This is a genomic window from Deltaproteobacteria bacterium, from assembly GCA_005879795.1.
Lineage (GTDB): Bacteria > Desulfobacterota > Binatia > DP-6 > DP-6 > DP-6.
In genome coordinates this window covers 1-43,048 of the sequence record VBKJ01000150.1, presented here as the reverse complement: position 1 = coordinate 43,048, position 43,048 = coordinate 1, and the positions used below count along the sequence as shown (strand labels likewise).

Annotated in this window: 40 protein-coding genes and 1 pseudogene; 15 read left to right on the top strand and 26 right to left on the bottom strand. The window is 71.0% G+C overall.

The window, feature by feature from the left end:
- From E6J59_12585 to E6J59_12515, 15 genes are all read right to left on the bottom strand, one after another.
- Positions 1-370, bottom strand: a 370-nt coding sequence (locus E6J59_12585; GenBank protein ID TMB19216.1) for a hypothetical protein, incomplete at its 3' end; no start/stop codon positions are given.
- A 9-nt stretch (positions 371-379) separates the two neighbouring features.
- Entirely contained in the window at positions 380-1,045 is a 666-nt protein-coding gene (locus E6J59_12580) for a ChbG/HpnK family deacetylase (protein TMB19215.1), read from the bottom strand.
- Complete coding sequence (locus tag E6J59_12575) at positions 1,042-2,442, bottom strand: ATP-binding protein (GenBank protein ID TMB19214.1); 1,401 nt, start codon at positions 2,440-2,442, stop codon at positions 1,042-1,044. Before E6J59_12575 ends, E6J59_12580 begins: the two co-directional genes overlap by 4 nt.
- On the bottom strand, positions 2,439-3,590 hold the full coding sequence (locus E6J59_12570; protein TMB19213.1) for an aminoglycoside phosphotransferase family protein: 1,152 nt from the start codon (positions 3,588-3,590) through the stop codon (positions 2,439-2,441). Before E6J59_12570 ends, E6J59_12575 begins: the two co-directional genes overlap by 4 nt.
- Positions 3,535-4,551, bottom strand: coding sequence for a hypothetical protein (locus E6J59_12565; protein ID TMB19212.1), 1,017 nt, complete (start codon positions 4,549-4,551; stop codon positions 3,535-3,537). Before E6J59_12565 ends, E6J59_12570 begins: the two co-directional genes overlap by 56 nt.
- Positions 4,544-5,530 (bottom strand): aminoglycoside phosphotransferase family protein, encoded by a 987-nt coding sequence (locus E6J59_12560; GenBank protein ID TMB19211.1) that lies wholly within the window; start codon positions 5,528-5,530, stop codon positions 4,544-4,546. Before E6J59_12560 ends, E6J59_12565 begins: the two co-directional genes overlap by 8 nt.
- Before the next feature lie 14 nt (positions 5,531-5,544).
- Positions 5,545-7,287 carry an ABC transporter ATP-binding protein gene (locus E6J59_12555; protein TMB19210.1) on the bottom strand — a complete coding sequence of 581 codons (1,743 nt, stop codon included), beginning with the start codon at positions 7,285-7,287 and terminating at the stop codon, positions 5,545-5,547.
- Positions 7,287-9,797 (bottom strand): glycosyltransferase, encoded by a 2,511-nt coding sequence (locus E6J59_12550; protein ID TMB19209.1) that lies wholly within the window; start codon positions 9,795-9,797, stop codon positions 7,287-7,289. Before E6J59_12550 ends, E6J59_12555 begins: the two co-directional genes overlap by 1 nt.
- Positions 9,798-10,093: 296 nt before the next feature.
- Entirely contained in the window at positions 10,094-10,741 is a 648-nt protein-coding gene (locus E6J59_12545) for a response regulator transcription factor (GenBank protein ID TMB19208.1), read from the bottom strand.
- A gap of 128 nt (positions 10,742-10,869) precedes the next feature.
- Entirely contained in the window at positions 10,870-11,343 is a 474-nt protein-coding gene (locus E6J59_12540; GenBank protein ID TMB19207.1) for a response regulator, read from the bottom strand.
- Complete coding sequence (locus tag E6J59_12535) at positions 11,328-12,416, bottom strand: sigma-54-dependent Fis family transcriptional regulator (GenBank protein ID TMB19206.1); 1,089 nt, start codon at positions 12,414-12,416, stop codon at positions 11,328-11,330. Before E6J59_12535 ends, E6J59_12540 begins: the two co-directional genes overlap by 16 nt.
- Before the next feature lie 194 nt (positions 12,417-12,610).
- Positions 12,611-12,829: a carbon storage regulator CsrA gene (gene csrA / locus E6J59_12530; protein TMB19205.1), complete on the bottom strand. Its 219-nt coding sequence runs from the start codon at positions 12,827-12,829 to the stop codon at positions 12,611-12,613.
- A 48-nt stretch (positions 12,830-12,877) separates the two neighbouring features.
- Positions 12,878-13,102 (bottom strand): flagellar biosynthesis anti-sigma factor FlgM, encoded by a 225-nt coding sequence (locus tag E6J59_12525; GenBank protein TMB19204.1) that lies wholly within the window; start codon positions 13,100-13,102, stop codon positions 12,878-12,880.
- A gap of 108 nt (positions 13,103-13,210) precedes the next feature.
- Complete coding sequence (locus tag E6J59_12520) at positions 13,211-14,005, bottom strand: FliA/WhiG family RNA polymerase sigma factor (protein TMB19220.1); 795 nt, start codon at positions 14,003-14,005, stop codon at positions 13,211-13,213.
- Positions 14,005-15,399 carry a hypothetical protein gene (locus E6J59_12515; GenBank protein TMB19203.1) on the bottom strand — a complete coding sequence of 465 codons (1,395 nt, stop codon included), beginning with the start codon at positions 15,397-15,399 and terminating at the stop codon, positions 14,005-14,007. Before E6J59_12515 ends, E6J59_12520 begins: the two co-directional genes overlap by 1 nt.
- Positions 15,400-15,570: 171 nt before the next feature.
- On the opposite strand from E6J59_12515, the gene queG reads away from it, so the two are divergent.
- Complete coding sequence (gene queG, locus E6J59_12510; protein ID TMB19202.1) at positions 15,571-16,671, top strand: tRNA epoxyqueuosine(34) reductase QueG; 1,101 nt, start codon at positions 15,571-15,573, stop codon at positions 16,669-16,671.
- Between the two features lie 12 nt (positions 16,672-16,683).
- Here the strand turns inward: queG and E6J59_12505 are convergent, their stop codons facing one another.
- Together E6J59_12505 and E6J59_12500 are read right to left on the bottom strand one after the other, a co-directional pair.
- Positions 16,684-17,187 (bottom strand): hypothetical protein, encoded by a 504-nt coding sequence (locus tag E6J59_12505; GenBank protein ID TMB19201.1) that lies wholly within the window; start codon positions 17,185-17,187, stop codon positions 16,684-16,686.
- Positions 17,188-17,237: 50 nt separating this feature from the next.
- Positions 17,238-18,260: a hypothetical protein gene (locus tag E6J59_12500; GenBank protein TMB19200.1), complete on the bottom strand. Its 1,023-nt coding sequence runs from the start codon at positions 18,258-18,260 to the stop codon at positions 17,238-17,240.
- Positions 18,261-18,371: 111 nt separating this feature from the next.
- Here E6J59_12500 and tldD point away from each other — a divergent pair, with 111 nt between their 5' ends.
- Positions 18,372-19,811, top strand: coding sequence for a metalloprotease TldD (gene tldD / locus E6J59_12495; protein TMB19199.1), 1,440 nt, complete (start codon positions 18,372-18,374; stop codon positions 19,809-19,811).
- A 35-nt stretch (positions 19,812-19,846) separates the two neighbouring features.
- Positions 19,847-21,190: a TldD/PmbA family protein gene (locus E6J59_12490; GenBank protein TMB19219.1), complete on the top strand. Its 1,344-nt coding sequence runs from the start codon at positions 19,847-19,849 to the stop codon at positions 21,188-21,190.
- Here E6J59_12490 and E6J59_12485 read toward each other — a convergent pair.
- Together E6J59_12485 and bioB are read right to left on the bottom strand one after the other, a co-directional pair.
- Positions 21,156-21,362, bottom strand: coding sequence for a hypothetical protein (locus E6J59_12485; GenBank protein ID TMB19198.1), 207 nt, complete (start codon positions 21,360-21,362; stop codon positions 21,156-21,158). The genes E6J59_12490 and E6J59_12485 overlap by 35 nt on opposite strands.
- 51 nt (positions 21,363-21,413) lie before the next feature.
- Positions 21,414-22,463: a biotin synthase BioB gene (gene bioB / locus E6J59_12480; protein ID TMB19197.1), complete on the bottom strand. Its 1,050-nt coding sequence runs from the start codon at positions 22,461-22,463 to the stop codon at positions 21,414-21,416.
- A 126-nt stretch (positions 22,464-22,589) separates the two neighbouring features.
- On the opposite strand from bioB, the gene nadA reads away from it, so the two are divergent.
- Both nadA and E6J59_12470 read left to right on the top strand, forming a co-directional pair.
- Positions 22,590-23,600 (top strand): quinolinate synthase NadA, encoded by a 1,011-nt coding sequence (nadA, locus tag E6J59_12475; protein ID TMB19196.1) that lies wholly within the window; start codon positions 22,590-22,592, stop codon positions 23,598-23,600.
- Positions 23,597-24,304, top strand: a complete 708-nt coding sequence (locus tag E6J59_12470; GenBank protein ID TMB19195.1) for an NUDIX hydrolase — start codon at positions 23,597-23,599, stop codon at positions 24,302-24,304. Before nadA ends, E6J59_12470 begins: the two co-directional genes overlap by 4 nt.
- A gap of 13 nt (positions 24,305-24,317) precedes the next feature.
- Here E6J59_12470 and E6J59_12465 read toward each other — a convergent pair whose 3' ends face one another.
- On the bottom strand, positions 24,318-24,878 hold the full coding sequence (locus tag E6J59_12465; protein ID TMB19194.1) for a hypothetical protein: 561 nt from the start codon (positions 24,876-24,878) through the stop codon (positions 24,318-24,320).
- Positions 24,879-25,334: 456 nt separating this feature from the next.
- On the opposite strand from E6J59_12465, the gene E6J59_12460 reads away from it, so the two are divergent.
- The 6 genes from E6J59_12460 (at position 25,335) to E6J59_12435 (ending at position 30,789) form a co-directional block, all read left to right on the top strand.
- Complete coding sequence (locus tag E6J59_12460) at positions 25,335-26,267, top strand: hypothetical protein (GenBank protein ID TMB19193.1); 933 nt, start codon at positions 25,335-25,337, stop codon at positions 26,265-26,267.
- Positions 26,248-27,348 carry a flippase-like domain-containing protein gene (locus E6J59_12455; GenBank protein ID TMB19192.1) on the top strand — a complete coding sequence of 367 codons (1,101 nt, stop codon included), beginning with the start codon at positions 26,248-26,250 and terminating at the stop codon, positions 27,346-27,348. The genes E6J59_12460 and E6J59_12455 overlap by 20 nt, the downstream gene beginning before the upstream one ends.
- An 83-nt stretch (positions 27,349-27,431) precedes the next feature.
- Positions 27,432-28,166 (top strand): ABC transporter permease, encoded by a 735-nt coding sequence (locus E6J59_12450; protein ID TMB19218.1) that lies wholly within the window; start codon positions 27,432-27,434, stop codon positions 28,164-28,166.
- Positions 28,163-28,900 (top strand): ABC transporter ATP-binding protein, encoded by a 738-nt coding sequence (locus tag E6J59_12445; GenBank protein TMB19191.1) that lies wholly within the window; start codon positions 28,163-28,165, stop codon positions 28,898-28,900. Before E6J59_12450 ends, E6J59_12445 begins: the two co-directional genes overlap by 4 nt.
- Positions 28,901-28,906: 6 nt before the next feature.
- The gene (locus E6J59_12440) at positions 28,907-29,947 is read left to right on the top strand and encodes an MCE family protein (GenBank protein TMB19190.1); all 1,041 of its coding nucleotides are present in this window, start codon (positions 28,907-28,909) and stop codon (positions 29,945-29,947) included.
- Positions 29,948-30,006: 59 nt separating this feature from the next.
- Complete coding sequence (locus tag E6J59_12435) at positions 30,007-30,789, top strand: DUF3426 domain-containing protein (protein ID TMB19189.1); 783 nt, start codon at positions 30,007-30,009, stop codon at positions 30,787-30,789.
- Here E6J59_12435 and tatA read toward each other — a convergent pair.
- Positions 30,786-30,989, bottom strand: a complete 204-nt coding sequence (tatA, locus tag E6J59_12430) for a twin-arginine translocase TatA/TatE family subunit (protein ID TMB19188.1) — start codon at positions 30,987-30,989, stop codon at positions 30,786-30,788. The genes E6J59_12435 and tatA overlap by 4 nt on opposite strands.
- Before the next feature lie 86 nt (positions 30,990-31,075).
- On the opposite strand from tatA, the gene E6J59_12425 reads away from it, so the two are divergent.
- Together E6J59_12425 and E6J59_12420 are read left to right on the top strand one after the other, a co-directional pair.
- Complete coding sequence (locus E6J59_12425) at positions 31,076-33,862, top strand: TIGR03960 family B12-binding radical SAM protein (protein ID TMB19187.1); 2,787 nt, start codon at positions 31,076-31,078, stop codon at positions 33,860-33,862.
- A 5-nt stretch (positions 33,863-33,867) separates the two neighbouring features.
- A complete protein-coding gene (locus tag E6J59_12420) occupies positions 33,868-35,382 on the top strand; it encodes an Rne/Rng family ribonuclease (GenBank protein ID TMB19186.1) in 1,515 nt (504 codons plus the stop codon).
- Here the strand turns inward: E6J59_12420 and E6J59_12415 are convergent.
- The 5 genes from E6J59_12415 to E6J59_12395 form a co-directional block, all read right to left on the bottom strand.
- The gene (locus E6J59_12415; GenBank protein TMB19185.1) at positions 35,379-36,569 is read right to left on the bottom strand and encodes a sensor histidine kinase; all 1,191 of its coding nucleotides are present in this window, start codon (positions 36,567-36,569) and stop codon (positions 35,379-35,381) included. The genes E6J59_12420 and E6J59_12415 overlap by 4 nt on opposite strands.
- 48 nt (positions 36,570-36,617) lie before the next feature.
- Positions 36,618-36,836 carry a hypothetical protein gene (locus E6J59_12410; protein ID TMB19217.1) on the bottom strand — a complete coding sequence of 73 codons (219 nt, stop codon included), beginning with the start codon at positions 36,834-36,836 and terminating at the stop codon, positions 36,618-36,620.
- A gap of 493 nt (positions 36,837-37,329) precedes the next feature.
- Entirely contained in the window at positions 37,330-38,451 is a 1,122-nt protein-coding gene (locus E6J59_12405; GenBank protein TMB19184.1) for a serine/threonine protein phosphatase, read from the bottom strand.
- Positions 38,444-39,721 (bottom strand): cytochrome-c peroxidase, encoded by a 1,278-nt coding sequence (locus tag E6J59_12400; protein TMB19183.1) that lies wholly within the window; start codon positions 39,719-39,721, stop codon positions 38,444-38,446. Before E6J59_12400 ends, E6J59_12405 begins: the two co-directional genes overlap by 8 nt.
- A gap of 14 nt (positions 39,722-39,735) precedes the next feature.
- Positions 39,736-40,200, bottom strand: coding sequence for a YbhB/YbcL family Raf kinase inhibitor-like protein (locus E6J59_12395; protein ID TMB19182.1), 465 nt, complete (start codon positions 40,198-40,200; stop codon positions 39,736-39,738).
- A 70-nt stretch (positions 40,201-40,270) separates the two neighbouring features.
- On the opposite strand from E6J59_12395, the gene E6J59_12390 reads away from it, so the two are divergent.
- Entirely contained in the window at positions 40,271-42,304 is a 2,034-nt protein-coding gene (locus E6J59_12390; protein TMB19181.1) for a HAMP domain-containing histidine kinase, read from the top strand.
- Positions 42,305-42,888: 584 nt separating this feature from the next.
- Positions 42,889-43,048, top strand: a pseudogene (locus tag E6J59_12385) (PE family protein).

The following is a 43,048-nucleotide window of genomic DNA, read 5'->3' as shown; positions in this document are numbered from 1 at the left end:
AGCGAGCCAACAGCCTCGGAGCAGTCGCGTAATGAAAGTTCAGCAACAGATCGGCCCGATCAAAAATCGCCTCGGCCTCGTCCGCGCTCATGCCGACATACTGCCGCGGCAAGCCAGCCTCGCCACCCGAGCCGTCGTCTGGGTAGAGAATGACTTTGCCACCCAATCCAAACCGCTCCATTCGCGCCAGGAACGGAGAGAGCAAGCCGGCATCCGACTCTCCATTGCCCCGGCTGCGGAAGCTCTCCAGCCAGTACACGTCGCAGCCCGACTGACGGAGGCCCTGCGCGTATTGCATATAGACCCAGAAGTGGCCGCCGCCTTCGACGAAATTCAAAACGTTGAACGCTGACATCACGACTGTTGGCATGATGTCTCCTCACGTCGCCGCGCTCGCCAGGAGTTTGCCGACGTCATGATAGCTGATGAGTCGAATGGTGTACTCTGCGAGCGTCTGGCGGGTTCGCGGATCGCACAGGGTGTGCAATTCGGCCTCGCGCTCGGCGTTATAGGCCGTGGAGAAGTCGGGGTCGACGTATCCAGGGTGACAGCTCAGTTCCGTGAGGCCGTCGGCGATTGTCATCTTCAACATGCGAGCCAAACTCTCCACGCTGATCTGCTCCAAGCGCCTTTCGCCGCCCCGCTGCCCGTAGAATTTCGAGAAGTAGCCGACAGGCGAGTGTTCGCGCAGAGGCAAACCGTGCTGCCGCGCCAGGTCGAGGAAATACGGCAGCGCCTGTGGATCGCGATGCACATTGTGGTGCGAGTCGAGGTGCGTCGGCGCGCGCCCCATCAACTCCGCGAACCGGGCCAACTGGCGCGACAGCTCGGCGCGACAATCCCCGCGTTTGTTGGGCAGATCGACGTGCAGGCCCACGCTCAGCTCCCGCGCCGCCCGCCCGAGGCGCGCTGCCTCCTCGCTCCCCGGCGCGTCCACCAGTAAGCTCGTGCTGGTCAGGATGCCGCGCTGGTGCGCTTCGAGAATGCCGCGGTTGATCCCGCGACTGGCGCCGAAGTCGTCGCCGTTGACGATTAGATATCTCATGGCCTCACCTCGCTGGCGACGCCCCGGCCTTCACAACATAACACGGCGTCCAGAGCCCCGAGCAACTGCCGGGCACCCACTCCGGCGCGGCACCCCGCGTCCCGGAGGCGCTCGGCGAGGACTAGGGCGCTATAGAATCGAAGATCGTCTTCACTGATTGGGTGTTCGGCCCTCGAATTGTAGGAACGCAGAAAGATGTCGCAGCACTGAGGACCTGCGGCCTCATCGTGGTTGGCGAGCGCGAAGCAAAGCACGTCCGCCGCGAATCCTCCGAGATCGAGCCCCGTATCGGATCGCCGGCACCGCTCGAACCGATACAGATAGAGACGATCGTCGGAGCCATATTGGATGCAGTCCCAACCAAAGGCACCGTGGATCGGGGTGAGGGTTCGCTGCCTCTCTAACTCCCGCCGCCGGACCTGCTGGGCGGAGAAACGGAAGTGATTCAAAAGTGTCGGTTCACACGGCAGGCTCTGCAGGTTTCTCTCCGCCCGCAGGGTCATCTCCCCAAGGCGCGGTTCAACGAGCTCAGGCTCCGCGGGGCGCGGGACGAACTCGCTTCGGTGCAAACCCGCCAACGCCCGGCCAATGCTTTTCGCGGAATGCCGGAGGCCCCTGAAGCTGCCGCCATAGCTGTGGCGATAGCTCTGATACTCCCAGAAGTTCATCCACGGGTCGAAGTCGTAGAGGACGAGCTGCGGTTCTCTGGCAAGCCTCGCCACCGCTCGGGGGATCAGAACGTCTTTCGCCATCCTCGCGTCATACAGCCTCGTTGCGGCCTCGAAGTCCGCCTTCGCCGCGGCAACAGTCGAGTGAAGCCTCCCCGTGAGGATCCGTGTCTCGGCCGGTTGCCCGTCGTGGCGGGAGACCCGGACCACGTAGCGGATCCCGCAATCGTCGCTCGCATACGCCCGGCAGGACTCGATCTCCGGCAACTCGAGGGCCGGGCTTCCCCCGTGAAAGTTGCGGAATCCAGTCCCGCGATTCTCGAAATAGCTCTCTTGCTCCAGGAAGCGCCGCAACGTACGTGCAACGTCGAAGCCTGCACCTTCGTCGGCGACTGCGATGAACACGCCCTTGCCGGTCACGACCAGCTCCACGGAAACCTGCTTGGCGGGCTCGCCGCGGTTGCCGTGCTTCGAGGCGTTGCCGAGGGCGTTCCTCAACGGCATCAGCAGGTCTCTGGCCAGCTGTGCCCGCGGTACCGCCGCCAACCGTTCCGAGAGCGCGAGCTTGAGGGCCGGGAAAAGACCTTCTCGCCCGTGTCCACAGATGCTCACGTGCGCATCCGTGGTCGCAATGCGCGTGTCGGTGACATCCCTCAGAGGATCGCCAGCCAGGTCCGGCGCCTCGATTTCCCTGAGAAGCCCTCTTCGAGTGCGGCTCAGGTCGATCACTGCCTCCTCCGCAGGACGGATGCTGGACTCGGCGGGGCGTGCGTCTCGTTTTCTCGGGCAAGCACCGGCCGCAACATCTCAAACCAGTGCTCGATCTCGGCCAGCTCCTCAACACCCCACTCGGCGCCGTCCTTCACCAGCGCAATCGCGGGCCAGATGATCCGATTGGCAAAGCGCGCGTACTCGTGCGTCTCGAACAGCAGGTTCAAGGCTTGCGTTCCCGGCAGCCGCCAGCCGGCCCGCGCCACAGCCCCACGATAACGCTCGAGCACCCCCGGCCGGTGCTGCGCGGAGAAACGCAACAGAAACGTCGAGAGATCGTAGGTGGCCGGGCCGACCGCCGCGTGGTCCCAGTCGATGAGCCGCGCGCACGGGCCCTTGGCGCTGGGAATGACGAAGACGTTGATGGCCCACAGGTCGCCGTGCAGCAGAGTCTCTGGTCCGCCCAATTCGGCCAGCGCCTGCGCCCGTTGCGGCAACTCGTCGAGTAGTCTGTCCAGCCGCACCAGCAGGCGGTCGCGCAAGTCGCGCTGGTCGGCCGGCGGTTGCCAGCCTAGCAGCGCGCTGATCGCGTCGCGCACATTCGCTTCGTAGAAATGAATTCCAAGGTCTCCGCCGTGCAGCCGCACCTCTCCAAGCAAGGCATGTCCCGCAAAGCCCGTGTGTATCTGCGCAATCAACTCGACGGCAGCCTTCAATCGCTCGCCGTCGGGTTCGCGGTCGATTTCGCGGGGACCGAGCTCGCAACAACCGAGGTCGTCGTACACATGCCACACGCAAACTCCGCTGCGCGCGGCGACGCTGCCCAGCAAGGGCGGACCGCTGCCGTCCAAACCGACCGCCGGCAGCCAGCGTCTCGCCACCAGTTCATTCCGTCGGGCGATCTCCGGCTCCAAGCGTTTGATGACAACCGAGCGGGTCTGGCCATCGATGGCAAAGCGCAGGCGGTACACGCCTTGCGTCCGCCGCTTCAGCGATTGCTGGTCAAGCAAACGACCCGTTCCGTCCTGCCCCGCCAGCAACTCCTGGAGCAATTCGCGCACCTCGGTCAGGCCCGGCTGGTCTTTGCCTTCCAGCAGTGTCTCCAAGCCTTCAATCATGTTCGCTTCCCGCAATGGCTTGCAGCCCCGCGACCAGCCCCGGTTCATAGAGCCTCAGTGTCAAGATCGGCTTCAGCACCAATTCGTACCGGCCGAATTGCATCAGCAGGGTCGCCCAGTACATCTCGTCCACCAACCGCAAGAGGTTGCCCCACTCCGCGGCGCGTTGAATGTCCGGGACATCCAGGTGCGGATAGACCCGTTTCAGGACCGAGCCATGCACAGCGAGGTCCGGGCTGACCGTGAGCCCAACGAACTGCGCGAGGTCGACGGCCGGCGCGCCCCGGCCGCCAAGTTCCCAATCGAACACCAGCAGCGCGGGGCCCGCCGGGGCGTCTTTGATGCGCACGTTCTTGATGACGAAATCGCCATGGACCACCGTGTGCGGCAGCACTTCACAGATCGTCTGCAACTCGGCCCAGCGCGATTCCATCACGTCGCAGCACTCCACAATTCTCCGCAACAAGGCGTCATCCTCGCCCGGCAAGCTTGAGTTGTCCGCCAGGTGCTCCCGTAGCGTGGTCCGGGAGGAGCGCAGCAATCCCAGATGGTGGGCCGGTCCGCGGTCCGGTAGCAAGGCCTTCAATTCGGCGGAGAGTGACGCGCAGTGAACCGTTCCCAGCCAACGGGCGGCCAACGCCCGATGATCGCCGCGCTGCGGCGAATACATCACCCCGCGGGCCTCTTCGAGGAACAGCCAGCAGAGTTCGCTGTCGGGCTCTTCCAGAAACCCGTGGCAATGCAGCGACGGCACCGGCACGCGTGCAAGGATTTCGTCGTAAATCACCCGTTCGACCCTCGCCGTAGTAGCAGGACACCGTTTGGCGATGATCACCGTGCCTCCCGGTCCAACGCCCTCCAGGCGGAATACCGCAGACTTGCGCTTGAGCCTCAGGATTTCGACGCGCTGCGGCTCGTTCCACGTATGCTGCAGTTGACACCATGCCTTCACCGCCGGGTGTTCAGCCGGCGACCCGGTCACCGTCTCGTTAGTCAGTGGTTTACCCATATTTGGCCCACTTCATGGCGCGAAAGGCCGCGACCAATTCAGGTTCACAAATCCTGAAGTTCGAAAGGGGCCTGACGAAACACTTGTAAGAACTGCCCGCGATGAGCGTCGTCGCCCAATAGAGTTCGTCCACCACCCGCAGGAGCTTACCGCAGTCGGCCAGCCGCTGGATGTCGCGGGCGTCCAGACGTCCAAAATCCCGCTGCACGACCGAGCCATAGACGTTCAGGTCCGGACTCGCGGCGCGCCCCACGATCTGCGCCAAGTCGGTGGCCGGCACGCCCCAGTGAGCGAATTCCCAATCGAAGGCCAGCAGTTCAGGGCCGCTCACCCCGGCGCGGACGCGCAGGTTCTTGATCACGAAGTCGGCGTGTACCAGCGTGCGCGGCATCGCGGCACAGCATCCCTCCACTTCGTCCCAGTGCGATTCGAGCGTGTCACAATGCGCCGCAACGGTTCGCAGCAGACTCGAGTCGTCTGCGGGCAGGGCGGGATTGTCGAGGTGCTCGCCCAGCGTGGCTCGGACGTCTCGCAGGCGTCGCAGGTAGTGGCTCGGTCCCCGGTCCGGCAGGCGGGCCTTCATGTCGGCGGAAAGCGAAGCGACATGAAGTGTCCCCAACCAACGCCCGGCCAGCGCCCGATGATCGGCGCGCTGCGGCGAATAGGGCTCCCGGCTCGCCTCCTCGAGGAACAGCCAACAGAACTCATCGTCGGGCGCTTCCACGAACCCGTAGTAACGCAAGGCGGACACCGGCAGGCGGGGAAGGATTTCCGCGTAGATCATCCGCTCCACCTTGGCCGTCGCGGCCCGGCAGCGCTTGGCGATCACCGCCGCGCCACCCGGTCCAATGCCGTCCAGCCGGTAGGTGGCCACTTTACGTTTGGATTTCAGAACTTCGATGCGCTGCGGTGCGATCCCGGCGTGTTGCGATTCACACCACGCCTTGACCGCCGGGTGCTCGGCCAGCGATCCGGTCACGACTTCGTTACTCATCATCTTTGCCGACGTAGCAGCGCCGGCGTCGCCTCCACGAGACGGCCCCGCTCCAGTTGCAGCCGCATGTCGCAGGTCGTGAGCGCGCTCGCGCGGTGAGTGATCACGAAGGCTGTACGGCCGCGCATCAGCCCCTCCAGTGCTTCCAGGATCGCGGCCTCGGTGCGCAGATCGACCGAGCTCGTGGGCTCGTCGAGAATGAGGATCGGAGCATTCTTCAGGTAGGCGCGCGCGAGCGCGATGCGCTGGCGCTCTCCGCCCGAGAGCTGCATTCCACGCTCCCCGACCCGGCTCTCGTAGCCCTGCCGTGAGCGCACGATGAAGTCGTGGGCGCCGGCGGCCTTTGCGGCCGCGACGATTTCCTCGTCGCTGGCGCCGGGCCGCCCGTAGGCGATGTTCTCGCCCATGCTCGTCGAGAACAGCACCGAGTCCTGCAGGACGATCGCGAACTGGTCGCGCAGGTCGGCCAGCCTGTACTCTCGCAGATCCACGCCATCAAGCAGGATCTGGCCCTCGGTCGGGTCGTAGAAGCGGGTGAGCAGGCTCAAGAGCGTGGTCTTGCCCGCACCCGTCGCGCCGGTGATGCCCACGCGAGCCCCGGGCTCGAGGTCGAACGACACGTCGTGCAGAACCCTCGAACTTCCGTCGTAGGCGAAGGAGACGCGCCGGAAGGCCACCCCGCCCGTGGCGCGCACCAGTCGCCGGGCATTCGGCCGCTCGCTGACGTCCGCTGTGTGGTCGAGGAGGGTGAACGCTCGCTCGGCGCTCGCCAGGTGCGACTGCAGGCTCGCCGATTTCTTGCTGATGGTCTTCAACGGCTCGTAGAGCTGGGACAGGTAGGCCATCACCATGAGCAGCTCCCCCAGCGTGAGTCGCCCGGAGAGCACGTGATGCGCGCCGATCGAGACGACAGCCGCCGTCCCTCCGGCGGTGGTGAGGCCAACGAGGAGACCAAAGCCGTTCTCCACGAATGCGAGCCGCAGACGCGCCCGCACACCCGCGCTGGAGTGACGGACGAACCGCTCCTGTTCACGGATCTCCTGGCCAAACGCCTTGACGACGCGTATGCCCGCCAGCACCTCCTGCACCACCGACTGGGCGGAGCTGTCGAGCGCCTTCACCGCGCGGGCCTGACCGCGAAGGCGCCGGCGATAGATCCTCATGAGGAGGAGGAGGACGGGTGAGACGGCCAGGCCGATCATCGCCAGTTGCGGATCGAGTCGCACGGTGACGTAGAGCATCACCGCGAGGCTGCATCCCGAGGTGATGAAGGGAACGAAGCCGTCGATCATGATGTACTGGATCGACTGAGCATCCCACTGGATCCGGTACGTAGAGTCGGTGCTTCCCTTGGAATCATGATACGAGAGCGAGAGGCGCTGGACGTGGCAGAACAGCCGCGCGCGGAAGCCGAGAACCAGTTTTTCGCCGGTGTACGTGCGCAGCAGCGACACGCCGAGTTCTTTCAGCTGGCTGACGAGGGCGATGGCCACCAGGAAGGCGACCATGAGAGCGAGGAGGGCGTTCCTGGAGTGCAAGGCGGGCGGCAGCAGCACGTCGACGAAGCGAGGGAGCGGGTGGGCGCCGATCACGCTGTCGACGATGATCTTCATCGGGAGCGGCACGAGCAGCGCAACGGGGGTCGAGAGCAGGCTGAGCAGGAACATGCCGGCGATGTGCGGCCAGTAGGGCCGTGCCTCGCGCAGCAGCCGCCGGTAGAGGGCAAGATCGGTATGGGCCATCAGAGGCCTTCGGCGCCTGATGGCCCGAGCGTGCGAAGGATCGCGGCCGTGCTGGCAGCGCACTCCTGCACGGTGCGCACCGCCGCCAGCAGAGCCGCCACGCCGAGGATGGCGCAGGCTGGCCAGGAGGGGTCGATCGCTGCGGTGGTGGAAAGGGCGGCGAACACGAGGGTCAGCGCGACTCCCATGGGCGAGCACCGCGGCCACGTGCGGAGCCGCAGGAGCTGCCTCCCGTGGCCGTGCTCTTCGACCGCCATGAGCACGCGGGTGGCTCCGAACATCCCACCCCGTATCTCGAGGTCCCAGCGGTCATAGTCGCCCCCGGCCTGAACGATGGCGCGGTTTGCGCACAGGGCCACTTTGAGGGACCGCAGCCGCTCCTCGTGCGCCCGCCACCGTTCGGTCCAGACCCTGAACGTGCGCGGCCGGGGAAACGCGAGCCCAGACATACGGCCCCGCCGCCAGATCGTGAGGCCGCTGGCCAGTCGACCGCGCAGGCGGGCCAAGGGCTGGAGCAGATGGAGGAATGCCGTCAGGCCACGCAGCCTGAACATCCCCAGAGCGCTGGATCGGGGCGCGCCCGCGAACGGAGCCCGGGCCGCGCTCAGGCCGGCCTGGAGGAGAGGAAGGGCGACTGCGCAGGCCGCCACCGGCAAGGCGAATAGCAGGGGCGTCGACAGGGTCCCGAGCGCTGAGATCGCGATGAGGGTGATGATCACCAGGTACCACTCCGGCATCAGGGCCAGCGACAGGAGGCCGCCCGCCGGAGGTTCGCAGAGAGGCTGGAACGGCGCGCTGCCCCACGTGCCGTAATAGATGCGGCTCGGCCGGCCCAGCGCGTGTGCGAGCCCCTTGCCGTAGACCCGGCCGGACCAGCTGATGTGGCCGGCGACGTTGTACTTCTCCGGCCACTTTCTCTCCAGGAGCCCCTCGGACCTGCCGTAGCCCAGCTGCTGTCTCCAGAACGCGCGCACCGAGTTGCGGCGATGGTGCCAGACCATGGCCGCCGGGCTGAACCCCAACGTCTCGCCGCGTTCCCGCAGCCGCCAGCACAGGTCGACATCGTCTCCGGCGACACGGAATTGAGGATCGAAACCGCCCACCGCCTCGAGGCAGGCCTTGCGGACGGCCATGTTGCACCCTGGAATGTGCTCCGCTTCCTGATCGGACACGAGCACGTGAGTGGGGTTGCCCGGCGCATTGGCAACGCTCGCGGCGAACCGCCCGTCGCCGGGGGGTCCGATGTTCGGGCCGCCAACCGCTGCATGCGTCGTGCTGCAGAACGCGGCGGCAAGGTAGGAAAGCCAGTGCGGGTCGGGATAGGCATCGTCGTCGATATAGGCGACGATCTCCCCGGTGGCCGCTTCCATGCCGGTATTCCGGGCGCTGCCCAGGCCGCGATTCTCGGTGGTGATCACCCGGTAATCGTACTCCCTGAGCACCGCCGCCGTGGTGTCGGTCGATCCGTCATTGACCACGATGACTTCGAAGTTCGGGTAGTCCAGTCTCCGGAGGCCTTCGAGGCAGTCGCGGATCACCCTCCCCCCGTTGTAAGTGCAGACCACCACGCTGACGCGGGGGCAGGGCCGGTCCGGCGGGAACGGCGCCTCGGCGAACGCCCCGCAGACGGTGGCCAGGGCCTTCTTGGGCCGCCGGTCGCGGTGTGTCAGACCGAAGGCCCAGTCATCGACGTCCTCGCCCGTCCGGTACCACTCGTCGGTCCAGGCATAGACGAAGGCGCCCGCGCACCCCGACGCGAACGCCGTTCGAGTCTGCCATTCGAGGACCCTCGCTTGCGTGCTCTCGCCGTGCCGTAGGCTGTCGAGCCCGATCTCACTCATGATCAGGGGACGATCGCCCGCGATGTTCTGCAGCCGCGCGAGGTAGGCGGCGAAGCGCTCCTGCGACTCCAGGTACGCATTGAAGCAAACGAGGTCGAGAAAGGGCAGCTGCAGATACTCGCTGGAGGGGTAGTTCACGTAGGTGACGAGCCCGGCGGGATCCTCGGCCTTTGCCGCCCGGTAGAGCCGCTCGATGAGGCCGACCATGCGTCGGCGGCCATGCCAGCGCACGATGGCAGCCGGGATCTCGTTGCCGATCGCGTAGCAGAGGACCGCGGGATGGCCCCGGCAGGCGCGCACCCCGGCGCGCACGACCGCCACCAGCCGATCGAGGCCGTCCTTCTTGTCGGCCAGGAAGCCGACGTATCGTTCCACGGGCAGACCCACCATGACGCGGAGGCCATGCCTCCAGGCACAGTCCAGCAGCCAGGGCGGCGGTACCGTGTAGGTGCGGACCGCGTTCAGGCCGCATGCCGCCATGTGAGCGAAATCTCGCTCGACGACGTCCGCGGCGGGATATTCGTGACCATCCTCGTCGGGCCGGAACGTCCCATAGGTCACGCCGCGGACATATAGCTTGTCATCGCCGACGAAGATGAACTTGCCCCGCGCGGACGGCCGCGCATCTACCGCGAGTGCGGGGAGGGTGCTGGGGCTCAGCGCGGGCATGCGTACCGGACTCACGGCGGTCAGCTATGAGGCAAACGTTCTCGTCAACTGCCAAGCCCGGCGCACGGAGCCGGGCAAAGCACATGATTGTGCAACAACACGCGCGGGTCGCCGCGTCAAGACTAATGTTACGGTAGGGCTTCTGGCCAGCTAGATGCGTTGCGGTCTGCGCTATCATCGCTCCGGATCTGCGACGGGACGCGAGTGTGGGGAACGGGGGGAGATACCTGACCTGACGAAGGGGAGCCAACTGACGCGCCGCGCCGGGTCACGGCGGCGCCGGGCGAGCGCGCAGCTCAGTTCACCACTTGCTTGCGCAGCGCGAAGCGGACCAGCTCGGCCGTCTTGTGGAGGTCGAGCTTCTTCATGATCTGCTTGCGGTGGGTCTCGACCGTGTTCTGGCTGAGCGAGAGGGTGGCGGCGATCTCGGCGTTCGTGCGCCCCTCGGCGATGAGCTGGAGGATCTCGCGCTCCCGCCCCGTGAGACGCGTGAGGTCGTCGTCGTCCCCCGGCGGTCGCTCCCCCAGGTAGTCGCTGAGCAGCATGCGGGAGACCTCGGCGTTGAAGAACGAGCCGCCGCGGCCGATCACCTTGACCGCCTTCACGAGATCGGTGTCCTCGGCGTCCTTCACCAGGTAGCCGCGCGCGCCCGCCTTCAGGCTCTGGCGGACGAACATGCGGTCGGTGTGCATGGTGAGGATGAGCACCTTGGCGTCCTTCTCCTGCTTGTAGATGCGCCGCGTGGCCTCGATCCCGTTCAGCTCGGGGAGCGTCAGGTCCATCACCACCACGTCGGGCCGCAGCCGCTCGGCGAGATCGACCGCGCTGCGCCCGTCACCGGCCTCGCCGACGACCTCGATCTCCTCGTCGGTGGCGAGGATGCAGCGCAGCCCCTGACGGACGATCGTGTGATCGTCGACCAGCAACACTCGGATGCGCTCCATCCCGCGGTGATCGAAGCACGTTTCGCTCGCTTCTTCCTCACCGCGCGGGCGCTTTCGGCGCAGAAAAAAGGGGGAGCCCGCCGAGAAAAACGCGTGAGGGGTCCTTGATCCCCGGGGGACCCTGCCCGCTAGGCCACCTCGGCCCACGCGAGCGCGCGCTCGACCGCCTCGAGGATGGTCTCGGGGTCGCCCGGCTTGGTGATCGCGAAGTCGACCTGGGCGCGCGCGAGCAGTGCGCGGCTCACACCGCTCAGGACCGCGGAGTAGAGGCCCACGCAGAGGGGCCGACCGCGCGTGCCGGCGATGCCGCGCGCCCGCACGACCCGCGTCAGGTCCCAGCCGGTCATCTCGGGCATGTAGAGATCCGTGAGGAGGACGTCCGCGCCCTCCTGCTCGAGCGCGGCGAGGGCGGCCGGCCCGCTCCCGACCAGCACGACGTCGTAACCCGCGCCGCGCAGCACCCCGGCGAGCGGCGAGCGCGCGCTGCCGAGGTGGTCGACCACGAGGACGCGGGCGGTCAGACCCGATGCCTTGCGCAGCGCGGCGCGCGCGGCCGCCGAGCCGCGGAGCGAGCGCTGGTGGCTGCTCAGCCCTCGATCCATCCGTGTCCTCCCACGACCTCCGTCCCCCGCGGCGCGCCGAGAAGGGCCGCGAGCGCGCCCCCCTGCGCCCGCTTGCGCTTCAGCTTCTCGAGGAGCGTGGTCCGGTTCACGCGCAGAAGCCGCGCCGCCTCCTTCTTGTTGCCGCCCGAGAGCCGGAGCGCTTGGGCGATGATGCGGTCCTCGATCGCCTCCATCTCGCGGTAGAAGTCGATGCCCGCCGGGCCGAACTGCCACGGCATCGCCGCCTGCGCCTCGCCCGACTCCTGGGCGGCGATCACGTGCGGCGGGAGGTCGTGGACCTCGATCACGCGCTCGGGCCGTCCGAGGACGACCATGTGCTCGAGCAAGTTGCGAAGCTCGCGCACGTTGCCCGGCCATGAGTAGCGCTCGAGCGCCGCGAGGGCGGCCGGGGTGACGTCGAAACGCGGCAGGCCCTTCTCCGCGAGCTGGGCGAGCGTCCCTCGCACGAGGAGCGGAATGTCTTCCCGTCTGCGCCTGAGCGGCGGCATCTCGATCGGCACCACACGCAGGCGGTAGAAGAGATCCTCGCGGAACTGCTTTGCCGTGACCGCCTCGTCCAGGGCGCGATTGGTCGCCGCGATGATCCGCACGTCGACCTGCTGCGTGACCACGCTGCCGACCGACTCGAACCGCCCGTCCTCGAGCACGCGCAGCAGCTTCACCTGGAGCTTCGGGCTCATCTCGCCGATCTCGTCGAGGAAGATGGTGCCCTGGTCAGCGAGCTTGAAGCGGCCCAGGCGGCTCGCGACCGCGCCCGTGAACGCGCCGCGCTCGTGCCCGAACATCTCGCTCTCCAGCAGCTCCTCCGGGATGGCGCCGCAGTGGACGGGCACGAAGCGGCCCGCGGCGCGCGCCGAGAGCCGGTGCAGCGCGGCCGCGACCAGCTCCTTGCCGGTGCCGCTCTCGCCCGCGATCAGCACGGTGGCGTCCGTCGGCGCCACCCGGCGGATCACCTCGAAGATGTCTTCCATGCTCGGGTGGCGGCCGATGATGCCCTCGAACCCGAGTGGCTCGTCCTCCAACTGCTGTGGCTCGAACCGGACGTTCTCCATGGACCCCCCGCTGCGCGCTTCGGGCCGCGCCCGGGGGAAGAGGAAGCAAGCGCCACGCCCGATGCGGTGTCGGCCCCGACCAGGGTCAGGAAATTGCCCTCAAGCTTGCGGTAAGTCTGACGTTCCGGGGGCACGATGCAGGCCGGCGCCGGCGCGCCGCGAGCGCGCTGCCGGACAAAGCTGTACGCCGCGAGCTATTTTTGTAACCGGGGGGCGCGGCCGCCCGGGCGAATGGGGTGCGGGCTCTCGCCCGCCTCAAGGATCGCGCGGTAGATCTCTTCGCGGTAGATGCGCACGTCGGCGGGCGCTTCCACGCCGAGCCGCACCTGGTTGCCCCGCACCTCGAGGACGTGCACCGTGACGGCGTCGCCGACCCGGATCACCTCGCCCAACTTCCGTGTCAGGACCAGCATCGCTCTCCCCATCCCGGGCCGGATCGTCGGCCGGACGCGCGCCGCGCCCTAGACCCGGCCGGCGAGCAGCTCCTCGAGCAGCTCGCGCAGGAACCGGCGCGCCACGTCCTGGACGTTGGCGCTGTAGGTGCCCGTGGCCATCAGGGCACGCAGCCCCGTCACCTTCTCCTCGCGCAGGCGATCGAGGGAGCCCTCCTCGCTCGCCAGCCCGGCGAGCCCGTTTGTGCCGCCAAGTGGCGGATGCAGCGGGACTTTCGGGTCATTGACCTTCATCGCTCAAGCCCCGGACGGCGGCCTGCCGGTTCCCCAACGGTGTATCGGCAGCGCAGTTCGGGATCTTGAGCTCCCTCGGCACCAGGCCGTCCCCGGTCGGGCTCGGCATCACCGCTCCTGCTCGTCGTGCCGGTCGCCGAAGTGATGGCTGAGCGGCACCTTCAAGCGCAGCATCGCCTGCGAGTGGAGCTGCGAGACGCGCGACTCCGTCAACCCGAGCACGGCGCCCACCTCCTTCATGGTGAGCTCCTCGTGGTAGTAGAGCGTGATCACCAGCTTCTCGCGCTCCGGCAGGCGCGCGATCGCCGCGGCGACCAGATCGACGCGCTCCCGCGTGAGCAGCGCCCCGAGCGGATCCTCCTCGTCCTCCTCGAAGCGGCGCTCCAGGTTCAGGCGCTCCTCGCCGCGTCCGAAGCCGAGGTCCTCGAGGCTGAAGAGGCTCATCTCGCCGATGCGGGCGAGCAGCTCCTGGTAGGTCTCGAGCGAGAGCCCGAGCTCGCGCGCGATCTCCTCCTCCCTCGGCGGCCGGCCGAGCGCGCCCTCGAGCGTGTGCGCCGTCTTCTCGATCAGGCTCGCCTTCTGCCGCACGCTGCGCGGCACCCAGTCGAGCGAGCGCAGATGGTCCAGGATCGCGCCGCGGATGCGGAACTGCGCGTAGGTGGAGAACGACGCCTCCTTCCTCGGATCATACTTGCCGATGGCATCGAGGAGGCCGACGATGCCCCACGAAACCAGATCGTCGAGCTCGATGTGCGGCGGCTTGCGCGCCGCCAGGCGCTGTACCACGCGTCGCACGAGAGGCAGGTGGCGGCGCAGCACGTCCTCCCGGTTCCCGGCGAGCGGCGCGTAGGCCGTGGCGGCCCGCCCCGCGCGCCGGCGCGCGGCGCCGTGTCCCGTCCCCATCATGATCGCCTCCCCTCGCCGAGAAGCCGCCGGAAGAAGAACTGCACGCCGCCAGTCGGCGCCGACGGCGGGCGTGTCGCGAGGCGCGCGGCGAGCTGCACGAGCGCCTGGCTCGCCGGCGCTCCGGGCGCGGCGAGCAGCACCGGGAGCTGCTCGCGCACCGCGCGCCGTACGGCGTCGTCATAGGGCACGTAGCCCTGGTACTCGACGCGGACGCGGAGGAAGCGCTCGGCCACACGCGCCAGGCGCGCGAAGGCCGCCTCGGCATCGACCGCGCCCGCCGCCATGTTGACGGCGATCAGGAACTCGCGCCGCCCGTAGCGCGCGGCGAGCACCTTCATGAGCGCGTAGGCGTCGGTCAAAGCGGTGGGCTCGGGCGTGATGACGAGGAGCGCGTCGGCCGCGGCGGCGGTGAAATGGAGCACGTTGGACGAGATGCCCGCGGCCGCGTCCACCAGGAGCACGTCGAGCGCCTGGTCGAGCGCGTCGACCTCGTCGAGGAGGCGCAGGCGCTCGGCGGGTCCGAGGGCGGTCAGCTCCTCGCAGCCACTCGCCGCCGGGATGACGCGCACGCCCGCCGGCCCGTCGACGATCACCTCGGTCAGGCGGCGCTCGCCGCGCAGCACGTCGAGGAGCGAGAGCCTGGGCGAGAGCCCGAGGAGCAGGTCCAGGTTCGCGAGCCCCAGGTCCGCGTCGAGCACGCACACTCGCTCTCCCTGCCGCGCCAGCGCGACGGCCAGGTTGGCGGTCACGCTGGTCTTCCCCACGCCGCCCTTCCCGCTCGCCACTGCGATCACGCGCAGGCGCGCCGCGGGTCTTCCCCCCTCATGCGGCCAAGAGGCAGCGCGCGGGCCGGTGCGGCGTCGCCGGCGGGATGCAGCGGCTGGCGGCCAGGTGCGACCCGGGCAGAGCGCGGCGCCCTCCTCCTCTGAGAGGATGCCGCTCACCGGAACTCCGCTCGGTGGACGGGCTCCGCGCGCAGGATCGCCCTGCCCTGCGGCGTCCTCCGCCTGCCGCCTCGCGCCGCTTGCACGTCCGTCCGCCTCCTCTCCCCGGCCACCCACGGCCCTCCGGCGTGGGCCAAGGGGAGCAACCGATGTGCCACCAGAGGTGACCCGCCCCGCCGCGAGCTGGGCAGCCGGGCGGTCAGGACTTTGCCTCGCGGGGCCGCCACAGGCCGCAATTCGTGACTGTGGGGGCGCGCGCCCGGGCGCTATCCGATGATGTTGAAGGGGTCCCCGAGCAGCGTGTCGCTGGCCGGCGCGCGGAGAGACCGGGCCTCCCGGCCCGGTCCCTCCGCCGCGTCGCGCGCGAGCGGGCCGTCCTCCTCCGCCCTGGCCGTCCCCGCCACCACCACCACCACCACCAGCACCAGCACCAGGGCACCACAGCATCCCGCACCGCGTACCCGCCGCACGGAGGGTGCACGGGAGCAAGGCATGTACCACGCGCGGCTATCGTTGCAGGGCGTGGCGCGCGCTGCCGGGACGCGCGGCCGCCGGCGGGCCCGCTGACACCGGAGCCAGACTTCTGACGGCCTCAGTCGCGTGCTAAACCAGGGCGTCATGCGCTCCCGCGAGGCGACGATCGCGGCCGCGGCGCGCACGCTGGGATTCTCCCGCGCCGGCACGGCGCCGCTCGGCCCGCTTCCGGTGGGCCCCTTCCTCGAGGCCTGGCTCGCGGAGGGACGCGCCGGCGAGATGGGCTATCTGGCGAGGCGCACCGCGGAGCGGATCGACCCGCGCTCCGTGCGGCCGTGGGCGCGCGCCGTCATCTCGCTCGCCTTCGCCTACCGCCCGCCGCCCCCGCCGGCCTCCGACTGGCGCGTGACGCTCACCGGCCGGATCGCCGCCTACGCGCTCGGCCAGGACTATCACGCGCGCGTGGGCGCGCTCCTGGACGCGCTCGCCGCGCGCCTCGCGGCGGCCTTCCCCGGCGCGCGCTTCGAGGGCTACGTCGACACCGGCCCGGTGCTCGAGCGCGAGTGGGCCATGCGCGCCGGCCTCGGCTGGATCGGCAGGCACACGCTGCTCCTCGACCGCGCTGCCGGTTCGTACTTCTTCCTGGCCGAGCTGTTCACGGACCTCGAGCTCGCACCGGCACCGCTGCCCGCCGACCATTGCGGGACCTGCAGCCGCTGCCACGCCGCCTGCCCGACCGGCGCCCTCGGCCCCGGCTACACGATCGACCCCCGCCGCTGCCTCTCCTACCTCACCATCGAGCACCGGAGCGCGATCCCGGCCGAGCTGCGCCCGCGCCTCGACAACTGGGTCTTCGGCTGCGACCTCTGCCAGGAGGCGTGCCCGTGGAACGGCGACGCGCGCGACGCGGCCGGCCGGGAGGAGCTGGCGCCGCACCTGCCCTCGCTGCTCGCGCTCGACGAGGCGGGTTTTCGGGCGCGCTTCGGGAGGACGGCCGTCGCGCGCGCGAAGCGGCGCGGGCTCCTCCGCAACGCGGCGGTGGCGCTCGGAAACAGCGAGAACCCCGACGCCGTGCCCCCCCTCGCCGCCGCCCTCGCCGATCCCGAGCCGCTGGTGCGCGCGCACGCAGCGTGGGCCCTCGGCCGCCTGGGCGGTGCGCGCGCGCGGCGCGCGCTCGAGGCGGCGCGAGCGAGAGAGACGGACAGCGGCGTGGTCGCGGAGATCGGGGCGGCTCTCGCCGCCTGACCCAGGCCTTGCTCAACCCCGTTCGCGCGCGATGATCGCGCGCTCCTCGGCGTTCATCTTGTCGCGGATGCGCGAGCCCTTGCCGAGGTGGCGCACGCTGCGCCCGCCGCCCTCGGAGAAGTACTCCTCGTAGGCCTCGGCCGGGATGTAGTGGACGGGCTTCCGGTCGCCGACCTCGGCGCCGAGGAGCTGCTCGACGAGATCGACGTCGTACATCCGGACGGCGTCGTAGTCGGTCAGGAGCGCGCACACCTCGACGCAGATGTAGCAGCCGATGCACTCCTGGAAGCGATCCTGGACCGGCTGCTGGCCGCGGCCGGGCAGGCTGCCCGGCGCCAGGTACTCGATGCACGCGACCGGACAGAACTCCGGGCACTTGCCGCACGGCCAGCAGAGGTTCACGTCCATGAAGGCGACCTCGCGCGGCCGCTTCTTCTTCTCGCCGATCTCGTCGGGCGCGTCGGGGACGCGGTCCTCCTTGAGCCGGCGCTTGATGATGTCGATGGCCGAAGGCACGGACACATCGTGCCTCGGGGGCGCGGGCGCCGCAATCCGGCGCGCCCGCCTCAGCCCACCAGCGGCTGCCCGACCGCCGGATCGACGCCGAGCGCGCCGAGGAGGCGGTCCCGCACCATGGCCGCGGCGCGCTCGCGCGCCGCCGGGTCGTCGCCGACGTGCAGGCGGCCGCCCGCGATCATGTCGTGGCCGCCGGCCGAGCGGCTGCCGAGCACGCGCTGGAGGAGATCGCCGGCGTTCACTTCGCGGTCGATGGTGCGGACCGAGCAGTGGAGGCAGCTCCCGAAAGTGCCGACCGCCGCCGCCCACTCCACCTGGTCGAGGCGGAGGAGGAAGTCCGCCACCTCCGCCACCATGTCGGGGTACTGCACCTCGCCGAGCATCGAGACGACGACCTTGTCGTAGAGCGTGGCGCGCTCGATCGCCTCGCGGAAGACGCGGAAGTACTCGCGCGGCACGCGCGCGTTCTCGATCTTCGCCAGCCGGCGCTTGTTGGTGTACGGGTAGAGGAAATGGCTCGCCTCGATGTCGGCCGCCGTCGCTTCGCGCCCGAGGTCCTGCGTCTCGGCGGCGATGCCGTAGAAGAGCGCGGTCGCGATCTTCGCCTCGGGCACGAGCTTCGACTCGCGCAGGTACTCGGTCACGATGGTCGAGGTCGCCCCGTACTGGTCGCGGAGGTCGAGGAAGGGGACCCGGCGGTAGTCGTCGTACGCCGGGTGATGGTCGATCACGGCGACCGGCACGACGCCCTCGGGCAGCGAGTTGTTGCTGCGGCCGGGCTGCGTGTCGACCAGCACGACGGCGGTGTCACCGTCGAACGCCACCTCGCCCACCGGCACGAGCGTGATGTTCAGGTAGGTGAGCATGGCGCGGTTCTCGGCCCGCCCGACGATGCCGCCGAGGCCGATCAGCGCCTCTTTCCTGGACAGCCTCGCGGTCAGAAACTTGAGCGCGGCTGCGCTCGCGAGCGCGTCCGGATCGGGGTTGTCGTGCGGCAAGATGATGAGCGGCCCCGGGCGGTCGAGCGCCCCGAGCAGGCTCGTCAGAGCGCCGCGGCTGGCGACGGTAGCCATGCAGCGGATGAACCTTTCCCTTATGTCACCTGCTCGGACGGCTGTCCATAGCTATTTTGGTCGACGCGCACGCGGTGGCGCGCCGGCGGACCGTCTGGTACCGTCGGGGGCATGGAGGTGGTGCGGCCCGAGCGGTTCTTCCACGAGCGCTTCGGGCTCTCCGACCGCGCGCTCGAGCGCATCCTGGGCACGGCGCTCGAGCGGCGCGCCGACTTCGCCGACCTCTACTTCGAGTTCCGCGTGAACCAGACCGCGTCGCTCGAGGAGGGCGTGGTGAAGAAGGCCACGCGCAACGTGAGCCAGGGCGTGGGCGTGCGCGTGGTCGCCGGCGCGCGCAGCGGCTACGCGCACTCCGACGAGGTCTCGCTCGAGCGGCTCGAGCTGGCGGCGCGCACGGCCCGGGCGATCGCCGACGAGCACAGCGCGACGGCCGCGCTCCCCGCCACGCGCGCGGCCGCCGCCGCGCACGACCTCTACCCGGTCGCCCGCCCGCCCATCGACACGCCGCCCGCGGACCAGGTGGCGCTCCTCCAGCGCCTCGACGCGGCCGCGCGCGCCATCGACCCCTCCATCACCAACGTGCTCGCCGGCATCGGGCTCGAGTACCGCGTCATCCTGGTCGTCACCTCCGCGGGCGCGGTGGTGGGCGACGTGCGGCCGCTCGTGCACTTGAGCGTCACCTGCATCGCGGAGCGCGGCGGCCGGCGCGAGCAGGGCAGCTACGGGGGCGGCGGGCGCTTCGTGTTCGACACCCTGCTCGACGGCCGCGCCGAGCGCTTCGCGCGCGAGGCGGCCCGGCAGGCGCTCACCAACCTGGAGGCCGCGGCCGCGCCCGCGGGCACGATGACGGTCGTCCTCGGCCCGGGCTGGCCGGGCGTCCTCCTGCACGAGGCGATCGGCCACGGCCTCGAGGGCGACTTCAACCGCAAGCGCGTGTCCGCCTTCACCGACCGCATCGGCACGCGCGTCGCCTCGGAGCTGTGCACGGTGGTCGACGACGGCACGCTCGCCAGCCGCCGCGGCTCGCTCAACGTCGACGACGAGGGCACGGCCACGCAGCGCACGGTGCTGATCGAGCGCGGCATCCTGCGCGGCTACCTCCAGGACCGGCTCAACGCGGCGCTCATGCGCATGCCGCCCACCGGCAACGGCCGGCGCGAGAGCTTCGCGCACCTCCCCATGCCGCGCATGACCAACACCTTCATGCTGGCCGGCGAGGACGCGCCCGAGGACATCATCCGCTCGGTCGACCGCGGCCTCTACGCGGTCTACTTCGGCGGCGGGCAGGTGGACATCACGAGCGGGAAGTTCGTCTTCTCGGCGAGCGAGGCGTACCTGATCGAGGGCGGCAAGGTGACGCGGCCGGTGTGCGGCGCGACGCTCATCGGCAACGGGCCCGACGTGCTCACGCGCATCACGCGCGTGGGCGCGGACCTGCGGCTCGACGAGGGCATCGGCACCTGCGGCAAGGACGGGCAGTCGGTGCCGGTCGGGGTCGGCCTGCCGACGGTGCGCATCGACGGCCTCACCGTGGGCGGCACGCGGCCGTGAGCGCGCACGACGAGAGCGCTCGCGCGCGCGGCGACATCGACCCGCGGGAGCTGGCGTACGACCTGGTCGCGCGCGCGCGCGCGGCCGGCGCGCGCGCCGCCGACGCCCTGGCGGTCGAGAGTGACGGGCTCGCGGTCGGCGTGCGCCTGGGCGAAGTGGAGAAGCTCGCGCGCGCGCGCCAGCGGCGCGCCGGGCTGCGCGTCTTCGTCGGCAACGCGACCGCAATCGTGTCGACCGCCGACTTCACCCCCGAGGGGCTCGCCGCGCTCGCCCGCGACGCGGTCGCGCTCGCGCGCACGACCACTCCCGATCCGCACGCCGGCCTGCCGGACCCCGCCGAGCTCGCCGGGGCGCAGCCGGACCTGGACCTGCACGATCCGGCGATCGAGCGGCTCGAGCCCGAGCAGGCGCTCGCCTGGGCGCGGGACGCCGAGGCCGCCGCGCTCGCCGCCGCGCCCGAGATCACCAACTCCGAGGGCGCCGAGTTCGGCGCCGACGCCGGGCTGGTCGCGTACGCGTCGAGCCTCGGCTTCGCCGGCGCCTATGCCGGCTCCTCCGCGAGCCTGGCCGTCGTGCCGGTCGCCGCGCGCGACGGCGGCATGCAGCGCGACTCGTGGTACACGGCGCACCGGAAGCTCGCCGCTCTCGAGCCGCCCGCGGAGGTCGGCCGCGAGGCGGCGCGCCGCGCGCTCCGCCGGCTGGGCGCGCGCCGCCCCTCCACCTGCACGTGCCCGGTCGTCTTCGACCCCGAGACCGCGGCGAGCCTCCTCCGCCACCTGGCGGGCGCCATCGCCGGCTCGGCGCTCTACCGGCGCATGTCGTTCCTGCTCGACTGCCTGGGCGAGCAGGTCGCCTCGGACGCCGTCACCGTGGTCGACGACCCGCTCCGGCCCGCCGGCCCGGCGTCGCGGCCGTTCGACGGCGAGGGGGTGCGGCAAGAGCGCCGGGTCGTGGTCGAGCGCGGCGTGCTCAGGAGCTACCTCCTCGACTCGTATTCGGCGCGCCGCCTCGGGCTCAGAACCACGGGGCACGCGGCGCGCAGCGTGGGCGACGCGCCTGGCGTGGCGCCCACGAACTTCGTCCTCGAGCCGGGCCCGCACGCGCCGGAGGCGATCATCGCGTCGGTGCGCTCGGGGCTCTACGTGACCGAGCTGATCGGCTTCGGGGTGAACCCGGTGACCGGCGACTACTCACGCGGCGCGGTCGGGCTGTGGATCGAGAACGGCGAGCTCGCTCACCCCGTCGAGGAACTCACCATCGCGGGGAACCTGCGCGGCATGCTGCGCGACATCGAGATGGTGGGGAGCGACCTCCGGTTGCGCTCCGCGATCGCCGCGCCGACGCTCAAGATCGCGCGCATGACGGTGGCCGGGGCCTAGCGCCCCGAGCCTCTTCCTCCTCTTCCTCCTCGTCGTCGTCCTCGTCCAAGTCGTCGTCGTCCTCGAGGTCATCGTCCTCATCGAGGTCCTCGTCCTCGAGGTCGTCGATATCCTTGTCCTTTTCCTCGTCCTCTTCACGCGCGTGGAAGCGCCGCGCCAGCCGTTCTTGCATGCCCACCCCCTGCTCGGGATGTTCGTCGGGAACCTCGGCGACTGCCTCACATCACATTTGCGCCGCTCTGTCCATGGCGTGACGCCCCTCGCCCTCCGCCTCGAAGCCGAGCGCGCGGATCATGGCGAGCGCGTCCGCGGGACCCTCGCCGGGCGTGGTGAGGTAGCCCCCCACGAAGATGGAGTTCGCGGCGAAGAGGGCCAGGCCCTGGGCCCCGGCGAGCGCGCGCTCGCGCCCGCCCGCGGCCCGGATCTCGGCGCGCGGGTTGGTGAGCCGGAAGAGCGCCAGCGCGCGCAGGCAATCGGCCGCCGGCGGCGTGGGCCGCTCGCCGAGCGGCGTGCCCTCGATGGGGTGGAGGAAGTTGACCGGCAGCGAGGCGACCGCGAGCGCGCGCAACTCGGCCGCGACGTCGATCAGGTCCTCGTGCGTCTCCCCCATGCCGATGATGACGCCGGAGCAGGCGCCGAGCCCGGCGCGGGCGCTGCTGCGCACGGTCGCCGTGCGGTCGTCGTAGGTGTGCGTGCTGCAGATCGCCGGGTAGAAGCGGCGGCTCGTGTTCAGGTTGTGGTTGACGAAGTCGACCCCCGCCTCGGCGAGCGCGCGCGCCTGTCCCTCCTGCATGATGCCGAGCGAGACGCACAGCTCGAGCGCGGGCATCTCGGCCCGGATGGCGCGCGCGGCGCCCGCGAAGTGCGCGATGTCCGACGCGCTCGGCCCGCGCGCGCTCACCACCATGCAGTAGCGGCCCGCGCCGCTCGCGACCGCGCGGCGGGCGCCCGCGACGAGATCGGCCACGGGGCGGAGGCGGTAGCGCCGGATGTCGGCGGTCGACACCGCGGACTGCGAGCAGTAGCCGCAGTCCTCGGGGCAGAGGCCGCTGCGCGCGTTCTCGAGCACGCACAGCTTGACGCGCCGGCCGAAGTGCCGGCTGCGCGCCGCGAAGGCGGCCCACAGCACGGCGGGAAGGTCCTCCTCCGGGCTGTCGAGCAGGGCGCGCGCGTCGGCGCGCGCGAGCGGCCGGTCGGCGAGGGCCTGCTCGGCCAGCCCCCGGTACGGCCCCGCGGCGGCCAGCGCCGCCACCGTGTCGTCGAGCCCGCTCATGGCCTCCTGGTCGCGGGCTTCCCTAGCTGGCCCGGCCCGCCCGTGCAACCGCCGCCCGACCCCGGTTGACACGGCGGGCGCGAGGGCCGAGTATGCGTACGAGATACACGAACCTCCGAGCTGCCCATGCCCGCTGCCACCACCCTCGCCCCCACGGGCCCCGACCTCGAGGCGCTGTTCGCGCCGCTCGGCGACCTGCACTACGGCCCCGCGCGCTGCGCCGCGCTGGCCGACACCATCGCCGAGATCCACTCCCTGAAGCGTGCCCGCAACGCCGTCGTCCTGGCGCACAACTACCAGCGCCCGGAGATCTTCGAGGTGGCCGACTTCGTGGGCGACTCGCTCGAGCTCGCGCGCCAGGCGACCCGCACAGACGCCGACACGATCGTCTTCTGCGGCGTTCACTTCATGGCCGAGACGGCCAAGATCCTGAACCCCACGCGGCGGGTGCTCCTCCCCGACCTGCGCGCCGGCTGCTCGCTCGCCGACAGCGTGACGGCCGAGGACCTGGCTGCGCGCAAGGCCGAGCTGCGCGCCGTCCATCCCGACCTCGCGGTGGTCGGCTACGTCAACACCACCGCGGAGGTGAAGGCCGAGTGCGACGCGTGCTGCACCTCCTCCAACGCCGTCCGCGTCGTCGAGGCGCTGCCGAGCGAGCACATCCTCTTCGTGCCCGACCGGAACCTCGCCAACTACGTCCAGTCACGGACCCGGAAGGCGATCATCGCCTGGGACGGCAACTGCTACGTGCACCACCAGATCACCCCGCAGCAGATCGCGGCGGTGCGCCGCGCGCTGCCGCACGTGCGCGTGCTGGCGCACCCCGAGTGCCGCGCCGACGTGCTCGCCCTCGCCGACGCCGTCCTCTCCACCAGCGGTATGGTGCGCTACGCGAAGGAGAGCCCCGAGCGTGAGTTCCTGATCGTGACCGAGTGCGGGCTCTCGGACCGCCTGCTGCTCGAGGTCCCGGAGAAGAAGTTCTACAAGAGCTGCAAGCTCTGCCAGTACATGAAGATGATCACCCTCGAGGGGACGCGCGACGCGCTCCGCGACCTGGCCCCGGAGATCACCGTCGCGGAGGACGTGCGTGTGCGGGCCGCAGCGGCACTCGAGCGCATGCTCGAGCTGGGCGGGTGAACCCCGCGCCGGCGATCGCGGTCGACGTGGCGGTGTTCACGGTCCTCGACCGCGCGCTGCAGGCGCTGCTCGTGCGCGTCCAGCGCGGCGTGTTCGCCGGGCGCTGGGCGTTCCCGGGCGGCCGCGTACTGGCCGACGAGACGCTCGAGGGCGCCGCGCGCCGCCTGCTGGCCGCCGAGACGGGCGTGCGCGGCATCTACCTCGAGCAACTCTACACCTTCGGCCACCCCGAGCGCGATCCGCACGGCCGGGTCGTGTCGGTCGCCTACTTCGCTCTCATCCCGCACGGCGGCCGCTTTCAGGGTCGGAGCGCCGACGGCGCGCCTTCGGGTCGGGCGCGCGAGCCGTTCCCCGATGTCGCCTGGTGCCCGGCGGCACGCCTGCCGCCCCTCGCCTACGATCACGATGCCGTGCTCCGCACCGCACTCGGCCGCCTGCGCGCCAAGCTCGCGTACACCAACCTCGTCTACACGCTCCTTCCGCCGAGCTTCACGCTCGGCGAGCTGCAGGAGATGTACGAGGCCATCCTCGGGCGCCGGCTCGATCGGCGCAACTTCCGCAAGAAGGTCCTCTCGCTCGGGCTGCTCGCCCGCGCCGGCGGCGTGCGGCGCGGGGCGCACCGGCCGGCCGCGCTCTACGCCTTCCGGCGGCGCCGTCCGATGATGGTCGAGATACTCGCCGCCTCGGCGGCGCAACGGAGCTGACGTCCGGACGCGCTCAGGCCGCGGTCCGGCCCTCGGTCAGCGCCTCGCCGCGGCGCGCGCAGATTCGCATGATACGGATGCGGGAGAGGGCGAAGCGGGCCCCGAGCGCGCGATGCGTCCAGCCGTCGAGACGCAGGCGGCGGATCTCCTCGTCGCGCTCCGCCTTCATGCGGCTCGCGAGCCCACGCGACAGGATCGAGGCCTTCGAGACGCTGATGCCGAAGGTCTGCGCCACCACCCGCAGCGGACGGCCCGCCCGGATCATCTGCACGATCTCGTCCTCGGCCGGCGTCTCCCGGGGCGGCCGGACGCCGCGCCCGGCGAGCTGGCGCCCGTCGACCGCTACCGGCACGGGCGCGTCGCGCAGCAGCCGGGCGCGCAGGCGCCCGGAGTCGAGCCCGAGGCTATCGCACAGGTTCTCGAAGGAGAAGTGCCAGTGCGGATCGGCGCCCTCGATCCACGCCCGCGCCTCCGCGGCGAGCCGCCCGCGCTGGTACCGAGGCCCGACCTCACCGACGAGGCACCGGATCGCGTCCTCGAGCACGGCGCGCATGAGCGCGCGCTCACCGGCCATCGGCCCGGCCTCGGCCATCACTGCGTTCTCCCCCTGCTGGGCTGGCTCAAACATCTCGGCATCCGGCTCCTTCCACCTCTGGTTGACATTTCCCGGGCAAGTCCCCCCCGGAAGGGCGTGAGGACATTAGGCCGAAAGTCGGTAGCCTTTGTCAACTAGGGCAAATACGACCCAGGCCCGTTGGTTTGCCCCTTCTCCGGGAAGAGGGGAGTTTTGCCCCGGGCAATCCGTGATCGCTCGGTTTCTGCACGTGAGCCAGCGTTTTGGAGTGAACGGTCACTCACCGGTCGAGGAGCTGGCGGCTCGCAAGCTGACCCTGCGCGGGCCGCAGCTTGCCCCTCCCCCCACGCTGGGATAGAAGGCCGCCCGGGTCGAAGCCGCCGCCCGATGGCCACCGCGTCTCGCAGCCGCGCACCGGCAGGAGCCAAGTCGCGTCCGCGGGCTCCGCTCGCGGCCATGGCAGCGGCCGACGCGGCGCGCAGCTGGGGCGTACCCGCGCTCGCGCTCGCGGTCATCGCCTTCCTGGCCGCGCTCTCCGCCGCCGGGACGGTGGGGAGCGCGGCCGCGCTCGCCGGCACGGTCGCCGCGTCGCTCGTGCTCCTCCTCTATATCAGCGAGCGTCCGCTCGTGATCGGGGCGCACGCGCCGCGCGAGCGGCTCCTGGGCGCCGGGCTCGGCCTGGTCTGGTTCGCCGCCTGCTACGTGCCCTTCCACGTGCGCCTCTTCCCGGGCACCCCGCTCATCAACGCGGCGCAGGTGACGGCAGCGGGGAGCGGGCTCCCGCTCCGCATCCCGGCCGCGGGGCGCGCGGCCGTCGATCTCCTCCTCGAGGGTCAGCTCGCCGAGAGCCCGAGCGGCAACGTCGCGCCACCCGTCAACTACAGTCTGACGTTCGAGGGTGCGGGCGGCACGCGCGTCTTGAAGGGCACCTTCGAGGACCGCCTGAGCACGCGTCGTCTCGGCCGGCGGGGCTCCGCCACCGTACACCAGAGGCACACCGCCGACGTGCGCATGCTCTCGAATCCGGAGCGCGGCGACCTGACGGTCACGCACGTCGTTCTCGAGCCCGAGAGCGCGCAGCCGATCACGATCTCGGCCTATCCCCACCCGCTCCCCGGCCAGCTCGTGCTCGGGCTCCTCGCCACCGCGCTCATGGCGGCGGTGGTCGCCTTCGACCGCCTCGGCCCGGTGCCAGAGACCGATGGCGGGCTCACCGTCTCCACTGCCGCCGTGCTCGGCACGGCCCTCATCTTCTGGACGAGCAACGCCGTCCACCCCGACTTCTCGGCCCTGATCGGCTCGATGATCTTCGGCGGGCCGCTCGGCTTCATCGCCGGAGCCGCCGTGTGGTGGATGGCCAAGCGCCTCATTGCCGGCCCGGCGTGCTGACGGCCCGGTAGGCCGGCGCCGGCGGATCGTCCTCGCCGCCGCGCTCACCGCCGGCGGCGGCCTGCTCGTTCTGCTCGGCGCACTCGCCAACGGGCCCGCGCTGCTGCGCACGATCGCCGGCATCCATCCCCTGATGCTGGTCGTGTTGGCCCTGCTGACGCTCGCCTCCTACGCGGCCATGTCGCGCTCCTACCAGGGGATCGCGGAGGCGGCCGGCCTGCGGCTCGGCTTCCCCACCTGGCTGCGGATCACGTTCGTCTCGAACACGGCCAACTACCTGGTGACCAGCGCCGGGCTCTCCGGCTTCGCGGTGCGCATGTATCTCCTCTCGCAGCAGCGCATCCCCACGGGGCGCGCGGTCCTGATCTCGCTCGTGCAGACCTTCCTCACCAACTTCACCCTGCTCTCCTTCATCGCCGTGGGCTTCGCGAGCCTGGTCCTCCGGCACGTGCTGCCCGGGGTGGCGCTCGTGGCGGCGAGCGTCGCGCTGGCACTCTTCACGGGGCTGCTCACTTACGCCGTGGTGCTCATGTATCACCGTCAGCTGCGCCGGCGGACGCTCTTCTTCGTCGCCAACACCGGACATCGTGTCCTCCGGCGAGTTGTCCCGCGCTGGACCCCGGGGCGCGTGCGCCTGTGGCGCTTCCAACACAACCTGAACCAGGGGCTCGAGTTCCTCCTCGACCGCAAGGATCGGATGCTCGCGCCCGCGGCGTGGATCATGCTCGACTGGGCGCTCACCATCGCCATCCTGTGGGCCGCGTTCCGCGCCGTCCGCTACCCCATCCCCCCGGGCCTCGTGGTGATCGGCTTCGCGGTCGGCATCTGCCTCTCGCTCGTGTCGCTCGTGCCGGGTGGGCTCGGCGTGATGGAGGGCTCGATGACGGCGGTCTTCGCGAGCCTCTCCGTGCCGTACGAGACCGCCTTCGTCGCCGTGCTGCTCTTCCGCCTCGCCTACTACGTGCTCCCGCTGCTCGTGAGCCTCTTCTTCTTCCACGGCATCATGCTCCAGGCGGTGCACTCCGTCGGCGCGCGTTCGGGCCCGGCGCGATTTGACACTCCCCTCCCCCCGTCGATATGAACCCGCCCATGGTCGGTGTGCAGGCCGCCCGCACGCCGGACTCCGGCGCGCGCGCGGCGCCCGTGCCGACCGGCATCCTGGCCCTGCTCGACGGGCTCGGCGCCGTGGCGCTGCTCACGCGCGACGCCGTCCGCGCTGCGCTCGGCCGCCCGCCCGAGTGGCGCACGGTGGTCGTGCAGCTCGAACAGGTCGGCTGGCGCTCGCTCTCCATCGTGAACCTGACCGCGTTCTTCACCGGCATGGTGCTGGCGCTCCAGCTCGGCACCTACATGGCGCGCTTCGGCGCCAAGATGTTCGTGTCGCGCATCGTGGGCATGGCGCTGGTGCGCGAGCTGGGTCCCGTGCTGACCGCGCTCATGATCGGCGGGCGGGTCGGCGCGGGGATCACGGCCGAGCTCGGCACGATGGCGGTCACCGATCAGATCGACGCCATCCGCGCCCTCGGCGCGAGCCCGATCCGGAACCTCGTCGTCCCCCGGCTGATCGCCATCCTCGTCATGCTGCCCGTGCTCACGATCATCGGCGACCTGGTCGGCATCCTGGGCGGACTCCTCCTCTCCGTGACCGAGCTCAACGTCAGCGGCGAGTTCTACGTGAACTCGCTCATCCAGGTGCTCTACCTGCGCGACGTCTTCTCGGGCATCGGCAAGTCGTTCTTCTTCGCGTACTTCATCGGCATCATCGCCTGCCTGAACGGGCTCCAGGTGACCGGCGGCGCCGACGGTGTGGGCCGCGCCACCACCCGGACCGTCGTCGCCGCCTCGATCACCGTCCTCATCTCGGACTTCTTCTTGACCAAGCTCTTCCTCCTCTCGTGAGCGAACGGCCCTACATCCGCTGCCGCGGCCTCGAGAAGGCCTTCGGCGCCAAGCCCGTGCTGCGCGGGCTCACGCTCGACGTGCTCGGGGGCGAGACGCTCGTCGTGCTGGGCGGGAGCGGCTCGGGGAAGAGCGTGCTCCTGAAGCACATGAACGCCCTGCTCGTGCCCGACGCCGGCGAGGTCGAGGTGGACGGCGTGATCCTCCAGGGGCTCGACGAGGATGCGCTCGTGCCGGTGCGGCGCAACGTCGCCATGCTCTTCCAGCAGGGCGCCCTCTTCGACTCGCTCACCGTGGGCGAGAACGTCGCCTACCCCCTGCGCGAGCATCGCCTGCTGCCGCCTCACGCCATCCCCGGCCGCGTGCGCCAGGCTCTTGAAATGGTCGACCTGGCCGGCAGCGAAGAGCTCATGCCGGCCGAGCTCTCGGGTGGGATGCGCAAGCGGGCCGCCCTGGCGCGCGCGCTCGTGCTCGAGCCGCGCGCGCTCCTCTACGACGAGCCGACCACCGGTCTCGACCCGGTGGTCGCCGCCAAGATCAATCACCTGATCCGCGACCTGCAGCGCCGTCTCGGGGTGAGCTCGGTGGTGGTGACCCACGACCTCGGCAGCGCTTTCCTGGTCGCCGACCGGGTCGCCTTCCTGCACGAGGGCCGCATCCGGTTCGTCGGCACGCCCGACGAGGCACGCGCCTCGCGCGACCCCTTCCTGCACGAGTTCCTGAACGCCGCCTAGACCGCGATGCGCACCACCAAGATCGGGCTCCTGGTCGCCACCGCGCTCGCCATCCTCATGGTGACCACCTTCTCGCTCAACCAGGAGCAGCCCTTCTGGGAGCGGAAGGTCCACTACGAGGTGCATTTCACGCGCACCGGCGGGCTCCAGACCGGCGCCCCGGTCAGCCTGAGCGGCGTGCCCATCGGCACGGTGGTGGAGATGCGCTTCCCGCCCGATCCCGCGGTCAGCCACATCCAGGTGCTCATCAACGTGAAGGGGGATATCGCGCCGCGCATCCGCGAGAACACGGTGGCTTCCATCCGCACGCTCGGCCTCCTCGGCGACCGCTACATCGAGCTGTCGGCGGGCACGCCGGAGTCGCCGCCCGTGTCGCCCGGCGGGCTGATCGCCTCGATCGACCCGGTCGAGATCGAGGCGCTGGTCGGCCAGGGCGGCGACATCGTGACCAACATCGTCGAGGTGACGGCCTCGTTGAAGGACGTCCTGGGCTCCATCCAGCGCGGCGAGGGGCTGCTCGGCGCCATGCTCCGCAACCGCGAGCTGGGCGAGGCGCCGCTGGTCGACCTGCAGCGCACGATGGCGAACGTCCAGGCGACGACCGCGTCGCTCGCGAAGATCCTCGAGCGTGTCGACCGCGGCGAGGGGGTCCTCGGGCAGCTCACCAGCGGCACCAAGGAATCGCGCGAGCTGCTCGGCCACGTGCGCCACTCCGCCCGCTCGCTCGACCAGCTCACCACCCGTCTCAACCGCGGCAACGGGGCGCTCGCACGGCTGATGGAGGACGAGGCTTACGCCCACCGCGTGCTCGGCAACCTCGACCGGGCGATCAGCGACCTGGCCGATGTGGCCGCCAAGCTCGACCGCGGCCAGGGCACGCTCGGCAAGCTGGTGAACGACCCGTCGCTCTACCACGACACCAAGGCGCTCCTGGGCGGCGCTCGCAAGAGCTGGCTGCTGCGCTTCTTCGGCGGCGGCGGCTCCGCGCCGACGCCGGACGCTCCGCCGCAGACCGACGCGCCGGCGGGCGATCGGGGTCGCCCGTAGCCGGGACGCTCGGCTCGGTTTGCGTTTCACCCGCCGGTGCGTAGGATGCGCCCGACCTTATGACTGTCGAGTGTCCGCGCTGCGGTACGCTCTACCGCCGGCCGGCGCGCGCGGAGCCCGGCGCGGACACGACCTACCGTTGCGCCCGCTGCCGGCACGTGTTCGAGGCCGGCGCTGTCGAGCCGGCAATGCTCTCCGGCGCCGAGGACGAGGAGCGCGAGTTCGCCTTCGATGACGAGCCTGGGGACGATGATGCCGCGCCCGATCCCGTGGCGGTGGCGTACGACGTCGCACCGGAGGAGGGGCGGCCCATGAAGAGCCCGGCGCGCTTCGCGGTGCGTACCATGGTCCTCGTGAGCCTTGGCTACGCGATCCTCTCCGTCTACCTCTACACTCACCCGGAGGGCCTGCGCACGGCGTTCGGCAGCGTGCCGCTGATCGGCTCCCGCCTGACCGAGGCGCGCCTCCAGCCCACCATCGTCCAGCTGAACGACGTGAAGGGACGCTACGAGCGCGTCCAGGGCGACCGGCTCGTCTTCGTCATCTCGGGGACGGCGGTGAACAACTCGGGGGTCCCGGTGCGCAGCATCCAGATCGAGGGGCGGATCGCCGGCGCGCAGGAGCAGCGGCAGGTCGTGTTCTGCGGGGCGGCGCCCCGCGACGTCCAGGACCTGTCGCTGCGCGAGATCGCGCTCCTCCAGACCCTCGAGCCGCCCAAGGACTGGTCGCTCGCCCCCGGCGAGCAGGCGGATTTCCTGGTCGTGTTCGCCTCGCCGGCCACCGACCTGCGCGAGTTCGGCGCCGAGGTGGTCGCCGTGCAGGCGCCGAGCCGACGGGGCTAGGAGGTCTCGGGCTTCTTCGCCTTCGCGGCGTCGGCGTCCTTGGGCGTGACGTCGATCTCCGGCGGCTCGCGCAGCCCCTTCTTGAAGGCCTGGACCCCCTGGCCAATGCTGCCCATCACCTCGGGTAGCCGGCCGGCCCCGAACACGACGAGGACGATCACGAGCACGACGAGCAGCTCGCCGATGCCCATCCCGAACATGCGCGAATCATAGGGGAGCCCGCCCGGGCAGGCAAGCTGGCTCAATTGCGCTGCCGGGGGGTGCTTCCTATACTGCGCTGCCTCGCATGCCGACGACCTTCCGCGAGGCCTACGAGCGGCTGCTGCCGTTGGTTGAGAAGCCCGGCCGCTACCTCGGCAACGAGCGCGGGGCGATCCGGAAGGACCCGGGCACGGTGCGGCTGCGCTTCGCCCTCTGCTTCCCGGAGGTCTACGAGATCGCGCAGTCCCACCTGGGGCTCCAGATCCTCTACGACGTCCTCAACCGCCGCCCCGAGGTGGGCGCCGAGCGCGCCTATGCCCCCTGGCCCGACCTGGAGGCGCTGCTGCGCGCGCGCGGGCTCCCGCTGGTCTCGCTCGAGAGCCACCTCCCGCTCGCTGACTTCCACGTGCTCGGCTTCAGCCTCCAGTACGAGCTGACCTACACGAACCTCCTCACCATGCTCGAGCTGGGCCGCGTCCCGCTGCGCGCCGCCGCGCGCGGGCCCCGGCATCCCCTGGTGATCGCCGGCGGGCCGTGCGCGTTCAACCCCGAGCCGCTGGCGCCCTTCCTGGACGGCGTGCTCCTCGGCGACGGCGAGGAGGCGGTGGGCGACATCTGCGACCGGGTGCTCGCCTGGGACGGCCGCGACCGCGGCGCGCTGCTGCGCGCGCTCGCCGACATCCCGGGCTTCTACGCGCCGGCTCTCTTCGCGCCCCGCTACCACGCGGACGGGACGATCGCCGAGGTCGTGCCGCTCGAGCCGGCGCGCCCGCGCGTCCGCAAGCGGGTGCTCGTCGACCTCGACCGCTTCGCGCCACCCCCGAACCCGATCGTGCCCAACGTCGGGGTGGTGCACGACCGCGCGAGCGTCGAGGTGATGCGCGGCTGCGTCAAGGGCTGCCGTTTCTGCCAGGCCGGTTACATCTATCGCCCCCTGCGCGAGCGCAACCCCGAGCGCCTGGCGGCCGAGACCGCCGCGCTCATGCAGCGCACGGGCTACGAGGAGGTCTCGCTGCTTTCGCTGTCGACCGGCGACTACAGCGGCGTGAATCCGCTCTTGAAGGAGCTGATGGACCGCCTCGTCCCCGAGCGCGTGGCGGTCTCGCTCCCCTCGACACGCGTCGACGCGCTCTCGCCGCGCATCCTGGAGCAGATCCGGCGGGTGCGGAAGACGGGCTTCACGCTCGCGCCCGAGGCCGGCACGCAGCGCCTGCGCGACGTGATCCAGAAGGAGTATCGCGAGGAGGAGCTGCTCGAGGCCGCGCGCCTGTTCGCCGACCTCGGCTGGCGGAGCCTGAAGCTCTACTTCATGATCGGGCTTCCGAGCGAGACCGAAGAGGACGTGCGCGGCATCGCCGAGCTGTCGGCGCGCGTCGCCGCCGCGGCCGGCAGGCGCCTCGGGGTGACGGCCAGTGTCTCCACCTTCTCGCCCAAACCCCACACGCCCTTCCAGTGGGCAGGGCAGCTCAGGCTCGAGGAGACGCGCGCGCGCCAGGCGCTCCTGCGCCACGAGCTCGGACGGCGGAAGATCGCGTTCCGCTGGCACGACGCGCGGCTCTCGCTGCTCGAGGGCCTCTTCGGGCGCGGCGACCGCCGGCTCGCCGACGTGATCGAGACCGCGCAGCGGCGGGGTGCGCGCTTCGACGGCTGGTCCGAGCACTGCCGCCTCGAGGTGTGGAGCGAGGCGATGGCGGCGCACGGCCTCGACCCGCACTTCTACCTCCGCCGGAGGCCGCTCGCCGAGAAGCTCCCCTGGGACCATCTCGACGCGGGCGTCAGCCGGAAGTTCCTCCTCCAGGACCTGGCGCGTGCGGTGAGCGGCGTCCTCACGCCCGACTGCTCGATCGAGCGCTGCACCTACTGCGGCGCCTGTGACTTCCAGGCGGTCCGCAACGTCGACTACCACCCCGCCGGCGCCAAGGGCAGCGACCACCGCGGCCACCAGACATCCCGCTGGGCCGATCTCGTCGTCCCCACCGAGGACGCCGCCGGCGCCCCCGCCTGGGAGACCAAGGCCTGGCGCGAGGCGCGCAAGCGCGCCGCGCAGGGCCACGCAGGGCCGCGCCCGCGCCCGGCCATGCCCGACGCGGTGCCGCTTCCGGAGCCCGTGGCAGGCGGGGCCGGGGGCGCCCCCGGCGAAGGCAACGCCGACGAATGGCTCGGCGCCGTGCCGTCGTCCCTCGCGCCCGCCCCCGCCACGCCGCCCCCCGCGCAGCGCATCCGCCTGCGCTACCGCAAGCTCGGCCCCGCGCGCTTCATCGGCGCGCGCGAGATCGGCAACGTGTTCCTGCGTGCCGCGCGCCGCGCCCGCCTGCCGCTCGCCTTCTCGCAGGGGCACCACCCGATGCCGCGGCTCTCCTTCAGCCCCGCCATCCCGCTCGGCTTCTCGAGCGACGACGAGTACGTCGACCTGGACCTCACCGCCGCCACCCCGCCGGAGACGGTCGCCGACCGCCTCGCCGCGGAGCTCCCCGAGGGTCTCGAGCCCGCCGGCGCCGACGAGGTCCCGCGCGCCGCGCCCAGCATCGACGCCAGCATCGCCGCCTTCGTCTACGAGGTCGACCTGGCCGCGCTCGATCGGCCGCCCGCGTCCGACGCGGTCGCGGCCGCGCTCGAGCGCTTCGCCGGTGCGTCGTCGTTTCCCCTCCGCAAGCACACGCGGACGGGCGAGCGCACCGTGGACGCGCGCCGCTTCGTCCGTGGGCTCGAGATGACCGCGCCGCAGCGCCTCTCCCTCGAGCTGGCGGTGGGGCCCGAGGGCACGGTCAAGCCCGGCGCGCTCCTGGGCGAGCTCCTCGCCATCCCCCCCGAGGAGGTCCCGACGCTTCGCGTGCACAAGGTCGCAACGCGCTTCCGCGCCGCGGCCGCCTGACGGCGGTGGCGAAGCAGATCCTCATCAACGTGGCCCCGTGGGAGACGCGGGTGGCGCTCCTCGAAGACACGACGCTGGTCGAGCTGCACATCGAGCGCCGCGGCGGCGGCGGGATCGCCGGCAACGTCTACAAGGGCAAGGTGCTGCGCGTGCTCCCGGGCATGCAGGCCGCGTTCATCGACATCGGGCTCCCGAAGGCGGCCTTCCTGCATGCCTCGGACGTGGGTCCCCCGGCGCTGCCGCCCGAGGTGGCGCGCGAGGGCGACGCGGCCGAGCTGGTCGAGGCGCCGGCGCTCCCGCCGCCGCACGACACACGTCCGATCGAGGAGCGCCTGCACAAGGGCGAGGAGGTGCTGGTCCAGGTGGCGAAGGAGCCGATGGGGACCAAGGGCGCGCGCGTGACCGCCCACCTCTCGCTCCCCGGCCGCTACCTGGTCTACATGCCGGGGACGCAGCACATCGGGGTCTCGCGCCGCATCGAGGACCCCGCCGAGCGCGACCGCCTGCGCACCATCGTCGAGGCCGAGCGCCCCGAGGAGGGCGGCCTCATCGTGCGCACCGCCTGCGAGGGCGTGACCAAGCGGGAGATCCACGACGACGTGCGCTTCCTGACGCGTCTCTGGGCGCGCCTCGAGAAGCAGGCCGACGCCGCGAGCGCGCCCGCCCTCGTGCACTCCGACCTCGACCTCGTGCTGCGCACGGTCCGCGACCTCTTCACCTCCGACGTCGACCGGCTCGCGATCGACAGCCGGGAGGACCATGCGCGCGTGCTCGAGTTCGTGACCGCGCTCATGCCGCGGCTCGCCCCGCGCGTGCATCTCTACGAGGGGCTCACCCCGATCTTCGACCAGCACGGCGTGGAGACCAAGATCAACCGCGCCCTCGAGCGCCGCGTGTGGCTCAAGTCGGGTGGCTACCTGATCTTCGACCAGACCGAGTCGCTCACCACGGTGGACGTCAACACGGGCCGCTACGTCGGCAAGAAGGACCAGGAGGAGACGATCCTCAAGACCAACCTCGAGGCGGCGAAGCAGGTCGTGCAGCAGCTCCGGCTGCGCAACATCGGCGGCATCATCGTGATCGACTTCATCGACATGGAGAAGGCCGCCAACCGAAAGAAGGTCTTCGACGCGCTCCAGGACGCGGTCCGCAGGGACAAGGCGCGCGCCAACGTGCTGCGCATCTCGGAGCTCGGCCTGGTGCAGATGACGCGCAAGCGGACGCGCGAGAGCCTCGAGCAGCTCCTCCTGAGCCCGTGCCCGCACTGCGGCGGCGGGGGGCGCGTGCGCTCGCTCGAGACGCTCGCCTACGACGCCCTTCGCCGCGTGCAGCGCGAGGCGGCCGGGGCGAGGGACTCGACGCGCATCGCGCTGCGCGTCCATCCCGAGGTGGCGGCCTTCCTGACCGAGCAGGAGCGGCGCAGCCTGGAGGCGCTCGAGCGGCTGGTCGGGCGGACGGTCGCGGTCGAGGCTGCACCCGAGCTCGATCGCGAGCAGGTCCAGGTGGCGCTCGAAAGCTAGTCGGGCAGCGGGACCCGCACGCTGATCCGCACCCCGCTCTCGGAGCTCAGCGTCACCGTCCCGCCGAGCGCGTGGACGCGCTCGCGGATGCCGACCAGACCGGTGCCCGGCTTCGTGCCGCCCTGCCGGAGGGGCAGCCCGTGCCCGTCGTCGGCGATCTCGAGCTTCAAGTCGGCGCGCTCGCGCGTGAGCGCCACACGTACCCGGTGCGCCCCGGCGTGGCGGGCGACGTTGGTGAGCGCCTCCTGCGTGATGCGGTAGAGCGCGGTCTCGATCTCCGCCGGCAGGCGCTCGGGCAGGCCCTCGGCCGTGAAGCTGGTGGCGATCTGATGCCGGTCGGCGAACGCCTTCAGGTGGCTGTCGAGGGAGGGCACCAGCCCCAGGTCGTCGAGGGTCGAGGGGCGCAGGAGTTGTGACATCTCGCGCATCTCGGCGAGCGTCTTCGAGACCAGGCGGCGCACCTCGGCCGTGCGGCCGCGCAGCGCCGCCTGCGCCTCGGGCAGCTCCTTCTCGATCAGCCAGATGTAGGCGTTGACCGCGGTCAGCGACTGGCCGAGCTCGTCGTGCAGCTCGCGTGCGAGCCGGCGCCGCTCCTCCTCCTGCGCCGCCATGAGACGCGCCGAGAAGGCGGCCAGCTCCGCCTGCCGCTGGGCCAGGCTCGCGCGCGCGCGCCCGAGGATGCCGGCGCCGGCGATCGCGATGAGGGCCCCCACGCCGAGCGCCCCGACGGCGGAGACGACGGGCGCCCCGCCCAGCTCCGCGGCGGTCGCCCGGCTGGACACGATCGCGAAGCCCACGCAGACGAACGCGCCCAGAAGGATCATGCGCGGCGCGCTCCACGAGAAGACCACGGCGCAGCCCATGAGGAGGCAGACGAGCGAGGTCGCGACCAGCATGGGATTGCGGGGCCAGAGGTGGACGTAGAGGAGCGTGTTCGCGGCCGCGCCGAAGCCGAGCGTGAGGGCGAGGGGGTCCGCGCGCCGGGCACCCCAGCGCGTCAGGCTGGCGAGCAGGATGGCGAGCGCGAGGGTGGTGTGCGCCCCGTAGGCGACGAGGACCTTGTGCAGGCCCGCGGGCGAGTAATGCGCGTCGATGGGCAGGAACACGGCGACCGACACGAACACGATGAGCGCCGCGATCCGCACCGGCCGCAGCGTCTGGTCCCCCTGCCCGTCGCGCGGCTCCACGCTTCCGCTGAATAACACCAATCCGTCTGGATCTGGAGCGCTGCCCCTTCAGTGCTTCCCGAACTCGAGCACGACCCCCTTGCGCTGGGCGATGATGTAGGCCTCCATCGCCTTCAGGCGCGGGTCGTCGTCGGCCAGCGGCTTGCCGCGCGTCGGGTTCTGGATGCACCAGTTGATCATGTCGCGCAGGAGGGCGACCCGCCCGAGCTGCACCTGGAACTTGGGGTACGTCTCCGGGTGCGTGTTGGCGGCGTCGGGGTGGCACATGTCGCAGGAGACGCCGATCGTGCCGCCGAAAGCCTTCGCGTCGTGGAAGACGCGGCGGCCCTCCTGCACGAACTTCTCCGTCTCCGCCTCCCAGATGCGCTGGTCGCGCTCGGAGAAGGCGCCGTAGGTCTGGCCGCCCTGGATGTCGGCCGCGGCGGGCGGCCCCCCACCCTTCGGCTGGGCGGCGTCGGCGAGGCGCGCGGGCCCCTCGTCCCAGCCCGCGGCGGGGTTCTTCCGCCGCCACTCGCCCATGAGCGCGTCGATCGCGGCGCGCGCCTGCTCGGGCGTCGGCGTCTCGCCCTCCTTCACGCCGGGGATCTCGGCCGTCGTCTTCCCGTCGCAGAGCGCGACCACGAGATTGCCGCTCGGCGACGGCGACGCATCGTGGCGCCGTACGCCCGGGCGGGAGCGCGCGAGCACGATGCCGCCCAGGGCGAGCGGGAGGACGGCCAGCAGGTAGAGCGTCCTCTTCGGCATCATCGCGTCCCCTCCCCTAGTACGAGGGCAGCTTCGTCCGCGGCGGCGCGTCCTGCCTGGCGCTCGAGGTGAGATAGCTCGCGCGCACCGTGACCGGGTTGCGATCCCAGAGATTGTAGAGCTTGTTCACGAGCCCGCTCTCGAGCACGTCGACCGCGCCGTCGCCACAGCCGTCGAACTGGTCGAAGGGATCGGCGCGGTTCATCTGGATGGTGAGCTTGGGCAGACCCTCGGGCGCGTACGGCCACGGCCACGCCGTCGAGAGCATGCCGTGGAACTGGATGTTGTCGATGCGGTTGGTGAGCAGCTGGTGGGTGTGCCCGTGGATCACCGTCACGTGCCGGAACGGCTTCAGGATCGCCTGCACCTCCTCGGCGTCCTCGGTCCAGAAGTTCCACGGCCGGTAGTACTTGTAGAGCGGCGAGTGCGAGAAGACGACGAGCGGCGTCTTGTGGTCCACCTTGGCGAGATCGCTCTTGAGCCACGCGCGCCCCGCCTCGCCCACCTCGAAGCGCGACTGCACGCCGTTGTCGAGGCCGGCGACCGTCTGCATGCGCTCGGCCGGCGTCATGCCGCGCGCCGTCCAGAAGTCCTTCTCCTGGACGCTCATCAGGGTCACGAAGTGCACGCCCTTGTGGTCGAAGGAGTGCTGCTCGGGCCCGAAGAGCGCGCGCCAATGCTCGCCCATGTCGAGGAACCAGTCGTGCTCGCCGACCATCATGTGGACGGGCGCCTTGATGGTCTTCAGGATCTGGCGCCCGAGATCGAGCTCCTCCTTCCGGCCGAGCTGCGCGAGATCGCCGCCGAAGAGGACGAAGTCGGGCTGGGGGTCGAGGGTGTTCACGTCGTCGACCGCCTTGAGCGCGGCACGCAGGAAGCGGTCGTTCAGGCTGGCCGGGTAGAGGTGGGTGTCGGAGACATAGGCGAAGGTGAACGCGGGCTTGTCGCCCTCCGCCGCGCTGGCCACCTCGACCAGCTGGAAGCCATGGGGCGTGACCAGCCCCTTCGCCATCGCGAGCCCGGCCGAGAGCCCGGCGAGCTTCATGAACGAGCGGCGCGAGACGTGTCTCAGCCCTGCGAAGAGGGCGTCGCGCTCCTCGTAGTGCCTGGTCTCGATGCTCTTGTGCCCTCTACTCATAGGAGGTCCCTCCGCGTACGAGCACTCCGAAGGCGGCCGGCCGCGCCGGGTCGGGGGTCGGGGCGAGATCGCCCAGGTGGCCCTGCTTGCCCATGGCGACCGCGGTCTCGCGTTCGGGGCGCACGTTCTTGCGGGCGCGCTGGCGCGCCATCTCCTCTTTGGCGAGGGCGGCGAACTTCCTGCTCGTGAGCGACTCCATGAAGGCCACCAGGTCGTCGATCTCCGCCTCGGAGAGGCCGAGCCGCTGCATGCCGCCGTCGAGGTTCGGGTTCGGCACGCCGCCCTTGTTGTAGTGATCCATCACGTCCCAGAGCGTGGCGAGCGAGCCGTCGTGCATGTAGGGCGCCGTGATGGCGACGTTGCGGAGCCCGGGCGTCTTGAAGGCGCCGATGTCGTTCGCCTGCTTGGTGACCAGGAAACGCCCGAGCTCGGAGAAGTGGGTCTGGATGGCGAGCTCGTCCACCTGCTTCAGGTCTCCCGCGCGCACGGTGCCGGCCGCCTTGCGCGCCAGGTCGATGAAGTCGGTCTTGTGCGCGGCGATGCCGATGTTGTGGAACTTCTGGTCGGAGAAGAGCGGGCTCACGGTCGAGAAGGCGTGGCAGGCGTTGCAGCGGCCCTTGCCGTTGAAGAGGCCCCAGCCGCGCTTGGTAGCCGCGCCGATCGCCTTCTCGTCGCCCGCGATGAAACGGTCGAAGGGCGCGTCCCCGGCGTACTGGGTGCGCTCGAAGGCGGCGATCGCCGCGGCGATGTCGTCGTAGGTCGCGTCGTGGCCGAAGACGCGCGGGAAGGCCTCGCGGTACTCCGGGAGGGCGCGCACCTTGGCGACCACGTCGTCGGGCGACTTCTGGCCCATCTCGATCGGGTTCAGGATGGGGAGCTTCGCCTGCTCCTCGAGCGACGGCGCGCGCCCGTCCCAGAACTGGGTCGCGTTGAACATCGCGTTCAGTACCGTCGGGCTGTTGCGCTGCGGGCGCTGGGCGGGCGCGGCCACACCGTCGGGCACCGTCTTGTGGTCGACGAAGCCGCGCGCGGGGTCGTGGCAGGTGGCGCACGACACCTGGTCGTTCACCGACAGGCGCTTGTCGTTGAAGAGCTTGTCCCCGAGCGCGACCTTGTCGGGCGTGGGCGCTGCGGCGGGCGGCACGACGAGCTGGTAGAGGACCGGGGAGACGCCCGGGGGCAGCCGCCCCTCCAGCGCGGCGGCGAGGCCGGCGAGCGCGGCGGCGAGCGCCGCGGCGGCGAGCATGGGCCCGCTTGGGCGGTTCAGCATGGACCCTCCTCCCGCTACTGCCGCGCGTAGCGGCCCATCAGCTCGGCCTGGCCGAGCGTGTGCCCCTGGATGGCCTTCATGAGCGCCGCCTTGGTCGCGCTGGGCGCAAGCACGGGGACCATGTCGAGCGCGTAGAGCCTGAAGTAGTAGCGGTGGGGGCCGCCGCGTGGCGGGCATGGCCCGCCGTACCCCGTTCGGCGGAAGTCGTTCGTGCCCTGGCGGCTGCCGTCGTCGAGCGCCGGCGCGGGCCGCACGCCCTCGGGCAGGCTCGTCGCGGTTGCCGGCACGCCGTACAGCACCCAGTGGACCCAGGTGCCGGCGGGCGCGTCGGGGTCGTCGCACACGAGGGCGAAGCCCTTCGTACCCGGCGGCGGGTCGGTCCAGGCGAGCGCGGGCGAGAGGTCCTCGCCGTCGCAGGTGTGCTTGCGGGGGATCGTCTCCCCCGGCTTGAAGGCGCTCGACTTGAGCTCGAAGGCCATGGCTGCTCCTCCGGGTCGCGCCAGGGCGGCGGCGAGGGGTACCAGGAGGACGACGGCGCGACCGCACCCCATGCGGGCGAAGCTAGTCGGGCGGGCCGCGCCTGTCCAGGAGGCTTTCCCGCGACCCAACCTCCTAAAGTGCCTCGACTTCCCGGTCGATACTCGAGGAGCACCGCTCGGCCGGAAGGCCCGCGGTGCGCGCACTATGCGAGAGCGGGACGAGGGAGCGCTCCCCGGCGACGGGGGCGCGGCGTCGGAAGCGACCGCGGCGGCGTACGCCGAGGAGACGCGCCGCGCGATCCGCCACCGGCTCACGGTCGCGGTCGGGTTGTTTCTCCTCTTCGTCGGCCTGGTCGTGCTGCTCGAGCCGGTCTACCACCCCGAGCGCGGCCACACGCTGCGCGACATCTACGGGATCGAGATCGCGGTGTGCGCGCTCGGTCTGCTCGTCGAGCGGCTGTCCCTCCGTCGCCTCGGGACCGAGACCGTCGGCGCGCTCGTCTGCGCCTGCCTCTCCCTGCTGATGATCGGCTACAACGTGCTGGTCGGCGGGCAGGCCGAGCGCTGCGCCATGTTCCAGGTCTGCCTGCTGAGCGGCCTGGTTGTGCTCGTCCCCTGGGGGTGGCGGTCACAGCTCCTGGTTGCCACCGCCTCGCTCGGCGGCTTCGTCGTCGCAGCGCCCCGCCTGCCGGCCACCGACGCGCTCGTCTACTCGACCGTGGCGCTGCTCGCCGGCGCCGCAACCTCGGTCATCGGCACGGCGTTCCTCGACCGTTATCGCCACGACGCCTTCGTCCGCACCGCGCTGCTCGCGCTCGCCTCCGCGCTCACACGCGAGGAGGCGGAGACCGCCGCCGTGCTCGTCGACATCGGGGAGACGCTCAACGCGCACCTCGGCCAGCCCGACATGCTCGAGCGCGTGAACCGGCTCGTGGTCGAGAGCCTCGGCTGCGACTGGAGCAGCATCTTCGTCCTCGACGAGGCGCGCCAGGCGTTCCGCCTCCACTCGAACGTGGGCAGCAGCCCCGAGGTGGTGGGCGAGCTGGCGCAGCTCGAGTTTCCCTGGGGCAGCCTTCCCCTCCTGGACGCGCTCCGTCCGGGCGAGGTGCTCGAGCTCGCGATCACGGACGGGCGGGACCTGGTCCCGCCCGACATCCTGCGCCGCCTCGAGTCGGCCTCGGCACTGTGCGTGCCCATCTGCCGCCGAGAGGAGATCATCGGCACGCTCTCGAGCGGCTACCGCACGCGCACGGGGCCGTTCTCGGCCAAGCAGCGGCGCCTCGCCCTCGGCATCGCGCACGCCACCGCGGTCGCGCTCGAGAACGCCCGCCTGATCGCCGGCCTCCAGGCGGCGAGCCGGCTCAAGTCCGAGTTCGTCGCCACCATGTCGCACGAGCTGCGCACGCCGCTCAACGTCATCACCGGCTATTCCGACCTGCTTGCCGAGGGCACCTTCGGTCCGCTCACACCCGGGCAGCACGACACGATCGAGCGCGTGCGGCGAAGCGCCTTCGAGCTGCTCGAGCTGGTGAACGCGACCCTCGACCTCAGCCGCCTCGAGGCCGGCCGCGAGATGGTCGCGCGGGGGCCGGTCGACCTGGACGCCCTCTTCGCCGAGCTCGGGGGCGAGCTCGACCCCCTCGTGCCGCCCGCCGTCGTCCTCCACTGGGAGAGCGGCGTCGGCCGCACACCCGTGCTGACCGACCGGGTGAAGCTCAAGACGGTCCTGAAGAACCTGATCGGCAACGCCCTCAAGTTCACGCCGGCCGGACGCGTGGACGTGATCGCGTCGACCGCCGGTGGCGCGGTCACGATCGCGGTGCGCGACACGGGGATCGGCATCGCCGCCGAGCACCTCCCGGTGATCTTCGAGATGTTCCGGCAGGTCGACGGCTCGTCCACGCGCCGCTTCGGCGGCGTCGGGCTCGGGCTCTACATCGTGAAGCGCTTGGTCACGATCCTGGGCGGCCGCGTCGAGGTGCAGAGCACGCCGCAGGTGGGCTCGACCTTCACGGTCACGATCCCGGTCCGGGTCGCGCCCGAGGTGCGCGCGGCGGGCGCCTCGTCGAGAAGGCCCGCGGGATCGAGCGCTTCGCCCGAGTGACCTGATCCCGCGGCCGTCCACCTGAGCGTCGAGCGGCTGGCGAAGACGCTACGGGCGCAGCCGACGTAGCGCAGACCAGTTTCGTCAGTCTGCGACGACCTGGTGTCCCCGATCGGGCGACACCATCCAAATCTCAGCACAGCGTTCCGACGTGCCTGGCCGGTCGAGGCTGCGCACGCGGCAGTCGCAAGCTACCCGGGGCAGCAGACGAGGTCCGGGCGCGGGCAACAGAGGCTCGCGGCCTCGGCGACGCAGAACTCCGTCCAGCCGAGCGTTGGGTCGCAGCAGTTCGGATCCTGGTCGCAGACGTCGGCGACGCAGGGGTCGCAGCCAGTGGCACACTGGGCCGGGCCCGCAGTGCAAACATCGTGGCACTGGCAGGGCTGGGTCGTGGTGGTGGTGGAGGAGGTCGTGGTGGTGGTCGGTGGCTGAGTCGTGGTCGTGCTGGAGGTGGTGGAGGTCGTCGTGGTCGTCGGCGGCCGCGTCGTGGTCGTGCTCGAGGTGGTGGACGTCGTCGTGGTCGTCGGCGGCCGCGTCGTGGTCGTGCTCGAGGTGGTGGACGTCGTCGTGGTCGTCGGCGGCCGCGTCGTGGTCGTGCTCGACGTGGTGGACGTCGTCGTGGTCGTCGGCGGCCGCGTCGTGGTCGTGCTCGACGTGGTGGACGTCGTCGTGGTCGTCGGCGGCCGCGTCGTGGTCGTGCTCGACGTGGTGGACGTCGTCGTGGTCGTCGGCGGCCGCGTCGTG

Excerpts from the sequence above, each read along its gene's own strand:
- E6J59_12485 (TMB19198.1), bottom strand. The coding sequence starts at position 21,362 with ATGCAAGAACGGCTGGCGCGGCGCTTCCACGCGCGTGAAGAGGACGAG.
- E6J59_12425 (TMB19187.1), top strand. The coding sequence starts at position 31,076 with ATGCCGACGACCTTCCGCGAGGCCTACGAGCGGCTGCTGCCGTTGGTT.
- E6J59_12405 (TMB19184.1), bottom strand. The coding sequence starts at position 38,451 with ATGAGTAGAGGGCACAAGAGCATCGAGACCAGGCACTACGAGGAGCGC.
- queG (TMB19202.1), top strand. The coding sequence starts at position 15,571 with ATGCGCTCCCGCGAGGCGACGATCGCGGCCGCGGCGCGCACGCTGGGA.
- E6J59_12545 (TMB19208.1), bottom strand. The coding sequence starts at position 10,741 with ATGGAGCGCATCCGAGTGTTGCTGGTCGACGATCACACGATCGTCCGT.
- E6J59_12570 (TMB19213.1), bottom strand. The coding sequence starts at position 3,590 with ATGAACCGGGGCTGGTCGCGGGGCTGCAAGCCATTGCGGGAAGCGAAC.
- tldD (TMB19199.1), top strand. The coding sequence starts at position 18,372 with ATGGAGGTGGTGCGGCCCGAGCGGTTCTTCCACGAGCGCTTCGGGCTC.
- E6J59_12400 (TMB19183.1), bottom strand. The coding sequence starts at position 39,721 with ATGCTGAACCGCCCAAGCGGGCCCATGCTCGCCGCCGCGGCGCTCGCC.
- E6J59_12390 (TMB19181.1), top strand. The coding sequence starts at position 40,271 with ATGCGGGCGAAGCTAGTCGGGCGGGCCGCGCCTGTCCAGGAGGCTTTC.
- E6J59_12410 (TMB19217.1), bottom strand. The coding sequence starts at position 36,836 with ATGTGCCACCCCGACGCCGCCAACACGCACCCGGAGACGTACCCCAAG.
- E6J59_12540 (TMB19207.1), bottom strand. The coding sequence starts at position 11,343 with ATGGATCGAGGGCTGAGCAGCCACCAGCGCTCGCTCCGCGGCTCGGCG.
- E6J59_12440 (TMB19190.1), top strand. The coding sequence starts at position 28,907 with ATGCGCACCACCAAGATCGGGCTCCTGGTCGCCACCGCGCTCGCCATC.
- E6J59_12550 (TMB19209.1), bottom strand. The coding sequence starts at position 9,797 with ATGCCCGCGCTGAGCCCCAGCACCCTCCCCGCACTCGCGGTAGATGCG.
- tatA (TMB19188.1), bottom strand. The coding sequence starts at position 30,989 with ATGTTCGGGATGGGCATCGGCGAGCTGCTCGTCGTGCTCGTGATCGTC.
- nadA (TMB19196.1), top strand. The coding sequence starts at position 22,590 with ATGCCCGCTGCCACCACCCTCGCCCCCACGGGCCCCGACCTCGAGGCG.
- E6J59_12435 (TMB19189.1), top strand. The coding sequence starts at position 30,007 with ATGACTGTCGAGTGTCCGCGCTGCGGTACGCTCTACCGCCGGCCGGCG.
- E6J59_12525 (TMB19204.1), bottom strand. The coding sequence starts at position 13,102 with ATGAAGGTCAATGACCCGAAAGTCCCGCTGCATCCGCCACTTGGCGGC.
- csrA (TMB19205.1), bottom strand. The coding sequence starts at position 12,829 with ATGCTGGTCCTGACACGGAAGTTGGGCGAGGTGATCCGGGTCGGCGAC.
- E6J59_12565 (TMB19212.1), bottom strand. The coding sequence starts at position 4,551 with ATGGGTAAACCACTGACTAACGAGACGGTGACCGGGTCGCCGGCTGAA.
- E6J59_12535 (TMB19206.1), bottom strand. The coding sequence starts at position 12,416 with ATGGAGAACGTCCGGTTCGAGCCACAGCAGTTGGAGGACGAGCCACTC.
- bioB (TMB19197.1), bottom strand. The coding sequence starts at position 22,463 with ATGAGCGGGCTCGACGACACGGTGGCGGCGCTGGCCGCCGCGGGGCCG.
- E6J59_12500 (TMB19200.1), bottom strand. The coding sequence starts at position 18,260 with ATGGCTACCGTCGCCAGCCGCGGCGCTCTGACGAGCCTGCTCGGGGCG.
- E6J59_12465 (TMB19194.1), bottom strand. The coding sequence starts at position 24,878 with ATGGCCGGTGAGCGCGCGCTCATGCGCGCCGTGCTCGAGGACGCGATC.
- E6J59_12580 (TMB19215.1), bottom strand. The coding sequence starts at position 1,045 with ATGAGATATCTAATCGTCAACGGCGACGACTTCGGCGCCAGTCGCGGG.
- E6J59_12555 (TMB19210.1), bottom strand. The coding sequence starts at position 7,287 with ATGGCCCATACCGATCTTGCCCTCTACCGGCGGCTGCTGCGCGAGGCA.
- E6J59_12520 (TMB19220.1), bottom strand. The coding sequence starts at position 14,005 with ATGGGGACGGGACACGGCGCCGCGCGCCGGCGCGCGGGGCGGGCCGCC.
- E6J59_12460 (TMB19193.1), top strand. The coding sequence starts at position 25,335 with ATGGCAGCGGCCGACGCGGCGCGCAGCTGGGGCGTACCCGCGCTCGCG.
- E6J59_12515 (TMB19203.1), bottom strand. The coding sequence starts at position 15,399 with ATGCTGTGGTGCCCTGGTGCTGGTGCTGGTGGTGGTGGTGGTGGTGGC.
- E6J59_12395 (TMB19182.1), bottom strand. The coding sequence starts at position 40,200 with ATGGCCTTCGAGCTCAAGTCGAGCGCCTTCAAGCCGGGGGAGACGATC.